The organism is Devosia faecipullorum (genome assembly GCF_015158295.1).
Taxonomy (GTDB): domain Bacteria; phylum Pseudomonadota; class Alphaproteobacteria; order Rhizobiales; family Devosiaceae; genus Devosia; species Devosia faecipullorum.
Genome location: NZ_JACDXV010000002.1, coordinates 55743 through 111639 on the forward strand (window position 1 = coordinate 55743; position 55897 = coordinate 111639).

General features: G+C 62.9%; 55 protein-coding genes (2 of these 55 only partly in view). 26 read left to right on the forward strand and 29 right to left on the reverse strand.

From position 1 onward, the window contains the following. Window positions 1–1786, reverse strand: the 5' portion of a protein-coding gene (gene leuS / locus H0482_RS06060; RefSeq protein WP_193729165.1) for a leucine--tRNA ligase. It extends 824 nt beyond the left edge of the window; 1786 of the gene's 2610 nt are visible here — the first part of the coding sequence; its start codon is at window positions 1784–1786; the stop codon falls past the left edge of the window. Between the two features lie 132 nt (window positions 1787–1918). On the opposite strand from leuS, the gene H0482_RS06065 reads away from it, so the two are divergent. From H0482_RS06065 to H0482_RS06075, 3 genes are all read left to right on the forward strand, one after another. Then, the gene (locus H0482_RS06065) at window positions 1919–2605 is read left to right on the forward strand and encodes a YggS family pyridoxal phosphate-dependent enzyme (RefSeq protein WP_193729166.1); all 687 of its coding nucleotides are present in this window, start codon (window positions 1919–1921) and stop codon (window positions 2603–2605) included. A gap of 155 nt (window positions 2606–2760) precedes the next feature. Further along, window positions 2761–3444: a response regulator transcription factor gene (locus H0482_RS06070; protein WP_193729167.1), complete on the forward strand. Its 684-nt coding sequence runs from the start codon at window positions 2761–2763 to the stop codon at window positions 3442–3444. 158 nt (window positions 3445–3602) lie between these two features. Further along, on the forward strand, window positions 3603–4061 hold the full coding sequence (locus tag H0482_RS06075; RefSeq protein WP_193729168.1) for a Crp/Fnr family transcriptional regulator: 459 nt from the start codon (window positions 3603–3605) through the stop codon (window positions 4059–4061). An 18-nt stretch (window positions 4062–4079) separates the two neighbouring features. Here H0482_RS06075 and H0482_RS06080 read toward each other — a convergent pair whose 3' ends face one another. The 5 genes from H0482_RS06080 to H0482_RS06100 form a co-directional block, all read right to left on the reverse strand. Beyond that, window positions 4080–4892, reverse strand: a complete 813-nt coding sequence (locus H0482_RS06080; protein ID WP_193729169.1) for an exodeoxyribonuclease III — start codon at window positions 4890–4892, stop codon at window positions 4080–4082. 224 nt (window positions 4893–5116) lie between these two features. Further along, window positions 5117–5665: a 50S ribosomal protein L19 gene (gene rplS, locus H0482_RS06085; RefSeq protein ID WP_210319099.1), complete on the reverse strand. Its 549-nt coding sequence runs from the start codon at window positions 5663–5665 to the stop codon at window positions 5117–5119. 187 nt (window positions 5666–5852) lie between these two features. Next, window positions 5853–6539, reverse strand: coding sequence for a tRNA (guanosine(37)-N1)-methyltransferase TrmD (gene trmD, locus H0482_RS06090; protein WP_193729170.1), 687 nt, complete (start codon window positions 6537–6539; stop codon window positions 5853–5855). Continuing rightward, window positions 6536–7075, reverse strand: coding sequence for a ribosome maturation factor RimM (rimM, locus tag H0482_RS06095; RefSeq protein ID WP_193729171.1), 540 nt, complete (start codon window positions 7073–7075; stop codon window positions 6536–6538). The genes trmD and rimM overlap by 4 nt, the downstream gene beginning before the upstream one ends. Before the next feature lie 71 nt (window positions 7076–7146). Beyond that, window positions 7147–7737: a DUF4893 domain-containing protein gene (locus H0482_RS06100; protein ID WP_193729172.1), complete on the reverse strand. Its 591-nt coding sequence runs from the start codon at window positions 7735–7737 to the stop codon at window positions 7147–7149. 81 nt (window positions 7738–7818) lie between these two features. On the opposite strand from H0482_RS06100, the gene H0482_RS06105 reads away from it, so the two are divergent. Then, entirely contained in the window at window positions 7819–8118 is a 300-nt protein-coding gene (locus tag H0482_RS06105) for a hypothetical protein (protein ID WP_193729173.1), read from the forward strand. A gap of 54 nt (window positions 8119–8172) precedes the next feature. Here the strand turns inward: H0482_RS06105 and H0482_RS06110 are convergent, their stop codons facing one another. The 7 genes from H0482_RS06110 to htpX form a co-directional block, all read right to left on the reverse strand. After that, window positions 8173–8610, reverse strand: a complete 438-nt coding sequence (locus H0482_RS06110; protein WP_193729174.1) for a metallopeptidase family protein — start codon at window positions 8608–8610, stop codon at window positions 8173–8175. 71 nt (window positions 8611–8681) lie between these two features. Further along, window positions 8682–10088, reverse strand: a complete 1407-nt coding sequence (gene leuC / locus H0482_RS06115; RefSeq protein WP_193729175.1) for a 3-isopropylmalate dehydratase large subunit — start codon at window positions 10086–10088, stop codon at window positions 8682–8684. 88 nt (window positions 10089–10176) lie between these two features. Beyond that, window positions 10177–11520 carry a lipopolysaccharide biosynthesis protein gene (locus H0482_RS06120; protein WP_193729176.1) on the reverse strand — a complete coding sequence of 448 codons (1344 nt, stop codon included), beginning with the start codon at window positions 11518–11520 and terminating at the stop codon, window positions 10177–10179. Window positions 11521–11645: 125 nt separating this feature from the next. Next, window positions 11646–13229, reverse strand: coding sequence for a bifunctional phosphoribosylaminoimidazolecarboxamide formyltransferase/IMP cyclohydrolase (gene purH / locus H0482_RS06125; protein ID WP_193729177.1), 1584 nt, complete (start codon window positions 13227–13229; stop codon window positions 11646–11648). A 74-nt stretch (window positions 13230–13303) separates the two neighbouring features. Beyond that, entirely contained in the window at window positions 13304–14908 is a 1605-nt protein-coding gene (locus tag H0482_RS16880) for a heparinase II/III family protein (RefSeq protein ID WP_193729178.1), read from the reverse strand. 105 nt (window positions 14909–15013) lie between these two features. Continuing rightward, the gene (locus tag H0482_RS06135; protein ID WP_193729179.1) at window positions 15014–16315 is read right to left on the reverse strand and encodes an RsmB/NOP family class I SAM-dependent RNA methyltransferase; all 1302 of its coding nucleotides are present in this window, start codon (window positions 16313–16315) and stop codon (window positions 15014–15016) included. Window positions 16316–16323: 8 nt separating this feature from the next. Beyond that, window positions 16324–17310 carry a zinc metalloprotease HtpX gene (htpX, locus tag H0482_RS06140; RefSeq protein WP_193729180.1) on the reverse strand — a complete coding sequence of 329 codons (987 nt, stop codon included), beginning with the start codon at window positions 17308–17310 and terminating at the stop codon, window positions 16324–16326. Between the two features lie 82 nt (window positions 17311–17392). On the opposite strand from htpX, the gene H0482_RS06145 reads away from it, so the two are divergent. Then, window positions 17393–17614, forward strand: coding sequence for a DUF1674 domain-containing protein (locus H0482_RS06145; RefSeq protein WP_193729181.1), 222 nt, complete (start codon window positions 17393–17395; stop codon window positions 17612–17614). A gap of 99 nt (window positions 17615–17713) precedes the next feature. On the opposite strand, the gene H0482_RS06150 is transcribed toward H0482_RS06145, so the two are convergent. The 6 genes from H0482_RS06150 to ccmA form a co-directional block, all read right to left on the reverse strand. Further along, complete coding sequence (locus H0482_RS06150) at window positions 17714–17854, reverse strand: Flp family type IVb pilin (RefSeq protein WP_210319100.1); 141 nt, start codon at window positions 17852–17854, stop codon at window positions 17714–17716. A gap of 70 nt (window positions 17855–17924) precedes the next feature. After that, window positions 17925–18458, reverse strand: coding sequence for a DsbE family thiol:disulfide interchange protein (locus tag H0482_RS06155; RefSeq protein WP_193729182.1), 534 nt, complete (start codon window positions 18456–18458; stop codon window positions 17925–17927). Beyond that, the gene (ccmD, locus tag H0482_RS06160) at window positions 18458–18604 is read right to left on the reverse strand and encodes a heme exporter protein CcmD (RefSeq protein ID WP_210319101.1); all 147 of its coding nucleotides are present in this window, start codon (window positions 18602–18604) and stop codon (window positions 18458–18460) included. The genes H0482_RS06155 and ccmD overlap by 1 nt, the downstream gene beginning before the upstream one ends. Next, on the reverse strand, window positions 18601–19362 hold the full coding sequence (locus tag H0482_RS06165) for a heme ABC transporter permease (protein WP_230989494.1): 762 nt from the start codon (window positions 19360–19362) through the stop codon (window positions 18601–18603). The genes ccmD and H0482_RS06165 overlap by 4 nt, the downstream gene beginning before the upstream one ends. A gap of 9 nt (window positions 19363–19371) precedes the next feature. Continuing rightward, window positions 19372–20037 (reverse strand): heme exporter protein CcmB, encoded by a 666-nt coding sequence (gene ccmB, locus H0482_RS06170; protein ID WP_193729183.1) that lies wholly within the window; start codon window positions 20035–20037, stop codon window positions 19372–19374. After that, window positions 20034–20660 (reverse strand): heme ABC exporter ATP-binding protein CcmA, encoded by a 627-nt coding sequence (ccmA, locus tag H0482_RS06175; RefSeq protein WP_193729184.1) that lies wholly within the window; start codon window positions 20658–20660, stop codon window positions 20034–20036. Before ccmA ends, ccmB begins: the two co-directional genes overlap by 4 nt. 150 nt (window positions 20661–20810) lie before the next feature. Here ccmA and acnA point away from each other — a divergent pair, with 150 nt between their 5' ends. The 3 genes from acnA (at window position 20811) to H0482_RS06190 (ending at window position 25129) form a co-directional block, all read left to right on the forward strand. Then, on the forward strand, window positions 20811–23567 hold the full coding sequence (acnA, locus tag H0482_RS06180; RefSeq protein ID WP_193729738.1) for an aconitate hydratase AcnA: 2757 nt from the start codon (window positions 20811–20813) through the stop codon (window positions 23565–23567). Between the two features lie 132 nt (window positions 23568–23699). Next, window positions 23700–24443, forward strand: a complete 744-nt coding sequence (locus tag H0482_RS06185; RefSeq protein ID WP_193729185.1) for a DUF1223 domain-containing protein — start codon at window positions 23700–23702, stop codon at window positions 24441–24443. A 341-nt stretch (window positions 24444–24784) separates the two neighbouring features. Then, entirely contained in the window at window positions 24785–25129 is a 345-nt protein-coding gene (locus tag H0482_RS06190; RefSeq protein ID WP_210319123.1) for a DUF2794 domain-containing protein, read from the forward strand. Between the two features lie 111 nt (window positions 25130–25240). On the opposite strand, the gene H0482_RS06195 is transcribed toward H0482_RS06190, so the two are convergent. Continuing rightward, complete coding sequence (locus H0482_RS06195) at window positions 25241–25738, reverse strand: GNAT family N-acetyltransferase (protein WP_193729187.1); 498 nt, start codon at window positions 25736–25738, stop codon at window positions 25241–25243. A gap of 96 nt (window positions 25739–25834) precedes the next feature. Beyond that, entirely contained in the window at window positions 25835–26560 is a 726-nt protein-coding gene (locus H0482_RS06200) for a Bax inhibitor-1/YccA family protein (protein WP_193729188.1), read from the reverse strand. Between the two features lie 219 nt (window positions 26561–26779). Between H0482_RS06200 and thpR the strand changes: the two genes are divergently transcribed. The 4 genes from thpR to rlmN all read left to right on the forward strand — a co-directional run bounded on the left by thpR (window position 26780) and on the right by rlmN (window position 29980). Beyond that, the gene (gene thpR, locus H0482_RS06205) at window positions 26780–27319 is read left to right on the forward strand and encodes an RNA 2',3'-cyclic phosphodiesterase (RefSeq protein WP_193729189.1); all 540 of its coding nucleotides are present in this window, start codon (window positions 26780–26782) and stop codon (window positions 27317–27319) included. Window positions 27320–27534: 215 nt separating this feature from the next. Further along, complete coding sequence (locus H0482_RS06210) at window positions 27535–28056, forward strand: invasion associated locus B family protein (RefSeq protein WP_193729190.1); 522 nt, start codon at window positions 27535–27537, stop codon at window positions 28054–28056. An 88-nt stretch (window positions 28057–28144) separates the two neighbouring features. Next, the gene (locus H0482_RS06215; RefSeq protein WP_193729191.1) at window positions 28145–28651 is read left to right on the forward strand and encodes an invasion associated locus B family protein; all 507 of its coding nucleotides are present in this window, start codon (window positions 28145–28147) and stop codon (window positions 28649–28651) included. A gap of 120 nt (window positions 28652–28771) precedes the next feature. Further along, complete coding sequence (gene rlmN, locus H0482_RS06220; RefSeq protein ID WP_193729192.1) at window positions 28772–29980, forward strand: 23S rRNA (adenine(2503)-C(2))-methyltransferase RlmN; 1209 nt, start codon at window positions 28772–28774, stop codon at window positions 29978–29980. 212 nt (window positions 29981–30192) lie between these two features. Here the strand turns inward: rlmN and H0482_RS06225 are convergent, their stop codons facing one another. Next, a complete protein-coding gene (locus tag H0482_RS06225) occupies window positions 30193–31053 on the reverse strand; it encodes a 23S rRNA (adenine(2030)-N(6))-methyltransferase RlmJ (RefSeq protein WP_193729193.1) in 861 nt (286 codons plus the stop codon). After that, on the reverse strand, window positions 31053–31700 hold the full coding sequence (locus tag H0482_RS06230; protein ID WP_193729194.1) for a LysE family translocator: 648 nt from the start codon (window positions 31698–31700) through the stop codon (window positions 31053–31055). Before H0482_RS06230 ends, H0482_RS06225 begins: the two co-directional genes overlap by 1 nt. A gap of 106 nt (window positions 31701–31806) precedes the next feature. Between H0482_RS06230 and H0482_RS06235 the strand changes: the two genes are divergently transcribed. The 8 genes from H0482_RS06235 to H0482_RS06270 all read left to right on the forward strand — a co-directional run bounded on the left by H0482_RS06235 (window position 31807) and on the right by H0482_RS06270 (window position 41996). Continuing rightward, the gene (locus H0482_RS06235; RefSeq protein WP_193729195.1) at window positions 31807–33030 is read left to right on the forward strand and encodes an argininosuccinate synthase; all 1224 of its coding nucleotides are present in this window, start codon (window positions 31807–31809) and stop codon (window positions 33028–33030) included. Between the two features lie 51 nt (window positions 33031–33081). After that, window positions 33082–33654, forward strand: a complete 573-nt coding sequence (locus H0482_RS06240) for a phosphotransferase-like protein (protein ID WP_193729196.1) — start codon at window positions 33082–33084, stop codon at window positions 33652–33654. Between the two features lie 86 nt (window positions 33655–33740). Further along, the gene (locus H0482_RS06245) at window positions 33741–35867 is read left to right on the forward strand and encodes a putative bifunctional diguanylate cyclase/phosphodiesterase (protein ID WP_193729197.1); all 2127 of its coding nucleotides are present in this window, start codon (window positions 33741–33743) and stop codon (window positions 35865–35867) included. A gap of 264 nt (window positions 35868–36131) precedes the next feature. After that, complete coding sequence (typA, locus tag H0482_RS06250; protein ID WP_193729198.1) at window positions 36132–37946, forward strand: translational GTPase TypA; 1815 nt, start codon at window positions 36132–36134, stop codon at window positions 37944–37946. Window positions 37947–38083: 137 nt separating this feature from the next. After that, complete coding sequence (locus tag H0482_RS06255; protein WP_193729199.1) at window positions 38084–38692, forward strand: DedA family protein; 609 nt, start codon at window positions 38084–38086, stop codon at window positions 38690–38692. Between the two features lie 306 nt (window positions 38693–38998). After that, entirely contained in the window at window positions 38999–39301 is a 303-nt protein-coding gene (locus H0482_RS06260; RefSeq protein ID WP_193729200.1) for a YggT family protein, read from the forward strand. A gap of 161 nt (window positions 39302–39462) precedes the next feature. After that, on the forward strand, window positions 39463–39663 hold the full coding sequence (locus H0482_RS16515; RefSeq protein ID WP_330998212.1) for a DUF167 domain-containing protein: 201 nt from the start codon (window positions 39463–39465) through the stop codon (window positions 39661–39663). Between the two features lie 218 nt (window positions 39664–39881). Beyond that, window positions 39882–41996, forward strand: a complete 2115-nt coding sequence (locus tag H0482_RS06270; protein ID WP_193729201.1) for a sodium-translocating pyrophosphatase — start codon at window positions 39882–39884, stop codon at window positions 41994–41996. A gap of 78 nt (window positions 41997–42074) precedes the next feature. Here the strand turns inward: H0482_RS06270 and H0482_RS06275 are convergent, their stop codons facing one another. Continuing rightward, window positions 42075–42521, reverse strand: a complete 447-nt coding sequence (locus tag H0482_RS06275; RefSeq protein WP_193729202.1) for a MarR family winged helix-turn-helix transcriptional regulator — start codon at window positions 42519–42521, stop codon at window positions 42075–42077. A 77-nt stretch (window positions 42522–42598) separates the two neighbouring features. On the opposite strand from H0482_RS06275, the gene H0482_RS06280 reads away from it, so the two are divergent. Then, entirely contained in the window at window positions 42599–43117 is a 519-nt protein-coding gene (locus tag H0482_RS06280; RefSeq protein ID WP_193729203.1) for a cytochrome b, read from the forward strand. A 42-nt stretch (window positions 43118–43159) separates the two neighbouring features. Here the strand turns inward: H0482_RS06280 and H0482_RS06285 are convergent, their stop codons facing one another. From H0482_RS06285 to H0482_RS06300, 4 genes are all read right to left on the reverse strand, one after another. Further along, window positions 43160–44536: a serine hydrolase gene (locus H0482_RS06285; protein ID WP_193729204.1), complete on the reverse strand. Its 1377-nt coding sequence runs from the start codon at window positions 44534–44536 to the stop codon at window positions 43160–43162. A gap of 70 nt (window positions 44537–44606) precedes the next feature. Continuing rightward, window positions 44607–45137 (reverse strand): inorganic diphosphatase, encoded by a 531-nt coding sequence (gene ppa, locus H0482_RS06290; RefSeq protein ID WP_193729205.1) that lies wholly within the window; start codon window positions 45135–45137, stop codon window positions 44607–44609. Between the two features lie 132 nt (window positions 45138–45269). Beyond that, window positions 45270–45719 carry a universal stress protein gene (locus H0482_RS06295; RefSeq protein WP_193729206.1) on the reverse strand — a complete coding sequence of 150 codons (450 nt, stop codon included), beginning with the start codon at window positions 45717–45719 and terminating at the stop codon, window positions 45270–45272. Window positions 45720–45941: 222 nt separating this feature from the next. Further along, window positions 45942–46445, reverse strand: coding sequence for a tellurite resistance TerB family protein (locus tag H0482_RS06300; protein WP_193729207.1), 504 nt, complete (start codon window positions 46443–46445; stop codon window positions 45942–45944). Between the two features lie 153 nt (window positions 46446–46598). On the opposite strand from H0482_RS06300, the gene H0482_RS06305 reads away from it, so the two are divergent. From H0482_RS06305 to H0482_RS06315, 3 genes are read left to right on the forward strand one after another with little or no spacing between them, the layout of a single operon-like run. Continuing rightward, window positions 46599–47408, forward strand: a complete 810-nt coding sequence (locus tag H0482_RS06305; protein ID WP_193729208.1) for an ImuA family protein — start codon at window positions 46599–46601, stop codon at window positions 47406–47408. Further along, a complete protein-coding gene (locus tag H0482_RS06310; RefSeq protein ID WP_193729209.1) occupies window positions 47293–48951 on the forward strand; it encodes a Y-family DNA polymerase in 1659 nt (552 codons plus the stop codon). Before H0482_RS06305 ends, H0482_RS06310 begins: the two co-directional genes overlap by 116 nt. After that, window positions 48948–52397, forward strand: a complete 3450-nt coding sequence (locus H0482_RS06315) for an error-prone DNA polymerase (RefSeq protein WP_193729210.1) — start codon at window positions 48948–48950, stop codon at window positions 52395–52397. Before H0482_RS06310 ends, H0482_RS06315 begins: the two co-directional genes overlap by 4 nt. Window positions 52398–52400: 3 nt before the next feature. Here the strand turns inward: H0482_RS06315 and H0482_RS06320 are convergent, their stop codons facing one another. Further along, window positions 52401–52691 (reverse strand): 4a-hydroxytetrahydrobiopterin dehydratase, encoded by a 291-nt coding sequence (locus tag H0482_RS06320; RefSeq protein WP_193729211.1) that lies wholly within the window; start codon window positions 52689–52691, stop codon window positions 52401–52403. Window positions 52692–52910: 219 nt separating this feature from the next. Between H0482_RS06320 and H0482_RS06325 the strand changes: the two genes are divergently transcribed. After that, window positions 52911–55178 (forward strand): putative bifunctional diguanylate cyclase/phosphodiesterase, encoded by a 2268-nt coding sequence (locus tag H0482_RS06325; protein WP_193729212.1) that lies wholly within the window; start codon window positions 52911–52913, stop codon window positions 55176–55178. Window positions 55179–55314: 136 nt separating this feature from the next. Then, on the forward strand, window positions 55315–55897 hold the 5' portion of the coding sequence (locus H0482_RS06330) for an N-acyl amino acid synthase FeeM domain-containing protein (RefSeq protein WP_193729213.1). 173 nt of this gene lie beyond the right edge of the window; the window shows 583 of its 756 coding nt (coding positions 1–583); it begins with the start codon at window positions 55315–55317; the stop codon falls past the right edge of the window.

Genomic DNA, 55897 nt, shown 5'->3' on the forward strand with positions numbered 1-55897 from the left:
CCCATTCGCCCTTCTCGGACTTATAGGTCTCGTGGGTCACCATGCCCTGGGTGAAGAGGCCCTTGAACGGTTCGTCCAGGCCCACATGGCCGGTGGCCTTCATGGCGCGGGTGAAATAGCGCGAATAGAGCAGATGCAGGATCGCATGCTCGATGCCGCCGATATATTGATCCACCGGCAGCCAGCGATCGGCAATGGACGGAATGGTCGGGGTCTCGGCATCGGGGGCAGTGAAGCGGGCGAAATACCAGGAACTGTCCACGAACGTGTCCATGGTGTCGGTTTCGCGCCGCGCCGCCGCGCCGCATTGCGGGCAGGAGACGTGCTTCCAGCTCGGATGATGATCGAGTGCATTGCCGGGCTTGTCGAAGCTGACATCCTCGGGCAGCACCACGGGCAGGTCTTTCTTGGGCACGGGAATGGTGCCGCAAACCTCGCAATGAACCACCGGGATCGGGCAGCCCCAATAGCGCTGGCGGGAAATGCCCCAGTCGCGCAACCGGTAATTGACCTCGATCCGGCCCTGAACTTGGCCATCGACCATGCGGGCACCAAAATGCTCGGCGACTTTCTTCTTGGCCGCCTCGATGGAGAGGCCATCGAGGAATTCGGAATTGAAGATGTTACCAGCGTCAACATAGGCCTCGTCGCCAATGGTGAAGCTGGCGGGATCGGCATCAATGGGCAGCACAACCGGCTTGACCGGCAGGTGGTATTTGCGGGCAAAATCGAGGTCGCGCTGGTCATGGGCCGGGCAACCGAAGACGGCGCCGGTGCCGTAATCCATCAGCACGAAATTGGCGACATAGACCGGCAGCGTTTCGCCCTCGATGACCGGATGCTTTACCCGGATCCCGGTGAAGACGCCCTTCTTCTCGGCCTTTTCCAGCGTTTCGGTCGCGGTGCCCTGGCGGTGGAATTCGGCAATGAATTCAGTCAGTTCAGGATTGTCGGCGGCAAGGCTTGCCGAAAGCGGATGATCGGGCGACAGCGCGAGGAAAGAGGCGCCGAAAATGGTGTCGGGGCGGGTGGTGAAGACATCCACCGCGCCGGCATCGGTCTTGTCGCTTGGCACGATCTCGAACAGCAGGCGCATGCCTTCGGATTTGCCGATCCAGTTGCGCTGCATGAGGCGCACCTTTTCCGGCCAGTCCTTGAGCTCGTCGAGAGCGCTGAGAAGGTCTTCGGCGAAATCGGAAATCCTGAAGAACCATTGAGTCAGTTCGCGCTGTTCGACCGGCGCGCCGGAACGCCAGCCTTTGCCGTCGATGACCTGCTCATTGGCCAGCACGGTCATGTCCACCGGGTCCCAATTGACCTTGGAGGACTTGCGGGTGACGAGGCCCGCTTTGAGCATGTCGATGAACATGGCCTGCTGGTGGCGGTAATAATCGGGCGAGCAGGTGGCGATCTCGCGAGTCCAGTCGATGGAGAGGCCCATCGATTGCAGCTGCTTTTTCATCGCTGCAATATTGGAATAGGTCCAGGCACCCGGATGGGTCTTGCGCTCGATGGCAGCGTTTTCCGCCGGCAGCCCGAAGGCGTCCCAGCCCATTGGGTGGAGCACGTTCTTGCCCCTGGCGCGGTGATAGCGCGCCACCACATCGCCCATGGAATAGTTCCGCACATGGCCCATATGGATGCGGCCGGAAGGGTAGGGAAACATTTCAAGGACGTAATAGGGCTCGCGCGGATCGTCATTGGAGGTGACGAAGCTCTGACGCTCGTCCCAGATCTTCTGCCATTTCGGTTCGCTTTCGCGCGGATTGTAGCGTTCGCCGCTCACTTTGGTCGTCCTTGCAAGATGTCACGCGTGGGGCTGGCGCAAAGGGCGGCGCAGCTTGCGTTTTCGAGGGATTTTGGCTACCGGACCATCATCAGAAATAGCCCATCAGGTCAACAGAAACGGGGCCACGATATGGCTGGCAGTGCCGCCAATGCGCAAACTGCGCTCGACTACATCCATTCGCGCATGGAAAAGGCCAGGCGTCGCTTCGGGGCTCCGCCCGAGGCGGTGGAGCTGGTGGCCGTCTCCAAAACCTTTGATGCCGACGCCATCATGCCGTTCCTGGCGGCCGGGCAGCGGTGCTTCGGGGAGAACCGGGTACAGGAGACCAAGGACAAATGGCCGGCCCTGCGCGCGCTTTATCCCGATGTGGAACTGCATCTGATCGGCCCCCTGCAGACCAATAAGGCGCGCGAGGCCGTGGCCCTGTTCGACGTCATCGAAAGTCTTGACCGCGACAGGCTGGCCGGGATTCTCGCCGAGGAAATGCGGCGGGCGGACAAGCGCCTCCCCTGTTTCATCCAGGTCAATATCGGCGGCGAGGCGCAAAAGGCGGGCATTGCCATTTCCGAGGCGGTGGACTTCGTCAATCGCTGCCGCGATATGCATGGCCTCGATATTGCGGGGCTGATGTGCATTCCCCCCGACGGTCAGCCGGCCGGCCCCTATTTCGCCCAGCTGGCGCAATTGGCCGATGCCGCCGGACTTTCCGGCCTCTCCATGGGCATGAGCGGAGATTTCGAAACCGCCATCGCCATGGGCGCCACCCATATCAGGGTCGGCTCGGCTCTCTTCGGTCACCGCCCGTCCGCCGGCTGAGCGAGACGGGGCGGATTTGCCGATTCGGGCTGCAACTTTTCCGCCCGCCACCGCGTTGCCAATAGCTGAATAACGCCGATGTGATTGGCTGGCCAAAAAGGGGTCGCAATAATGTGACCTTGGTCGGTTTCGGACGAAAAAGACCGGAGAAAACAATGAACAAGCGACGCATCCTTGTCGTGGACGACGACGCGGACCTGCGCCAAACCCTGGTTGAGCAGCTCCGGGGGGAGCCTGACTTTGAAATTCTCCAGGCCGGCACCGCCAATGATGCGCTGAGCGCCCTGCGCGAGAGCAATATCGAATTGACCATTCTCGATGTCGGCCTGCCCGACATGGATGGCCGCGAAGCGGTCAAGCTGATGCGCGAGGAGGGCTATAAGAGCCCGGTGCTGATGCTGACCGGTCACGATACCGATGCCGACGAGATCAAGGGCCTCGAAGCGGGGGCCAATGATTACCTCACCAAGCCGTTCCGATATCCGGTATTGCTCGCCCGCATCAATGCGGCCTTGCGCCAGCACGACCAGAGCGAAGACGCGGTGTTCACCATCGGCCAATACAGCTTCCAGCCGGCCGCCAAGCTGCTGGAGACCAGCGACGGCATCAAGGTGCGGCTCACCGACAAGGAAACCTCGATCCTCAAATATCTCTACCGGCAGGGGCCCAAGACAATTACCCGGGACATTCTGCTCAAGGAGGTCTGGGGCTATAATAATCGGGTCACCACCCATACGCTCGAAACCCATATCTACCGGCTGCGCCAGAAGATCGAGCGCGATCCCTCCAATGCGCGCCTGCTCGTCACCGAAGACGGCGGCTACCGGCTTGTCCCCTGATATTGGGGCGGAGATGTTCATTTCCGGCCCGAACTGACTTATAGATTTGCCAAAGCCGCCGGCATGAAGCGGGCGGCGATGGACTGGTGGCGTGGTCGACCTGCAGGAATTCGGCAGGTTTCCTTCGATCACGCCCCAGCGCATTGGGTCGGGCTCTGATGAGAATGGACGATGCGGCCGGGGTTCTGGCCCGGGCCGATTTCTTCGACATCTGTGATGACGAGCAATTGCGCATGCTCGCCTTTGCCGGCGATCGTCGGCATTTTCCCGCAGATGCGATCATCTACCAGGCCGGAGCGGCGCCGCAGGGCGCCTATGTGCTGATCGAGGGGACGGTCAAGGCCCGGCACGAGGGGGCGGAAGCGGGCAAGCCCTATGCCCTGTCCGAGCCCGGCAGCGTCATTTCACCCACGGCGCTGATCATCGACAAGCCGCGCCCGGTGACGTTCACTGCCGTCACCGATTGCGACATGCTGTTCGTGCCGCGCAACGCCTTTCTCAAGCTGGTCCGGCAGTATCCCGATCTCGCCGCCCGCGCCGCGCAGCGCATCGAGGACGATCTGGGGCGCTACATGCATGCGCTGGAGCCGCTGAAGCGCAAGATGAAGGGCGCGTAGCGCGCCCATTGGCGTGGATCAGGGCCGCTCGAATCGGGCGATGACCGGGACGTGGTCGGACGGCTTGTCAGTCCAGCCGCGAGCCGGCCGGATGATCTCGGCGCCGATGGAGCGTTCGGCGATGTCGGCGGTGGACCAGATATGGTCGAGGCGGCGCCCCTTGTCTGAATTGTTCCAATCCGGGCTGCGATAGCTCCACCAGGAATAGAGCTTCTGGTCGAGCGGCACATGCTTGCGCACCAGATCCACCCAGCCATGGCCGCCCGAGAGCAGGGCATTGAGCGCTTCGGTCTCGACGGGCGTGTGGCTCACCACTTTCAATAGCTGCTTGTGGCTCCAGACGTCGTTTTCATGCGGGGCGATGTTGAAATCGCCGGCGATGAGGTGGCCGCGCTGGAAAATCGGGTCGCCGAACCAGGTCTTGAGCTCGTCGAGAAAGCCCAGCTTGTGCTTGAATTTGGGATTGATCAGCGGATCGGGTTCGTCACCGCCGGCGGGAATGTAGAAATTGTGCAGGGTGAAGGGCTCGTGCCCCATATCGATCAGCGCCGAGACGTGGCGCGATTCGGGGATTTCGCAGAACACCCGGCTCGAAATGTCGGTTAGCGGAAATTTCGAGACGATGGCGACGCCGTGATAGCCCTTTTGCCCGTGCACGGCCTGATAGGGATAGCCGGCTTCGATGAAGGCCTTGGCGGGGAATTGGTCATTGGTGCATTTGATTTCCTGCAGCATCAGCACATCGGGCTGATATTGAGCGAGAAAATCCAGCACCATGGGCAGGCGCAGCCGGACCGAATTGATGTTCCAGGTGACGATGGCTTGGGTCATGGCGGGTCCGGGGTAAGTGGCGGGGCGGGCAGGGCCTCTTATCGCCAAGCCAGCGGCGGGGGTAAAGCCGGAAATGGCGGGAGAGCCTTTACTGCTGACGCACAATGTCAGGTGGTCCGAGGCAGCGCGCCCCGGCACCGATGCCAAGGTTTCACGTGAATCCCTCGCCCAAGAAAAAAGCCCGGCGGGATAGCCGGGCTTTCATATTCATATGGGCAAAGAGCTTATTCGCTCTTGGCTTCGCCTTCAGCGGCAGCGGCCTGCTCGGCGGCAGCAGCAGCTGCTGCGGCTTCCGCGTCCTTGGCGGCCTGTTCGGCGGCAAAGGCCTCGGCGGCGGCGATGCGCTCAGCTTCGCGGGCATCCTTGGCGGCCTGGGCGGCTTCGCGCTCGGAGGCTTCGATCTTCTTGGTGCGCGAATTGGTCGATTCGAAAATACGGGCCGACTTGCCGCGACGGTCGCGCAGGTAATAGAGCTTGGCGCGCCGCACCTTGCCGCGCTTGATCACTTCCACCGAAGCGACATTCGGGGAATAGATGGGGAATACGCGTTCCACACCTTCGCCGTAGGAAATCTTGCGGACGGTAAAGCTTTCCATGATGCCAGCGCCGGAGCGGGCGATCACGACGCCTTCATAGGCCTGCAGGCGTTCCTTGTCGCCTTCGCGGATCTTGACCCAGACCTTGACGGTGTCGCCATGGGTAAATTCGGGAAGTTCGCGCTTGGCGGCGAGTTCGGCGGCGTGCTCGGCATTGAGCTGTTCGATGATATTCATGTTCGATCCGTTCGATCTTTTCATAGGAGCGATTGCTGGGGCTTTCGGCCCCGTCGCCCGGTCTTGGTTGGTAACGGAAGGGCAGTCTTCTTGGTCTTGTTCCGCGGCGGTCCGAAACGCCGGCCACGGGAATGGGCGGCTCATAGGCGAAAAGGAGGCGAGAGTCCAGCCTTTTGCCCTTTTGGTCTCAGCTTTCCTTCAACAGGTCCGGCCGGCGCGCCTGGGTGAGCGCCAGGGATTGTTCGTGCCGCCATCGGGCAATTTTTCCGTGGTCGCCCGAGGTCAGGATGGGGGGAATATCGCGCCCTTCGAATGTTTGCGGGCGGGTATATTGCGGATATTCGAGAAGGCCGTTTTCAAAGCTTTCCTCGTCGCGGCTCTCCTGAGCGCCCAATACGCCCGGAATCAGCCGCACGACCGCTTCCAGCAGCACCATGGACGCCACTTCGCCTCCGGCAAGGACATAGTCGCCGATGGAGATTTCCTCGAGCTGGCGGGCCTCGATGACGCGCTGGTCGACGCCTTCGAAGCGGCCGCAGACGATGATGGCGCCGGGGCCCAGCGCCAGTTCATGGGCGCGCTTCTGCGTCAAGGGCCGGCCGCGCGGCGACATGAGGAGGCGCGGGCGCGGATCGCCTGCCGGTGCGACGGCGTCGATGGCCTTGGCCAGGATGTCGGGCTTCAGTACCATGCCCGCGCCGCCGCCCGAGGGCGTGTCATCGACGGTGCGGTGCCGGTCGGTGGCGAAATCGCGCAATTGGGTGGCATTGAGGCGCCAGAGCCCGTCCTGGAGCCCGCGCCCCAGCACGGAGGCGCCCAGCGGTCCGGGAAAGAGATCGGGGAACAGGGTGATGATATGGGCGGAAAAACTCAAGCCGGTTCTTCCTCGCCCGGATCGGCATCGAGCGGCGGCGCGATGGTCAGATAGCCTTCAGCGATGCGGATATCGGGCACGACGGCCCGGGTGAAGGGATAAAGGAAAGTGTCGCCCGAGCGCGGATCGCGGATCTCGATGAGATCGCCGGCGCCGTAATTGTGCAGCGCGATCACCGCGCCGATGCTGGCGCCGGTTTCGGCGATCCGCGCATCGAGGCCGATGAGATCGGCGTGATAAAAATCGTCCTCGTCCCCGATTTCGGGCAGGCGGTCTCGCGGGATGAACAGGGAAACGCCGTTGAGCGCCTCGGCCTGGTTGCGGTCGCGCACGCCCTTGAGGCGGGCGATGAGCACCGTCTTGTTGAGCCGGGCGGCCTCGATGGTGACGGTGAGCCCCGGCCGGTCGGTGTTCAACGGCCCATAGGCGGCGATGGTCTCGGGATCCTCGGTATGGGAGGCGATGCGCACTTCGCCCTTGATGCCATGGGCGGCGCCGATCGTGCCGAGAAGGATGAGGTTGGTTTGTGCTGGCATGTTTGCGCTCATTTATGCTCGCCCGCTCTTATCAGGGCCGGGCCGGGCGTCAAAGCCTCCCGTCAAATGCCTCACCTGGCGACCAGTTCGATGACGTCATGCACCGATTCGCGGCGCGGCGCCGGCATTTCGAGCCGGTAATGGCCCGGAGCGCCGGCAATGGCGCTGAGACAACCCACCTGATCGCGGTCGGCATCGGCACCATAGGGCAGAGGCTGCTCGTCGCCATAATGGAGCGCGCCGGCATAGAACAGGCTGTCGCCCGAGGGTGTAAGGCTGCCGGTAAAGCGCTGCGAGCCGGTCCGCTTCTCGATAAAGGTGCCGCCGCCGCTGATCGTACAGTCGAAATAGCCATAGACGACCAGCGGCAACAACCCGCCCAGCTTGACGGTGCGGCAGCGATAGGCGCCGTCGGGGATGGCATCCAGCGGCGAATCGCCGGCGAAGATGCCGGCAAGCACGGCGCGCTCCTCGGCATTTTCGCCCTGCATGGCTTCGGCCAGGCCGCGGTCGCGCGAGGTGTCGAACTTGGTCATGCGCTTGGCGTCGAAGTCGGTGACCACGACGCCTGGCGGGATGTCGCAGGCCAGCGGCGCAGCCAGAGGCAGGAGGGCGAGCCCGGCGCAGAACAAGGCCGGCAGGTGGAATCGGGTTTTTCTCATTTGAATGGCCCCCTCGCTCCAGATCATGGAACCTTGCACGCCGGCAAGGCTTTCTCAAGCGAGCTATCGACGGAGCCAGAAATGTCCCAAATCCTCACCGACCGCGACGCCATCCGCCAATGGGTCATCGCCCGTGGCGGCCATCCCGTGCTGATGGATGTTCCTGACGGCAGCAAGACCCGCACAGTGCTGCAATTGGCTTTCGGCCAGGACATCATCAATTCCGACGCCAATGACGGTCCCGACCGGGTTGGCGGCTTCCAGCTGGTCAGTTGGGAAGAATGGTTTTCGGCGCTGGAATACGGCGATCTGGCGCTGATGGTGTCCGACGATCCGTCCGGCGGCAATGAGGCCGAATATAGCTTCGTTGAGCGGGACTAAAGCGTTTCCAGCAAAAGTAGAAACTTTTTTGCGGTCCGGCAGAATTAAGCCGGCTTAGGATTTTTCTTCCGCATCGGCCTCGGCTTCTAGCGCTTCCATGTCGTCGTCGGAAAAGCCGAAATGATGGCCCAGTTCATGGATCAGCACATGGGTGACGACCTCGCCCAAAGTATTGTCGTCATGTTCGGCCCAGTAGTCGAGAATGGCGCGGCGATAGAGGAAGACGGTATTGGGGAACTGGCCGGTCTGCGGGCTGGCGCCGTCCTCGGTCAGGCCGATGCCGGTGAACAATCCCATCAGCTCGAACGGGCTCTCCATGCCAAAACCTTCGAGAATCTCGTCCTCGGCATAGTCGGCCACCGAACAGGTGACATCGGCGGCCAGAGACGCGAAAGGCTCCGGCAGGGCAGCCAGCGCTGCGCTGGCCAGAGCCTCGAAATCATCAAGGGTCGGGGCGTATCGGTTTTGCCAATCGGTATGCAATGTGCTCATCCCCAATGTCTCGGTGCCATCCTCATCACCGGGACCAGCCCGGTGATGAGAACAATGCTGGGGTCAGCGGCTTAATTCCACTCGCGGATATCGACGAAATGGCCGGCAATGGCGGCGGCGGCGGCCATGGCGGGCGACACCAGATGGGTGCGGCCCTTGAAGCCCTGGCGGCCCTCGAAATTGCGGTTCGAGGTCGAGGCGCAGCGCTCGCCGGGGGCGAGCTTGTCGGGGTTCATGGCCAGGCACATGGAGCAGCCCGGCTCGCGCCATTCGAAGCCGGCATCCTTGAAGATGATGTCGAGACCTTCTTCTTCGGCCTGGGCTTTGACCAGCCCCGAGCCCGGCACGATCATGGCCGAGACATGGCTGGCGACCTTGCGGCCCTTGATCACGGCGGCGGCGGCCCGCAGGTCTTCGATGCGGCCATTGGTGCAGGAGCCGACAAAGACGCGGTCGAGCTTGATGTCGGTGATCGGGGTGCCGGGCTTGAGGCCCATATAATCGAGCGCCCGCCACTTGGAGGCGCGCTTGGTCTCGTCGGCGATATCATCGGGATTGGGCACCACGCCCTGCACCGAGATGACGTCTTCGGGCGAGGATCCCCAGGAAACGATGGGCGGGAGCTTGGCGGCGTCGAGAACCACGACCTTGTCGTAATGGGCGCCCTCGTCCGTATAAAGGGTCTTCCAGTAATCGACGGCCATGTCGAAGGCTTCACCCTTGGGCGCACGGGGGCGGTCCTTGACATAGGCGAAGGTGGTTTCGTCGGGCGCGATCAGGCCGGCGCGGGCGCCACCCTCGATGGTCATGTTGCAGACCGTCATCCGGCCTTCCATGGACAGGGAGCGGATGGCTTCGCCAGCAAACTCAATGACATGGCCATTGCCGCCGGCAGTGCCGATCTCGCCGATAATGGCGAGGATGATGTCCTTGGCGGTGACGCCGGGGGGCAATTGCCCATCGACGCGCACCAGCATGTTCTTGGCCTTTTGCTGGATCAGCGTCTGGGTGGCCAGAACGTGTTCGACTTCCGAGGTGCCGATGCCATGGGCCAGGGCGCCGAAGGCACCATGGGTCGAGGTATGGCTGTCGCCGCACACAATGGTCATGCCGGGCAGGGTGAAGCCCTGTTCGGGGCCCACGATATGCACGACGCCCTGGCGCTTGTCGAAGGGGTCGTAATATTCGATGCCGAAATGCTTGGTGTTCTCGGCCAGGGCCGCGATCTGGATGGCGCTTTCGGGATCGGGATTGGGCAGCGAGCGGTCGGTGGTGGGCACGTTGTGATCGACCACGGCCAGGGTGCGCTCGGGATGGCGCACCTTGCGATTGTTCATCCTGAGGCCCTCGAAGGCCTGGGGGCTGGTCACTTCGTGCACCAGATGCCGGTCGATATAGAGCAGGCTCGTGCCGTCCTCGTTGTTCTGGACCAGATGATCGTCCCAGATCTTGTCGTAGAGCGTGCGGGCCTTGGTCATTTCCATGCTTCCAAAGGGAAAAAAGTTTGGACTGGTTCTAATGCCAAGCCGGGCCGGGGGTCAAGCATAACCGTACTCATGGGTACGGCTATGCCGCCGGCTTGGGAATGACGAAGATGCCCAGAATGGTGGTGTCGAGGCCGATGCGATAGCGGCAATAGAGCGCGATGGCGATCTGGGCGATGATGCGCGCGCCCATATTGGTCAAGGCCGCCCCGACAATGCCGAAGAGGGGAATGATCACAATCTGCACCGCCAGGCCGACCAGGGTGATGCTGCCGAAGAGCACGACATAGGCGCGCTCGTGCCCGGTCATCATCATGACGATCTTGGATGGTCCGGTAATGGCGTCGAAGAGCAGGCCAAAGGACAGCAGGATGAGGATCAGCCAGCCCTCGGCATAGGAGGGGCCGAACAATCCCAGGATTTCCGTGCCGAAAGCGGCAAAGCCGGCAAAAATCACGAGCGAGAAGACGAAACCCGCCCAGGCGCAGAGCGCGGTGATGGCCTGGGCCTTGCGCAGGTTCCTCGCGTGATAATGCTCGGCCACCATCGGGGCGATGACCAGTTCGATAGCGAAGGTGAAGAGCGTCATCAGCCCGGCGGTACGGAAGGCGTTGAAATAGAGCCCGGCATTTTCGAGGTCGAGCAATAGCCCAACCAGAATGACGTCGGCATTGAGGGCGATGGTTTCGATGAGCGCGCCGAGCAATAGCCAGATGCTGAGGCGGCCCCAATGGCGCCAATGGGCCCTGACCGGCGCCAGAAGAGGCCTGATAATATAGTCGCGCCGCGTGGCAGCCAACATTTGCAGCGCCAGCACGGCTAGCAACAGGGCTGCCGACAGCGCCAGTGCGTCGGGCCCGCTCAGGATCTGGCCGAAATGGAAGAGCACCAGTACGGCGGCGGGCAGGGCCAGCCGCCAGAAGATGTCGCGCGGCAGCAGCGCCGTCCATAGCGAGCCCTGGGCGCGCAGGGCCGAGGAATTATATTCGGCCAGCGCCAGCGGCAGGATGATGAGGGCCGCGCCGAACAGATGGTTGGCGGTGTCGTCCGGCGCCAGGAAAGGCAGATAGAGGATGGCGGCGAGGCAGAGGAGAGCCGAGGCGACGAGGCTGGCGCCTATGGTAATGGTAGAGCCGGCGGCTACGGTGGCGCGGGCCGCAGCCACATCGCCCCGCCCGCGCTGCTCGGCCCAGAGCCTGATGACGGCCAGCGGCTGTCCTGCCCCCGCCAGAATGGCCAGAACGGTCGCCAGGGCCAGGCCGAAGGCAAAATGGCCGTATTCATCGGGGCTCTGGGTGCGGGAGAGCACCACATAGGTGATATAGGTCAGCCCAGCGGTCGCCACCTTGATGCCGAGCGAACCGACAGAGCGCCAAAGTCCGGCATGGAGCAGGCTTTTGAGGTCGCTGGGAATGGCAAGCGGCATGGCACGGTCTCGTCTGCCGCGCGCGGAAACGCGGCGGATGACATCGATAATGGCAGATGGCTCTCAAGAAGCTCTTACCGCTCCGGGGGCGCGCAGATTACATTTTTGTCATCGGCGCGCCCTGATCAGTGCCGGAAATGGCGCATGCCGGTCATGACCATGGCGATATCGGCGGCGTCAGCGGCGGCGATGACCTCGTCGTCGCGCATGGAGCCGCCGGGCTGGATCACCGCCCTGGCGCCGGCTTCGACCAGCGCTTCGAGGCCATCGGCAAAGGGGAAGAAAGCGTCCGAGGCGACGACCGAGCCCTGGGTCAGGGCACCCTCGATGCCGGCGGCCTGGGCGGCGTCGATGGATTTGCGATGGGCGACGCGGGCGGAATCGACCCGGCTCATCTGTCCGGCGCCGATACCGACCGTGGCCCCGTCCTTGACATAGATGATGGCATTGGACTTGACGTGCTTGGCGACCTTGGCGGCGAGCTTGAGATCGGTCAATTCCTGGGCGCTGGGCTGGCGCTTGGTGACGACCTTGAGTTCGCAATCATCGACATTGCGATTGTCGCGGCCCTGCACCAGGAGCCCCCCGGCGACCGACTTCACCGTCAGCCCCTCGGCCTTGGGATCGGCGACGCCGCCGGCCAGCAAGAGGCGCAGATTTTTCTTGGCGGCGATGATGGCCTGGGCTTCCATTGTGGCGGAGGGGGCGACGATGACTTCGGTGAAGACCTTGACGATTTCGCTGGCGGTCTCGGCGTCGATCTCGCGATTGGTGGCGACAATGCCGCCAAAGGCGGAAACCGGATCGGTGCGCAGCGCCTTGAGATAGGCGGTCCTGAGATCGGCGGCGACGGCGACGCCGCAGGGATTGGCATGCTTGATGATGGCGACGGCGGCATGTTCGGCGGGATCGAATTCGCTGACCAGCTCAAAGGCGGCGTCGGTATCGTTGATATTGTTGTAAGAGAGCGTCTTGCCCTGCACCTGGCTGGCGGTGGCGACGCCGGGACGATTATCGCCATTCTTGTAGAAGGCAGCCCATTGATGGGGGTTTTCGCCATAGCGCATGACTTCGCTCAACGTGCCGGCAAAGCTGCGATAGGTGACGTCCTTGAACGCGATCTCGCGGGCGAACCAGCTGGCGATGGCGCTGTCATAGGCGGCGGTGCGGGCATAGGCCTTGGCCGCAAGCTTCTGGCGCAATTCGAAGGGAATGCCGCCCGATTGGATGGCCGCAAGGATCGCCGGATAATCGGCGGGATCGACCACCACCGTCACAAAAGCGTGGTTCTTGGCGGCCGAGCGCACCATGGCGGGACCGCCAATATCGATATTCTCGATGATCTGGTCATAGGAAGCGCCGGAGGCGACGGTGTTTTCGAAGGGATAGAGATTGACGGCGACCAGATCGATGGGGCCGATCTGATGCGCATCCATGGCCGCAAGATGTTCGGCATTGTCGCGGACGGCGAGCAGACCCCCATGCACTTTGGGATGAAGCGTCTTGACGCGGCCATCCATCATTTCGGGAAAGCCGGTAAGCTCGGAAATTTCCCGCACGGCGAGGCCGCTCTCGCGGATCAGCTTGTGGGTGCCGCCGGTCGAAACCAGGTCCACTCCGGCTGCGGCCAGCCCCGTGGCGAAATCCACCATGCCCGATTTGTCGAAAACCGAAAGCAGTGCCCGCCCGACCTGTACTGTCTTGCCCATGGGTTATGTCTCGCCGTCAATTGAGGAGGATTTTCATCGGGCTCGCTAGCACGAAGAGGCCCGAAGGCCAATCGCTATTGCTGTTCCAGCGTGAAAATCCAGGCCACTTCGGCGCCGGGCGCCACATCGGTTTCCAGCACCAATTGGCGCGTGCGATGAAAGCCCAGATAGGAGGATTGGCGCACGCTGTCTTCCTCGTGGCACTCGGCGCCTTCCCAGAGGAAACTCCAGATCGTGCCATTGGGCAGGACGAGTCTGGCCATGCCCTCGCCGTCGGCGCGGCGCACCATGATGCCGGGGGCGAGATGGAATCGAATGGCCAGCCGGCCCTTGGCTTCGGCAGCCCCGGCGAGGATGCGATCCTGTCCCACCAGCGTGGTGCCGTCGGAAAGCAGGGTCAGCCGCCGCTCGATCTCGGCCCCGAAACGGCCGGCATAGCCCGAGGAGGTCATGGCCAGCATATGTTCGGCGGTGTCGAGCAGCATGGGCTGGCCCGCTCCGCCGGCGGCGGCGTCCTCGGCATCGATAGTGGGGGTGGAATGGGCGATGCTCTGGCGGAACAGGTCGCGGCTGTCCGGCATGTCGGAGGGCGCGGGCCCGCAGGAGCCGACGATCAATTCGCTGCCATGGGAAAATTCGAAGGCCAGGGCGCCGGCATGGCTGTCGCCGGTAAAGCCGCGCGCCGGAACCAGCCCGGAATCGGCAATGACGACGCTGTCGCCGGCGCGGACGATGCCATAGCCGCCCAGCAGCCGCGAGCGCCGCGAGGGGGTGGGGCCATTGGCCTGCACCGCCACCAGAATATCGTGCGGCACCTGTCCGCAGCCGTTGAAATAGACCGGCTCGCCACTGGACAGGGTCAGCGCGTCGAGCGCCTCGTGCATGCGGTCGATGCGGTTGGATAATTCGACCGTCGCGGGACTGCCATGGCGGGCCAGGGCGCGCCTCAGGCTGGTCAATTCCGCCAGCAGCGCCAGCTGCAGCTTCGGGTTGCGCGTCAGGTGCAGGCCGTCCGGGTCGAGCTGGCGCGCCAGCACGGCATCGAGCCGTGCCACCGCCGCGTCGATGTCGGGAATATCGGCGATATTGCACAATTCCGCCCCAAGCAGGCCGATGGCGGCGAACAAGGCCTCCACCGGCTCGACGGCCAGCGAGCCGCGCACGCGCAGGCTCTGCACCTGGGTGCCGAGGCTGCGCTGGATGGTGCGGGCCTGGTCGGGCGTCGCGCCCTCGAGCAGCAGGTTGAGATGGCGCAGCCAGTTGAGCACGCGCTGCGCGGTGAGGCTCAGCGTCCAGCTGTCATGTTCGAACTGACCTTCGCGGCCGATCCAGTCCAGCACCAGGGTGCGGGCGAACAGCCGTTCGCCGGGATCGCGCACGTCGCGGAAATGGCGGAGCCAGGAAAAGGAATGAAGATTGTTCCACCAGTCGGGATGCTCGACATCGAGGGCAAAGGGTGAGGCGCCGCCGGTTTCGAACAGTTTTGAGGCCAGCAGATAGCGCCCCGACATCATGTCGCGCACCGCGTCCCGGTCGGCGGGGCGGAAATCGGGCAGGTCGCCGGCAAAGGCGATGTCGCCCTGGCCGCGCCAGGTCCAGCGCAGCAGCGGCATGGTCACCAGCGAATCGGCGAGGCCGAACGCCCATTGCCGGCCCAGGCCGGTGAGGCGCCCGCTCACGCTTCTCGCTCCTGCGGGTCCGGCACGGAGTCATTGCTGCACATGACGGCCAATCTCATCCGTTCAGTCCCCGCCGCCATGTCGAGGGCGGCCTTTACCAAGCCTTTACCGTGTTCGGCGAAAGCGCGCCACGAAGAACCCGTCCATGCCCGTATTTCCACTGCCCGGCGTCATGGCGGGATGGGTGCGGATCAGCCCGCCTGGGGTCACCGCTTGGGGAAGGTCTGCAAGCTCTTCCGGGCTTATGGGAAAAAGTTCGAGCTCGGGCAAGGCTTTGAGAGCCCAATCCACCTGCAATTCGCCTTCTTCCTGTTCCAGCGAGCAGGTGCAATAGATGAGAGTGCCGCCGGGCTTGAGGCAGCTTGCGGCATTGGCCAAAAGGCTCTGTTGCAGCCGCACCCGTCCGGCAATGTCGCCGGCGGAGCGGTGCCAGAGCACTTCGGGATGACGGCGGAACGTGCCGGTCGCCGAGCAGGGGGCATCGAGCAGCACGCCATCGAAGGCGGCAGGGGGGGCATAGCTCGAGGCGTCGGCCTCGACGATGTTGGGCGCATAGCCCAGCCGGTCCATATTGGCGCGCAGCCGCTCGAGGCGCCTCGCATCATTGTCGAGCGCGGTAACCGCATAGCCGGCCTTGCCCAATTGTGCCGTCTTGCCGCCGGGCGCGGCGCAGAGGTCGAGCACGGCGCTGCCCGGGGGGAGGGCGAGGAGGCGCGCCGGAATGGCGGAGGCGGCATCCTGCACCCACCATCGTCCGTCATCATAGCCCGGCAAGGCTTCGACCGCCCGGTCGCGGCTTTCCAGCCGCAGGCTGTCGGCAAGGATCACTTCGCCATCGAGCGCGGCGATGAGTTCGGGATCGGCGTCGCGCAGTGTCAGGTCGAGCGGCGCGCCGGCAATCAGGGCCTCGGCGAAGCGCCCGACATTGTCGGCGCCGTAAAGCCCGGTCCAACGCTGGCGCACCGGCTCGGGCAGGAGCAGCGCGTCATCCATCAGCCCATAGCGGGCCGAATTGGCCTGGGCCTTGCGCAGGACCGCATTCATGAGCCCGGCGAGATGGCGGGCCTTGTTGTCGCGCTTGACCGCCTCGACGGCGAGAAAGAGGGCGCTATGAGCGCCCAGATCGGGCAGGAACACCAATTGGGCCAGCGACAGGCGCAGCACCGCTTCGAACGTGCCCGAGCGCGGCGGCAGGCCCTTGTCGAGCAATTCGGCCAGCATGACGTCGATCTGGCCGTGGCGGCGCAGGGCGGTGGTGACGAGGTTCTTGGCCAGGGCCCGGTCGCGGCCATCCGGCAGGTCCTTGGCCGGAAGGGGCGTGAAATGCTCGCCGCCCAAGACGGCTTTCAGCCAATTGGCGGCGACGAGGCGGAGTTTGAGGCCCGCAGGATCGGGTTTATAGGCCAATTGTCATTCTATCCCCAGGGACCGCGCGCACCGCCATCGTCTTCGGTGCGCCCCACGGTCGGCACGCGCCAGCCGCCGCCGATATCGCGGTCGCCGGAGGCGGGGCGCGGACGGGGCTGGGGGCGGCGTCCCTTATCGTCCAGGCTCATCTCGCCCGCAAGCTTTTGCAGGGCGGCAATGCGGTTACCGGTGTCGGGATGCGTGGAAAACAGGTTATCCATCCGCTGCCCGTTGAGGGGATTGACGATATACATATGGGCCATGGCCGGAATGCGCTCGGCGGCGACATTGACCTGGCGGCCGGCCAGAGCGGCAATCTTGTGCAGCGCCGACGCCAGGGCCAGGGGATCGCCGGCGATCATGGCGCCGTGCTTGTCGGCCTCGTATTCGCGGGTGCGACTCACCGCCATCTGCACGATCATGGCGGCGACGGGGGCGAGAAACACCATGAGCAGGGCGCCGATGCCGCCGAGCGGATTGTCGCGATTATTGTTGCCGCCGCCAAAGAACAGACCGAACTGGGCCAGGGCCGAAATGGCGCCGGCCAGCGTGGCAGTGATGGTCATGGTGAGGGTGTCGCGGTTCTTGATATGGGCCAGTTCATGCGCCACGACGCCGGCCACTTCACGGGTCTCGAGCTGGCGCAACAGGCCCGAGGACACGGCCACGGCGGCATTGTCGGGGTCGCGGCCGGTGGCGAAGGCATTGGGCTGGTCGGTCTCGATGATATAGACGGCGGGCGTGGGAATGCCGGCGCGCTTGGAGAGCACATCCACCATGTTGAACAATTCGGGGGCGCGGGAGCGCTCCACCGGCACGGCGCCCTGCATGGAGAGCACCATCTTGTCCGAGTTCCAATAGGCGAACAGATTGGTCAGCGCGGCAAAGACCAGGGCAATCATCATGCCGCCGGTGCCGCCGAGGAAATAGCCCACCACCATGAAGAGCGCGGTTAGCCCCGCGAGCAGGACAAAGGTGCGGAAGGCATTGAACATTGGTCGAACCCCTTGGGTTGGATCGTTTGTCCAACTATGTTGTGTGTCAAAGGGTTCCGTGCAAGCGGCTGGATGAAGTGTAATGTCGGATCACGAGATCGATGCGCAAGGGGTCGGGCCCGAAACGTCCGAGCCGAAAATTTTGTCACCGGCTGCCCGGCGGGCTTTGGCCGAGGCGGAGGCGCGCCGGCTGGCGATCGATGCAGCCACGGCGATGGCGCCCAAGGAAAAAGGCGGACGAGGCGGGCTGGAGCCGGGCCGCTATGGCGATTGGGAGATCAAGGGCCTGACCAGCGATTTCTAGCGCGGTGCGGGGTCTGGACCCGATACGTCCCCATTGGCGTCGCCCGAACAAGCCGGGCAATGACGATTGCGGAGATTTGAGGGATCGACCTTGCGGGCGTCAGCCCAGAATGTCGGTGATATTGTAGCCGGCGGCGGAAACGGCGAAGGTGGTGGCGACGGTGAGGATGGCGGCAATCAGGCCATATTCGATGCCGCTGACGCCGCTTTGGTCACGGAAAAAACTCTTCAAGAAACGCAAAACTGGAACTCATCACTAAAGGCTAACGGTACCTAAATGCCGAAACAAAGCTGAATGAAAGCTGAACGGATCAGCTTTTGAGCCGGTCGATGGCCGGCTTGAGTTCGGTGTCGATGGCGTTCTGGGTCAGCGGGCCGACATGCTTGTAGATGATGACGCCCTCTTTATTGACGAGGAAGGTCTCGGGCACGCCATAGACCCCCCAATCGATGGAGACGCGGCGATTGCGGTCGGCGCCGACGGCGTCATAGGGATTGCCCAGTTCGGCGAGGAAGGCGCGGGCATTTTCCGGGGCGTCGGAATGGTTGATGCCGAAGAGGCGCAATGCCGTATCGGCCTTGAGTTTTTCGAGCAGCGGATGCTCGTCCCGGCAGGGAACGCACCAGGACGCAAAGACGTTGACGATGACCGGCTCGCCCGAGAAGTCGGCATCGCCGAAGCCGGGCACCCCAAGTCCTTCCACCGGCGCCAGGGTGAATTGGGGCACTTTCTTGTCGATCAGCGCCGAGCGCACCAGGCTTGAATCGCGGTCGATGGAAAAGGCGAAGACGGCCACCAAAGCCGCCAGCGCCAAAAGCGGCAGGACGAAAAACAGATACCGCATCAGCCGCGCTTGTCCCCGAGGCTCGCCAGCCGGGCTGAGATGCGGCGCGCGTCGAAAATGGTCCAGGCGATGAGCCCGGCAATGCCGGCAAAAACCCCGATATAGGCGGCGGCGATGAAGGCGGCGTGTTGACCCAGATCGATCATGCGATGGCCTCCCGTGCCGCCTTGCGCTCGAGCGTGGCGAGGCGGCGGCGTCGCACTTCGGTGCGCATCGACACCAATTGCAGGGTGATGAACAGGAAGGTGAAGGCGAAGAACATGGCAAAGAGCGGCATGAGCAGCGAACCGGGCATGCGGGGGCCATCGGCGGTGAAGACGCTGGCGGGCTGGTGCAGGGTGCTCCACCAATCCACCGAGAATTTGATGATCGGCACATTGACCGCGCCGACCAGGGTAAAGATGGCGATGACGCGGGCAGCGCGCAATTGATCGTCGAAGGCGCGCCACAGCGCCACGATGCCGAGATAGATGAAGAGCAGGATGAGCGTCGAGGTCATGCGCCCGTCCCATTCCCAGAACGTGCCCCAGGTGGGCCGGCCCCACATCGAGCCGGTGAACAGCGCCATGGCGGTAAAGGCGGCGCCCAGGGGGGCTGCGGCCTTCATCGAGACATCGGCCATAGGATGGCGCCAGACCAGCGTGCCCAAAGCCGAAACGGTCATGGCGCCATAGACGAACTGACTGAGCCAGGCGGAAGGCACGTGCACATACATGATGCGCACCGTATCGCCCATCTGGTAATCGGCGGGCGAATTGAAGAAGGCGAACCAGACGCCCAGCGCAAAGAGCAGGGCGGTCAGGATGACCAGCGGCCAGACCAGATAGGCGGTCCAGGCGAGGAATTGACCGGGATGGGCCAGCCGGTCCCACCAGCGCATTTTGGGTGTGCTTTCGATTGTCATGACGGGGCTCTACTCCTCGCCCCAGTCTATCGCAAGTGCCGCGGCAAAGGGAGCCAGGCTCGCCGAGATGAGACTGAGTGCCGCAAGGAACAGCAAAGCGGCCCTGGCCTGGTCGGGTCCGCCCATGGGGGCGATGGCGCCGACGCCGAAGATCAGCACCGGTACGCAGAGCGGGGCGATGAGGATCGGGGCGAGAAAGCCGCCCCGGCGGATGGAGACGGTCACTGCCGCGCCGAAGGTGCCGAAGGCGGCCAAAGCCGGGGTGCCGAGCAGCAGCGAGACCAGGGTGCGCCAAAAGCTTTCTATGTCCATGGCCAGGATCAGCGCCAGAAAGGGCGAGACCAGGATCAGCGGCAGGGCGCTGGTCAGCCAATGGCTGATCACTTTTGCGGCAATGACGGCGGCGAGCGGCGTTTCGGCGAGCCGATAGAGCGCCAGCGTTCCGTCTTCGCTGTCGGGCCGGAACAGGCGATCGAGCCCCATCAGCATGGCGAGGAAGGCGGCGATCCAGATAATGCCCGGGGCGATCCGGGCGAGCAATTCCTTGTCCGGCCCCAGGGCGAAGGGCACCAAGGCGCCGGTGATGACGAAGAACAGGAGGAGGGTGAGGATTTCGCCGCTGCCCGAAAAGGCCAGGCGCAGTTCCCTCTGCAAGGCGCCAAAAACCCCCTTCATGGCCTCGCTCCCAGCGTGAGAGTGGCGAGGCCGGGCACGGCGATATCGTCATGGGTGGCGATGATGGCAAGGCCGCCCTGGGCGAGATGGTGTGCAAGGAGCCGCGCCAGCAGGGCCGCGCCATCCCGGTCGAGGGCGGCGCTGGGTTCGTCGAGCAGCCAGAGGGGGCGCGGCGACACCAGCAGCCGGGCCAGCGCCAGCCGCCTTTGCTGCCCGGCCGAGAGATAGCCGGCATCGAGATTTGCTGCCTTGCCCAGCCCCACTTCCGCCAGCGCCGCGTCGCGCGCGAGACCGTGATCGCCGTTGATGGCGATCCAGAAATCGAGGGTTTGGGCGACGCTGAGCCTGGGCCGCACCGCGTTCTTGTGGCCGCAATAATGCAGGAATGGCCCGGCTTCGGGATCGCGCCCGACAAACTCGATCGTGCCGTCCAGCTTTGGCAGCAATCCGGCCAGGGTCAAAAGGAGGGTGGATTTACCCGAGCCATTGGGCCCGCGCAGCAACAATCCGGCGCCCGGCGCGAGATCGATGGCGATGCCGCTGGCGAGGACATTGTCGCCCCGGCCACAGGCAAGGCCCTGTGCCTTAAGAAAAAGCTGCGAAAAGACTTGCCGATCTGTCATGGCCCCATCTCGTATTGAACCCATGGTCGTACTGGCAAGGGCAATTGCGATTGATTATAAGTCCAAGAGATTGGACTCATTCCAGAAATACGTGACTTTCGGCGGCCCCACCTGCCTGGAAAATCGCGTCAGCAGCAAGAAGGACGGAGCATCGTGACACAGATAGACAGCTTCAAATCCAAGTCGACGCTTACTGTCGGGGACAAGAGCTACACCTATTATTCCATCCTCGAAGCGGAAAAGAACGGCCTGGCCGGTGTTTCCAGGCTGCCCGGCTCGATGAAGGTGGTGCTGGAAAACCTCCTGCGCTTCGAAGACAATCGCACTGTCACCAAGGCCGATATCGAGGCGGTGGCGGCCTGGCTGGTGTCGCGCACCAGCGAGCACGAGATTTCCTATCGCCCGGCGCGCGTCTTGATGCAGGATTTCACCGGCGTGCCCGCCGTGGTGGATCTGGCTGCCATGCGCGACGCCACGGCCAAGCTCGGCGCCGATCCGCAAAAGATCAATCCGCTGGTGCCGGTCGATCTGGTCATCGACCATTCGGTGATGGTGGATTCGTTCGGCACGCCGCTGGCCTTCCAGCAGAATGTCGAGCTCGAATATGAGCGCAATGGCGAGCGCTATGAATTCCTGCGCTGGGGCCAGTCGGCCTTCGACAATTTCCGCGTCGTGCCGCCGGGCACCGGCATCTGCCATCAGGTGAACCTCGAATATCTGGCGCAGACCGTGTGGACCAAGGACGAGAACGGCGAGACGATCGCCTATCCCGATACGCTGGTGGGCACCGATTCCCACACCACCATGGTCAATGGCATGGCCGTTCTGGGCTGGGGCGTGGGCGGCATCGAGGCCGAAGCCGCCATGCTGGGCCAGCCGATCACCATGCTGATCCCGGAAGTGGTGGGCTTCAAGCTGGTCGGCAAGATCAATGAAGGCATCACCGCAACCGACCTGGTGCTGACCGTCACCGAAATGCTGCGCAAGAAGGGCGTGGTCGGCAAGTTCGTGGAATTCTACGGCCCGGGTCTCGATTATCTCAGCCTCGAAGACCAGGCGACCATCGCCAATATGGCCCCCGAATACGGCGCCACCTGCGGCTATTTCCCGGTCGATGCCGATACGCTCAAATTCCTCGCCACCACCGGGCGCGATGCCGACCGCGTGGCGCTGGTCGAAGCCTATTCCAGGGCGCAGGGCATGTTCCGCACTGCCGAGAGCGACGATCCGGTCTTCACCTCCTCGCTCGAGCTCGACCTCTCCACCGTCGTACCCTCGCTTTCTGGCCCCAAGCGTCCGCAGGACCGCGTGGCCCTCAAGGATGTGACCTCGGCCTTTGCCGCGGCACTGCCCGAATTGTCCGGCGGCCGCATCGAGCGCACCAAGCTGCCCAAGGACAAGCAGGAAAGCCGCTTCGTGGATGAAGGCGCCACTGGCGTCAGTGACATTCCCGAGGAAGCCGCCTTCCCGGTCAAGGGCTGCGACTACAAGATCACCGATGGCTCGGTGGTGATTGCCGCCATCACCTCCTGCACCAATACGTCCAACCCGTCCGTTCTGGTCGCGGCCGGTCTGGTCGCCCGCAAGGCGCGGGCGCTGGGGCTCAATTCCAAGCCCTGGGTCAAGACCTCGCTGGCTCCCGGCTCGCAGGTGGTCACCGATTACCTGACCGCAGCGGGCCTGCAGGACGATCTCGACGCCATCGGCTTCAATCTCGTCGGCTATGGCTGCACCACCTGTATCGGCAATTCCGGCCCGCTGCCGCAGGCTATTTCCGATACGATCAACGAGAACAAGCTGGTCGCCGCCTCGGTGCTCTCGGGCAACCGCAATTTCGAGGGTCGCGTGAACCCCGACGTGCGCGCCAATTACCTCGCCTCCCCGCCGCTGGTCGTCGCCTATGCGCTGCTCGGCACGCTCAATGTCGACATCGCCACCGCGCCGCTCGGCAATGACAAGGATGGCAAGCCGGTCTATCTGCGCGACATCTGGCCCACCAATCACGAGATCGCCGAGATCGTGCGCAAACACGTCAATGCCGACATGTTCCGCGCCCGCTATTCGGACGTATTCAAGGGCGACGCGCATTGGCAGGCCATCGCCGTGGAAGGCGGGGAAACCTATGGCTGGAATTCGGCCTCGACCTATGTGCAGAACCCGCCCTATTTCGACGATCTGACCATGGAGCCCAAGCCAGTCACCGATGTGGTCTCGGCCCGGGTTCTCGCTCTCTTCCTCGATTCCATCACCACCGACCATATTTCCCCGGCCGGTTCGTTCAAGGCCTCCACCCCGGCGGGCAAATATCTCGAAGAGCGCCAGGTCGCGCCCAAGGATTTCAACTCCTATGGCGCCCGTCGCGGCAATCATGAGGTGATGATGCGCGGCACCTTCGCCAATATCCGCATCAAGAACATGATGCTCGATGGCGTCGAAGGCGGCTTCACCAAGGGGCCGGATGGGGCGCAGATGCCGATCTATGACGCGGCCATGGCCTATCAGAAGGCGGGCACGCCGCTCGTGGTCTTTGCCGGCAAGGAATATGGCACCGGCTCCTCGCGCGACTGGGCGGCCAAGGGCACCAATCTGCTTGGCGTCAAGGCGGTGATCGCGCAGAGCTTCGAGCGTATCCACCGCTCGAACCTGGTCGGCATGGGCGTCATTCCGCTGCAGTTCAAGGATGGCGAGAGCTGGCAGAGCCTGGGCCTCGATGGCAGCGAAACCATCGACATTGCCGGGGTCGAAACCATCGTGCCGCGCGCCAAGGTGATGGTGAAGATCACCCGCGCCGACGGTTCGGTGCTGGAGATTGAAACCCGCTGCCGCATCGATACCGCCAATGAGCTGGATTATTTCAAGAATGGCGGCATCCTGCATTACGTATTGCGGAGCCTCGTGGCCGCGTAAGCAGCGCTTACATTACAGGTTTTAGAGGAAATGGCGGCCTTCGGGCCGCCATTTTCGCTTTTGGGAAGAAGTTGTCCGCCCTCACCCGCTTTTGACTAGGCAGGCGGCGGCGCAGCGGCTTAAAACCTTGCCATGCTGTTCCGCCCCGCCTTCGGTCTCATTGCCGGCCTTGCCCTTTCGCTTGCCCCTGCAGGTGGGACCATTGCCGAATCGAGGGGCACCGGTCCGAGGGCGGTGGTGGAATTGTTCACCAGCCAGGGCTGTGCGCAATGCCCGCCGGCCGATGCGCTGCTCACCAGCCTCGCCGAGCGCGGCGATGTCGTGGCCCTGGCCTATCATGTCGATTATTGGGACTATATCGGCTGGCAGGACACGTTTGGCAGCAAGAGCTTTTCCGACCGCCAGCGCGGCTATGCCAAGGGCTGGGGCTCGTCCCGCATCTATACCCCGCAAATGGTGATCAACGGGGCCGAGGGGGTGATCGGCTCGCGGCGCGACGCGGTTCAGGATGCCCTGGCCTCGGCGCAATTGCCGCTCAAGGTCAGCCTTGTTCAGCAGGGTGACATGCTGGCGATCCGCGTGCCCGCCGATGCCCGCCTCGAGGACGCCAATATCTGGATGGTGCGCTATCTGGTGCGCGCCGATGTCGGCATCGATGCCGGCGAAAATGCCGGACGGAACATGGTCTATACCCAGGTGGTGACCGACAGGCAGATCCTGGGCATGTGGGAAGCCGAGGCCGGTGCCGAGATCAAGCTGCCGCTGGCCGGACTGGCAGGCGCCGAGCGGGGCAATAGCGGCCTCGCCATCCTGGTGCAGAACGAGCGCAACGGCTTGCCCGGACCTATTCTGGGCGCGACGCTCTACGAATTCTGATCCGCCTCGTATCCGAGGGATGCGCAATCCTTATCGGGCGTAAAAAAAGCCCGCTCCCTGGAGGGGGGAGCGGGGACTGACTATGGTCAACTCAGAATTGGGGGCGGCTGGCAGAGAGGCGTCGTAGTTTGGGGGCTCGGTCGGCCTCTCCGCCAGCCACTGGAGGCAATGATTGAACCTTGACCGGCCAATGGGGCGTCAAAAGGGAAGGATCGTGGCTGAATTGGGGAATTTTAGGCCCCTTGCGCCATTGCACAAATCGGTCGATCATCAGGCGGTGACCACACAGGCATAGAGGCGGCGTGTACAATCCCGCGGATAAGTCAGGGAACACTCTTTCGCTGGTGCATGTGGGAGAACCGCAGGCGCAACACAAAAGCCCCGTGCAATCAATCGTCGCCTTCGACCGGCGGGAATTGATGCAGCTTCTTTCGGTCTATGGCCGCAAGGTGGGCGCGGGCGAGTGGCGCGACTATGCCATGGATTTCCTCAAGGACCGTGCGCTGTTCTCGATCTATGCTCGCGTCTCGGAGCGTCCGCTTTTCGTGGTCGAGAAAAATCCCAAGCTGCGCAACCGGCAGGGCCAATATATGGTCGCCAACCAGCAGGGCATGATCCTCAAGCGCGGTCATGACCTGGCGCAGGTCTTGCGCGTGCTCGATCCGCACCTGGTCGTGGTGGGGTGAGCCTGCGCAAGCGCAGCATCGTTTCCGGCTTGTTTTGAGCGCTGTTTGCTTTTCGAGCACTGCCTGATCAGGGCGGGCCGACCATGAGATGGGGCAGCATGGCCATGAAGTTCAAAGCGCCTTTTGCAGATGCACGATGTCGTGCCAGCGTTCGAATTTATAGCCCACACCGGTGTAATAGCCGACCTTGTTGAAGCCGAAGCGTTCGTGCAGCCGGATCGAATTGGCGGTATCGGCGGTGATCACCGCCAGCATCTGCCGGAAGCCGAAGGTTTTTGACTGGGCCAGCAATTCGGCGAGCAGCAGCGTGCCCAGGCCCTGCCCGGTCGCATCGGGATCGAGATACACCGAATCCTCGGCGGTGAAGCGATAGGCGGCGCGGGGCCGGTAAGTGCTGGCATAGGCATAGCCCGCCACCTTGCCGTCGCGCTCGGCAATGATCAGCGGGTGGCCGAGCTTGACGATTGCCGCATACTTTTCCGCGATTGCCGCTTCCCCGGGCGCCTCGGTGTCGAAGGTGATGGCGCTGTGCTCGACATAATGGCGGTAGATCGCTGTGATGGCGGGAATGTCCGACCAGCGAAAGGGGCGAAGAATGGCGTCTGACATGATGGTGCGCAAAGAAAAGGACCGCAGCTTTTTACGCTGCGGTCCGGTTTGACGTCCAACCAAATTCCTTGATCCGGCGATCAAGGACTTCGCTTGTTATTCGCGATTGCCGAACAGGCGGAGCAGCATCATGAACAGGTTGATGAAGTCCAGATAGAGCGAGAGCGCACCCATGATGGCGTTCTTGGCCATGACGTCGGCGCCATAGGCTTCCGAATAGCTTTCCTTGATCTTCTGGGTGTCATAGGCGGTCAGACCGGTGAAGATCAGCACGCCGACCACCGAGATGACGAAGTCCATCATCGAGGAGGCCATGAAGATGTTGACGATCGAGGCGATGATGATGCCGATCAGGCCCATCATCAGGAAATTGCCCATGCCGGTCAGGTCGCGCTTGGTGGTGTAGCCGTAAAGGCTCATCGCGCCGAAGGTGGCGGCGGTGATGAAGAACACCTTGGCGATGGAGGCGCCGGTATAGACGAGGAAGATCGAGCTCAGCGACAGGCCCATCACGGCGGCAAAGGCCCAGAACACGGCCTGTGCGGCGGGCACGGAGAGCTTGTTGATGCCAAAGCTGAGCACCAGAACGAAAGCCAGTGGCGAGAGCATCAGCACGAAGGCCAGCGGGCTGCCATAGAGCAGTTCGGCATTGGCCTGGCTCGCCATGGCCCATTGGCTGGTGAAATAGGCGACCAGGCCGGTCACCACCAGGCCCAGGCCCATGTAATTGTAGACGCGCAGCATATAGCTGCGAAGACCCTCGTCGATGGCCAAGGCCGAGCCGGCCCGCGCATTGAGGGTCTGACGGTCATATTCAGCCATTTTCAGGCTCCTTCATCCGAAACTAACAGGTGCGGTTCCATACCGCCGTGGGCAATCGGCTTTTGCCACTTGGCACGGAATATGGTGATAGTCTCATTGATTGACAAGGATAAACGGGCCGAAATGGTATCGGGTCTGGCCCGGTAAAATCATTGTGTTAGGCTCGGGGGCAGGAATCGTCACGCCTGACCGCCAGGCTTGCCTGCCAGGGAGGACATCATGCCCCGGCTTTTCACCGGCCTCGAAATTCCCCAGGACATCGCCTTTGCCCTTTCGCTCAAGCGGGGCGGTCTCAATGGCGCGCGCTGGATCGAGCCGGAGAATTATCACATCACCCTGCGCTTTATCGGCGATGTCGATCATCAGACCGCCGATGAGGTGGCGGTCAGCCTCGGCCGGCTGGCCAATTCGCTGCAATTTCCGGTGCGGCTGACGCATCTGGGCAGTTTTGGCGGCGACAAGCCGAGGACGCTGTTTGCCGGCATCGAGCCTTCCGAGGCGCTGCGCAACCTGCAGGCGGCGCAGGAACGGGTGCTGCAAATGGCCGGCCTCGCGCCGGATGGGCGCAAATTCATGCCCCATGTCAGCCTGGCGCGGCTGCGGGGAATTGCGGCCGAGGAGGTCGCCCGGTTCATCGCCGAGGCGGCGCGCTTCGAGCCGCTGGGCTTCGTGCCGGCGCGCTTCGTCTTGTTTTCCAGCCGCGATTCGGTGGGTGGGGGGCCATATCTGGTGGAGCAATCCTATTCGCTGGCGGCGTGAGACCGGACTTCGCCAGGCGTTAGCCTTGCCTTAACCCTTTGCGGACAAACCGGGCGGACATTCGGCCTTCTCGCCAAATTGCCGCCGCGATTGGCTTTCATTTGAAACGAATGCCGTCAAAATCCGGCGGATTTGACACCTTGGTAACCATGTTCGGTCCATTCTGTGCGGGCAGGCATTTCCGAACGGCAGCAAGACAAGAGGAAGAATTGGCGATGACGACGAAAACCGGCCGCCTTCTAGCCGGGCTCACTCTAGCCGCTTTCATGGCCGTGGCGCCCGTTGCGCAGGCGCAGCAGGCAACCGAATTGGGCACGTTCAATGCCTGGTCGGCCTATACGGCGAGCGATGCCAGCGGCCAGCTTTGCTTCATCATCGGCGAGCCGAGCAAGAGCGAGCCGGCCGGCGCCAATCGCGATCCGATCAAGTTCCTGATCGTGCATCGCAAGGGCATGGGCTCCAAGAACGAAGCGCAGACCCAGATCGGCTATCCCTATAATAGCAGCGACGCCAAGGCGTCGGTCAGCATTGACGGGCGCTCCTATACGATGGCGGCGCGCGGCTCCACTGCCTGGCTGGCCTCGGCCGGCGACGAGGCCGGTTTCGTGACCGCGTTCAAGGCGGGCAGTCAGATGGTGGTGCGCGGCACCAGCCAGCGGGGCACCAATACGGTGGATACCTATTCGCTGTCCGGCGCCACTGCGGCCATGAACGCCATTGACGCGGCCTGCCGGTAAGGGCTTGCCCCAAGCGGCCGAAACCTCATAACTGGGCGCCGGGTCACAAGGCCCGCCGCCTGTCGCCGTATTCGAGAGCAGAATTTCGATGATCTCATTCCGCCTGTCGCTCCTCGCCCTTGCCGCCGTCACGGCGTCCGTACTTCCGGCGCAGGCGCAATCGGCGCGGGTATTGGGGGATTTTCGTGATTGGTCGAGCTATGCCGCCGATGACGGCATGGGCACGATCTGCTTTGCCATGACGCGGCCCAAGAGCACGCAGCCGCTGCCGGCGGGCTATGGCGAGGCCTATATCTATGTCACGTCCCGTCCTGCCGAGGACGTGGTCAATGAGTTCAACGTCGTGGCCGGCTATACTTTCCAGACTGGCTCGATGGCAATTGTCAGCATTGGCGGGCAGAGCTTCAATCTCTTCACCCAGGGCGACGCGGCCTGGCTCGACGATGCCAGCCAGGCGGCCAATCTCGCCTCCGCCATCCGCGCCGGCTCGACCATAACCGTGCAGGGCATTGCCGCGGACGGCACCAGCATCGTGCAATCCTATTCCCTTTCCGGCGCCACCGCGGCGCAGCAGGCAGTCGGCGCGGAGTGCTGATCCCGCTTTCGGGCCCGGCTCCGGTTTTGCATTCCTGCTTCCCGGCAGCGTGACTTTGCGCCGGGACGGCGCTTGTGCTACACGGCTTGCACTTTCCCCCATTTCGAGCCCCGTCGCGCCATGAGCATTGCGCTGAACCTTGATCATTCCAGTGCCGTGCGTCCCGCAGCGGCCAGCCGTCCATCGCTGATCGGGCTGTCCAAGGCGGGCCTTGCCGACATGCTGGTCAGCCATGACGTGGTCGGCGAAAAGGAAGGGCGGATGCGCGCCAGCCAGCTCTGGAACTGGCTTTATGTGAACGGGGTCACCGATTTCGAGCGCATGACCAATGTGGCCAAGCCCGTGCGCCAGAAACTCTCCGACACCTTTAATCTCGATCGCCCGGAAATCGTCACCGAACAGGTATCGATGGATGGCACGCGCAAATGGCTGTTCCGCTTTCGCGATCCGGCCAATCCCAATATGCCCCCGGTCGAGGTCGAAACCGTCTATATTCCGGAAAGCGATCGCGGCACGCTTTGCGTCTCCTCCCAGGTCGGCTGCACCTTGACCTGCTCGTTCTGCCATACCGGCACGCAAAAACTGGTGCGCAACCTCACCGCCGGCGAAATCCTGGGCCAGATCCTGATGGCCCGCGAGCGCCTGGGCGATTTTCCCGGCGGCACCCGTCCCGATGACGGGGGCCTGGTGCCCGGCGGGGAGACCCGCGCCATCACCAATATCGTGATGATGGGCATGGGCGAGCCGCTCTATAATTACGACAATGTCAAAGCTGCGCTGCTGATCGCCTCGGCCGGCGACGGCATGTCCATTTCCAAGCGCCGCATCACGCTCTCGACCTCCGGCGTCGTGCCCTATATCGAGCCGACCGGCCGCGAGATCGACGTCATGCTGGCCATTTCGCTGCATGCCGTGCGCGACGATCTGCGCGACGTTCTGGTGCCGATCAACAAGAAATGGCCGCTCAAGGACTTGCTCGAGGCCTGCAGGAATTATCCCGGCCTTTCCAATGCGCGCCGCATCACCTTCGAATATGTGATGCTCGACGGCGTAAATGACAGCGACGCGGAGGCGCGCGAATTGGTGCGGCTCCTGGCCGGTATTCCCGCCAAGATCAATCTCATCCCGTTCAATCCCTGGCCCGGCTCCAATTACGGCACCTCGCCCTCGGGCCGCATCGAGCGCTTTGCCGACATCGTCAACAAGGCCGGCTATGCCTCTCCGGTGCGCACGCCGCGCGGCCGCGACATTTTCGCCGCCTGCGGGCAGTTGAAGAGCGAAAGCGAACGGCTGAGCAAGAAGGACCGGGACGCGCTGCTGGTGCTTTAGGGCTTTCCGGTCTTGTGGGAACCGTTCCTTCCTTCGTTACCGCCCGGCCTGTCCGGGCGGTCCTTCAGGACAGGCTGGCGTACTGGACTGCCCGGATAAACCGGGCAGTGACAAAACGGGGGATAGCTCAAGGGGCCCAAATGCACCGCTGAAACAGGCTTTTTCTGTCCACTGCTTCAGGCTTCGACCAGCCGCCGCATAGGTGAGAGCGTTTATTTGGCGACCTGTTCCCCCGCCACCCAATCCACGCTCCAGCCTCCGCGCTCCTCGACACCGAGCAGATCCGCCAAAACCGGCAGGATCAGGCGCATTTCTTCTTCCAGCACATAGGGCGGGTTGACCACGATCATGCCGGTGCCGTGCAGGCGCGGCGGCGTGGAGGGCGGGCTTGTGGTCAGTTCGATGCGCAGGATTTTGGCAATGCCGGTCGCCTTGAGTGCCTTCACATAGGCATCGACCTCGCCCGGTTCCTTGATCGGATACCAATAGGCGTAGAGCCCGCCCGGCCAGCGCTGGTGGCCCTGAACCAGACTTTTGACCATGCGGGAAAATTCGCCTTTTTCCTCGAAGGGCGGATCGACCAGAACGAGGCCGCGCTTTTCCCTGGGCGGTAAATGGGTGCCGAAAAGCTTCCAGGCATCGAGTTCGGTGATGCGGGTCTGGAAATCGCCGGCGAAATTCTCCTTGAGCCGGTCGGCATCCATGGGATGCAGCTCGAACCCCATCAGCCGGTCCTGCGCGCGCAGCATGTGCCGGGCGATGAAGGGCGAGCCGGGATAATAGCGCAGATTGCCGTCAGGATTCTGTGCCCTGACCGCTTCGAGATAGGGCGCGACGAGGCGGGCTATATCGTCCGGCAGGGCCGCGTCCAGCACAAGCCCGATTCCGGCCTGCCATTCCCCGGTGCGTTCGGCCTGTTCGCCGAAAAGGTCATAGATGCCGAGGCCCGCATGGGTGTCGAGCACCCGGAACGCGGCGTCCTTGCGCTGGAGATAGGCGAGGATGCGGGTGAGGATGATGTGCTTGACCACGTCGGCGAAATTGCCGGCGTGAAAGGCGTGGCGGTAATTCATCAGTGGCGGGCCTGTGCGGTCAGGATCGTGGCGGCAAAGGCGGTGAAGATGGCGGCAAAGCTCCAGTTGAGCGCCCGCTCCACCCAGATGCTGCGCTTGAAGGCGGCGGCCAGCCAGCCGGCGGCCAGGACGGTGCCGATGCCGAGCGGAATGGACACGGCGACGAATTCCAGGCCGAGGAAGAACAGCTTGCCGGTGGCGCCCGGATCATGGGCATCGACGAATTGGGGCAGGAAGGTCACGAAGAACAGCACGACCTTGGGATTGAGCAGGTTGATGCCGATGCCGGTCATGAAACTCTGGCGCAGGGTCGGCGGCTTTTTCGCCGCTTCGGCAAGGCGCAGTCCGCCGCCGCTGGTAATGGCCTGCCAGGCGAGCCAGAGCAGATAAAGCGCCCCGGCGATCTTGAGCGCGAAGAACAGCGGCGGGGCGGCGATGATCAGCACCGAAATGCCGAAGGCGACCAGCGATGTATGCACGAGAATGCCCGCCATGGCCCCGAACATGGCGGCCATTCCATGGGCGCGCCCGTAATTGATGGCGCGGCTCATCTGCAGCGCCATGTCGGGCCCCGGCGTGATGGCCAGGACAATCGTGGCCAGTGCGAAGGCAAGGATGACGGGAAAGTCGGGAATGACGGCTTGCATGGCGGAGGCTCAAGAATCTTGCGCGCGGACAATTGCACCAAAGCCCGTGCCTGACTAGGGTGCGCCCGAATTCGGGCCGTTCCGGCCATCATTACCGAGACATAAAATGGCAAAAGACATCAAAAAGGTCGTGCTGGCCTATTCGGGCGGCCTAGACACCTCCATCATCCTCAAATGGCTGCGGGAAACCTATGATTGCGAGGTGGTGACATTCACTGCCGATCTGGGCCAGGGCGAGGAGCTGGAGCCGGCGCGCAAGAAGGCCGAGATGTTCGGCATCAAGGACATCTATGTCGAAGACCTGCGCGAGGAATTCGTGCGCGATTTCGTCTTCCCGATGTTCCGCGCCAATACGGTCTATGAGGGCCAATATCTGCTCGGCACCTCCATTGCCCGCCCGCTGATCGCGAAGCGGCTGGTCGAGATCGCCCATGAAACCGGGGCAGACGCCATTTCCCATGGTGCCACCGGCAAGGGCAATGACCAGGTGCGGTTTGAATTGACCGCCAATGCGCTCGATCCCGCCATCAAGGTGATCGCCCCCTGGCGCGAATGGGATCTGCGCAGCCGCACCGCACTTCTGGCCTATGCCGAAGCCAACCAGATCCCCATTGCCAAGGACAAGCGCGGCGAAGCCCCGTTCTCGGTCGACGCCAATCTGCTGCATACCTCGTCCGAGGGCATGGTGTTGGAAGACCCTGCCGTGCCCTTCCCCGATTACGTGCCGCAACGCACGACGGACCCGGAAAAGGCCCCGAACGAACCCGAAATCATCACTATCGGCTATGAGAAGGGCGATCCGGTCTCCATCAATGGCGAAAAGCTGTCGCCGGCGGCGCTCCTCACCCGGCTCAACGAATTGGGCGGCAAGCACGGCATCGGCCGTCTCGACCTCGTGGAAAACCGCTTTGTCGGCATGAAGTCGCGCGGCCTTTACGAGACCCCGGGCGGCACGATCATGCTGGTGGCCCACCGCGGCATCGAATCGCTCACCCTCGACCGCGGTGAAGCCCATCTCAAGGATGAGCTGATGCCCAAATATGCCGAATTGATCTATAACGGCTTCTGGTATTCGCCGGAGCGCGAAATGCTGCAGGCGCTGATCGACAAGAGCCAGCAATTCGTCACCGGCGAGGTCAGCGTCAAACTCTATAAGGGTTCGGCCAGCGTCATCGCCCGCACGTCGCCCTATTCGCTTTATTCCATGGACCTCGTGACCTTCGAAGAGGGCGCTGTGGCCTATGACCACAAGGATGCCGAGGGTTTTATCCGCCTCAATGGCCTGCGGCTCAAGACCTGGGCCGCCCGCAACCAGAAGGCGCGGGGCTGATCGATTGGGAAGGGGCGGACCGCAAGGCCGCCCCTTTTTTTGGAGCCTGCCATGGCCGGGCGTATTCTCATCCTCAATGGCGCGCCGCGCGCCGGCAAAACCAGCCTTGCCCGGGCGGTGCAGGCCGAAATGCCCGGACAATGGATCAATTGGGGCGTCGACGCCTTCAACGCCGCCCTGCCCGCCGCGCTGATGCCGGGCATCGGTCTCAGGCCCGGGGGGGAACGGCCCGATCTCGAGCCGCAAATGCGCCGGCTCTATGCGGCGTACTTTGCCGCCATGGCGGCTCTGGCGCGGCAGGATTTCGACGTGGTGGCCGATCTGGGCCTGCATGCCGATTATGCCAGCCCCTTCGATCCGATGGATGAGATGGAACGGGCGCTGTCCGGCCTGGCGGTGACGCTGGTGGGGGTGGATTGCGCCCTCGACATCATCATGGCGCGCCGCAATGCCGATCCGCGCGGCGGTTTTTATGCGGTCGGTCCGGGCATTCCGCCGCCGGTGCAGCGCTGGCAGGACGCGGTCCATGCCCATAAAAACTATGCCATCCGGCTCGATATGGGGGTTTTGACGCCCGAGGCCGGCGCCGCGCTGCTCGCCCCGCTGCTGGGGGTCGGCGATTGAGCGTCTCCGGCTTAATCGCCCGTTAAGGGGGGCTGATTAGCCTTCGCGCCAGCGTCGGATAATGGGTTGGGGAACAAGGGGGTTCGATGCGCGTTGAGGAAGCCGGCAAGGTGGGGGAGGTGGCGGACACGCTGCTGCTCGACGCCGCCCTGGAAAGCATACCCTATGGCTTCTGCGTCTGGTCGCCGCAATTCCGGCTGGTGATGTGGAACAAGCATTACCGCGATTTCTACGGTTTCGCGCCCGATGCCATCCATCGCGGCATGACGCTGGAAGACGTGGTGCATCTCTCGGCGCGGCTGGGCAATCATCCCGGCCAGGGCCCCGAGGCGTTCTACGAGCATTATACCAGCGAATTGCTGGCCAATCGGGACGGGGCGCGGGCCAAGAGTCAGGAAGTGGTCACTGGCGGCCGCATCATCGAAACCGCCCATATCTATACCGACAAGCTGGGCTGGGTGGTGACCCATGAGGACATTACCGAGGAGATCGCCCGCTCCGAAAGCCTGCAAAAGCGCAAGCTGGAGCTGGAAAGGCAGAACATCAGGCTCGATGCGGCGGTCAACAATATCTCGATCGGGCTGTGCATGATGGATGCGCGCGGACGGCTGGTGATCTGCAATGAGCCCTATGCCCGCATCTATAATCTACCCGTGACGCTGCTGCGCCCCGGCACCCAGCTCGAAGACATTCTGGGGCATCTGTTCGACAGCGGCATGAGCTCCAGCGGCACCAAGCAGGAATATATCGCCTGGCGGCGCGAGGTCATCGCCAAGCGCGAATATGGCAAGAATATCCACGAGCTGAACAATCGCACCATCCTGATGCAGCATCATCCGATGAAGGATGGGGGCTGGGTGTCCACCCATGAGGATATTACCGAGCAGCGCCAGGCCGAGGCGCGCATCCGGCACCTGGCGCGCCATGATGCGCTGACCGACCTGCCCAATCGCATCGAATTCCTCGAACAGATGGCGAGCACCGAGGCGGCAGTGCAGCGGGGCGAGATGGCCGCCGTGCTCTATATCGACCTCGACCATTTCAAGGCGGTCAACGATACGCTGGGCCATGCGGTGGGCGACGAGGTGATCAAGCAGGCTGCCGTGCGCCTCTGGGGTACGACGCGCGAGACCGATCTCCTGGCACGGCTGGGCGGGGACGAATTTGCGATACTTTTGCGGCCGATCGACGGGGTCGATATGGCCGCCAAGGTGGCGGACCGTATCGTCAAGGCCATGCGCGCACCGATGAATATCGGCGGCCAGCAGATCGAGATTGGCGCTTCGGTGGGCATTGCCGTGGGGCCTGGCGACGGCAGCCGGACCGATCAATTGGTCAAGAATGCCGATCTGGCGCTCTACAAGGCCAAGTCCGAGGGCCGCTCCACCTATCATTTCTTCGAGACCGGCATGGATGCCGAATTGCAGCAGCGCCGGTCCATCGAGGCGGGGCTGCGCATGGCCATGCAGCGGGAGGAATTGCGCCTCATGTTCCAGCCGCTGCTGGGCGTCAATGAGAACCGCATCACCTGTGTCGAGGCCCTGCTGCGCTGGGATCATGACGAGCGCACCATTCCTCCGGCCGAATTCGTACCGGTGGCCGAGGAGACCGGGCTGATCGTGCCGATCGGGGAATGGGTATTGCATGAAGCCTGCCGGGCCGCCGCCTCCTGGCCCGATTGGGTGCGCGTCGCCGTCAATCTCTCGCCAGTGCAGTTCCGCAATCGCGACCTGGTGGGGCAGGTCAAATCGGCGCTGGGTGCGGCGCGGCTCGAACCGACGCGGCTGGAGCTGGAAATCACCGAAAGCCTGCTGCTCACCGATAGCGAGGCCACGATAGCGGCGCTGCACGCGCTACGCGACATGGGCGTGCGCATCTGCATGGATGATTTCGGCACCGGCTATTCCTCCTTGTCCTATCTGCGCAGTTTCCCCTTCGACAAGATCAAGATCGACCGCACCTTCATGCGCGACCTGACCAGCCGCAACGATAGCCGCGCCATCATCAAGGCGGTGATCGGGCTGGGGCAATCGCTGGGCATGGTGACGACCGCCGAGGGCGTCGAGACCGAGGAACAGCTGGCCATGGTGCGCGAATACGGGGTTTCGGAAGTACAGGGCTTCCTGTTTTCGCCGCCCCTGCAGGCGAACACCCTGGCCAATCTGCTGCATTCGGAGGCGGCCAAGGCGCAGGCGCGGCGCAAGGCATCGTGATGGGTGCCGACCGATTTTCGCCTTTTGGGCGGGAATCGGGGCCACCAGGCCGCTCGAAAGCACTTCCCGACCGGCCGCAGACCCGCCCTGCATATTGAAACCTTGTGAAACCGAGCCTTCTGGGGTATGGACGCGCGACCCTGCCGGGCCTGCCCTCCATATCGGCCCCGGCAAATTCATATCGCATGGTTTGCCCTGACCAGCCCACCCGAGGTTTCTCCCGTGGGGCGGTTTTGCGGATCGTGCCCATCAAGGCGGACCCCCATGGCCCTGCGCAATATTGCTATCATCGCTCACGTCGACCACGGCAAGACCACGCTGATCGACGTTCTGCTCAAGCAGGCCGGCTCTTTCCGCGAGAATGAACGCGTCGAGGAACGCGTCATGGATTCCAACGATATCGAGCGCGAGCGCGGTATCACCATCCTGGCCAAGGTCACCTCGCTATTGTGGAAGGATACCCGCATCAATATCGTGGACACGCCCGGCCACGCCGATTTCGGCGGCGAGGTGGAGCGTATCCTGTCCATGGTCGATGGCGTGGTGCTGCTGGTCGATGCCGCCGAAGGCCCGATGCCGCAGACCAAGTTCGTGCTCGGCAAGGCCCTGGCGCGCGGATTGCGGCCCATCGTGGCCATCAACAAGATCGACAAGGCCGACGAGCGGCATCTCGAAGTGCTCGAGGAAATCTTCGATCTGTTCATCGCGCTGGATGCGACGCCCGAACAGCTCGATTTCCCGGTGCTCTATGGCGCGGCCAAGCTGGGCTGGATGGCCCATGAGCCCGATGGGGCCCGCGAAAGCCTGGGGCCGCTGCTCGACAAGGTCATCGAACATGTGCCCGCGCCGCAGGTGGAAGAGGGCCCGTTCCGCATGCTGGTCACCACGATCGAGCGCAATCCGTTCCTCGGCCGCATCCTGACCGGCCGCATTTCCTCGGGCGCCATCAAGGCCGGCGATGCGGTCCATACGCTCAACCGCGATGGCAAGATCGTCGAGAAGGGCCGCATTTCCAAGGTTCTGGCCTTCCGCGGCATCGAACGCACCCCGATCGATATCGGCGAAGCCGGGGATATCGTCTCCATTGCCGGGCTCGAGACCTCGACCGTGGCCGATACCATCGCCTTGCCTTCGGTCACCCAGCCGCTCGATGCCAAGCCGATCGACCCCCCGACCCTCAGCGTCACCTTCCGCATCAATGACGGCCCGCTGGCCGGCCGCGAAGGCGACAAGGTGCAGTCCCGCGTCATCCGCGAGCGGCTGATGCGCGAGGCCGAGGGCAATGTGGCCATCCGCGTCACCCCGGGCGACGACAATGACAGTTTCGACGTGGCCGGACGCGGCGAACTCCAGCTGGCCGTGCTGATCGAGAACATGCGCCGCGAAGGGTTCGAATTGACCATTGGCCGCCCCAAAGTGCTGTTCAAGGAAGAGGACGGGCAGCGCCTCGAGCCGGTGGAAGAAGTCATCATCGACGTCGATGACGAACATACCGGCGCGGTGGTGCAGAAGCTGACCGAGCGCAAGGGCGAATTGACCGATATGCGCGCCTCCGGCGTCGGCCGTACCCGCATTCGTCTGCTCGTCCCCACCCGCTCGCTGATCGGCTATCAGGCCGAATTGCTCTCCGATACGCGCGGCACCGCCATCTTCAACCGGCTGTTCCATGCCTTCGTGCCCTATAAGGGGGATCTGTCGGGGCGGCGCACCGGCGTGCTGATTTCCAACGGTACCGGCCAGTCCGTGGCCTATGCGCTGTGGAATCTGGAAGAGCGCGGCCCGATTATGATCGATGCCGGCGTCGACATCTATGAAGGCATGATCGTGGGCGAGCATAGCCGCGAAAACGATCTGGAAGTGAACGCGCTCAAGGGCAAGCAGCTCACCAATATCCGCACCACGTCCAAGGACGAGGCGGTGCGCCTGACCACGCCCAAGAAGCTGACGCTGGAGCAATCGCTGGGCTATATCGCCGATGACGAATATGTCGAGGTGACGCCCAAGTCGATCCGCCTGCGCAAGATCTGGCTCGATCCGAACGAGCGCAAGAAGCAGAGCCGCGCCGCCAAGACCGCCTAAGCTGCTGTTAGGGTCTGGCTGTTAGTTTCCACCACGTCATTGCCGGGCTCGTCCCGGCAATCCATTTTTTGGCCAAAGCGTGGCCACCGGGACAGGTCCGGCGGTGACAGTGGTTGAGCGATGAGGAGCATGACGTCATGACCGACTGGATCATCCAGGCCATTACCGATCTGGGCTATCTGGGCATCTTCCTGGTCATGCTGGCGGAAAGCCTGTTTCCGCCCATTCCTTCCGAGCTCATCATTCCCTTTGCCGGCTTTGCCGCCGCCAATGGCCAATTGAGCCTTGCTGGAGTTCTGGTCACCGCCACTCTGGGCGCCGTTGTCGGCATGCTGCCCTGGTATTTCGCCGGGCGGCTGTTCGGGCTCGAGCGGGTGCGCTGGCTGGCCGACCGCCATGGACGGCTCATCACCATGAATTCGGCCGAGATCGATGTCGCCGTGGCCGCCTTCCGGCGCTTCGGCCCGATCATCGTGCTGTTCGGGCGGCTGATGCCGATCATCCGCACCCTGATCTCGGTGCCTGCCGGGCTGGCCCGGATGAGCCTGCCGGTCTTTCTTCTGGCCTCGGGCACCGGGGCGCTGGTCTGGAACACGTTCCTCACCCTTGCCGGCTTTATCCTGCACGAGCATTACCACGTCATCGAAGTGGTGCTCGATCCGCTGAGCTATGCGGTCCTGGCGCTGGTGGTGCTGATTTATCTCTTCCGCGTCATCACCTGGAAGCCGAGCCGCCCGACCGCCTGACCCCTGTTGCAGAATGCGAGCCCTCTCGCATTCTGCAATGCATCGGGAAGGGAAAAATGCGAATATTCATAAGCGCTTAACATCTGGACCCGGCTTTGCGGCCCCGGGCGATCTGGCACGCTTCCTGCAAGAGAGAGGACGTCCGGATGAAGTGTATTGCGTACCGGACTGGTCAGTCATTCGGGGCCCTGCATGGCGTGGTCGGTGCAGGGCCCCGAATCTGTCCCAGCGGCGCAGCGTCTGGAGCCTTGCTGCCTGCGCCGGTAATGACTAGATGTTTCGAGCCTTGTTTTCCCGGAGACGCCTATGCGCGCCGTGCTCGACATCATTCTCATCCTGCTCCAGCTCTATTGGTGGGTCTTGCTCATCATGATCATCATGAGCTGGCTGATCTCGTTCAATGTCATCAATACGCGCAATCAGTTCGTCGCTGCGGTCTGGCGGGTGGTCAATCAATTGACCGAGCCGGTGCTCAATCCGATCCGCCGCTTCATGCCCAATTTCTCCGGGCTCGACCTTTCGCCGCTGATCGCCTTTCTCATCATCTTCTTCATCCAGTCGCTGATCGGCTATTATCTCTATCCGGCGGTGGTTCGCGCCGGCATCTAGGCACGGCCGAGAGCGATGGCGGAGCATTCTTCCGAAGCGCCATCCTCCTGGTTCCGGCGCACCGAGACCGGCCTGCTGCTCCGGCTCCGCGTCACCCCCAATGCCGGGCGCGAGGGCATAGAGGGCGCCGAAATCCGCGATGACGGCGTCCAGGTGCGCGGGTGCGGGTTTCGGCCGTGCCCGACAAGGGCAAGGCCAATGCCGCGGTCATCATGCTGATCGCGGCGGCGCTGGGCGTGCCGAAATCGGCCATTGCCCTGGTCAGCGGCGAAAGCAGCCGCATCAAGCTTCTGGCCGTCACTGGAAATGCCGGGGAACTGGCGGCGCTTGCCGCGGGGCTCGGCTTGCATCGGGGGCGCTAGAAAGCAAGCCCCGATCCGGCTTTCCGGTATGGCGACGCGCGCTTTCCGGCGGCGATAGCGCGCGGCAAATCATCGCAATATCCATTGCTTAACCGATTAATCCCGGTAATCTCCGGTTTCGGGAGGGGCCCGTCGGAGGGCTGGCTGCGAATCGGGCGCAAGACCCGGACGGAGCGGCGCGGGTTCCTCGGAGGAGAAAACTTCAAGGGATCAATCCTATGGATCTGGCACTTTGGCTGATCGTCGCCTGTGGCGGTCTGTCTATCGTTTATGGCGTCGTCACCACCCAGAGCCTGCTCAAGGCCGATGCGGGCTCGACGCGCATGCAGGAAATTTCCGCCGCCGTGCGCGAGGGGGCATCGGCTTATCTCAAACGCCAATATACCACGATCGCCATTGTCGGCGTGGTCATCCTGATCGCCGCCTGGCTGTTGCTGGGCGTCTATGCCGCGATCGGCTTCCTGATCGGGGCGGTCTTGTCGGGCGCCGCCGGTTTCATCGGCATGAATGTCTCGGTGCGCGCCAATGTGCGGGTGGCCCAGGCTGCCGTCGGTTCGCTCGCCAAGGGGCTCGATCTCGCCTTCAAGTCCGGCGCCGTCACCGGCATGCTGGTGGCAGGGCTGGGCCTATTGGGCATCACGCTCTATTTCATCATCCTTACCGGGCTCGGCTTCGCGCCGACCAGCCGCACCGTCATCGATGCGCTGGTGGCCCTCTCCTTCGGCGCCTCGCTGATCTCGATCTTCGCGCGTCTCGGCGGTGGCATCTTCACCAAGGGTGCCGATGTGGGCGGCGACATGGTGGGCAAGGTCGAGGCCGGTATTCCCGAGGACGATCCGCGCAATCCGGCCACCATTGCCGACAATGTGGGCGACAATGTCGGCGACTGCGCCGGCATGGCGGCCGACCTCTTTGAAACCTATGTGGTGACCATCGTCGCCACCATGGTGCTGGCGGCCATCATCCTGCCCGAGCAGTTCAAGCTCATCGGCATGGTCCTGCCGCTGGCCATTGGCGGGGCCTGCGTCGTCACCTCGATCATCGGCACCTATTTCGTCAAGCTCGGCAGCGACAACAATATCATGGGCGCGCTCTATAAGGGCGTCATCGCCTCGGGCGTGCTGTCGCTGGTGGCGCTGCTGCCGGTCCTGTGGCTGATGTTCGGCGACATGAATGTCGCCATCGAGACGGCCGACAAGGTCTTCACCCCCTGGAGCCTGTTCTGGTGCGGCGTGGTCGGACTGGTCATTACCGGGCTGATCATCGTCATCACCGAATATTACACCGGCACCAATCGCCGCCCGGTCAATTCCATCGCCGAAGCCTCGGTCACCGGCCATGGCACCAATGTGATCCAGGGCCTCGCCGTATCGCTGGAATCCACCGCCCTGCCGGCTTTGGTCATCATTGCCGGCATTATCGTCACCTATTCGCTGGCGGGCCTGTTCGGCATCGCCTTCGCCGTGGCCACCATGCTGGCTCTGGCCGGCATGATCGTGGCGCTCGACGCGTTCGGCCCGGTTACGGACAATGCCGGCGGCATTGCCGAAATGGCCGGCCTCGACAAGGAAGTGCGCCACAATACCGACGCGCTCGATGCGGTCGGCAACACCACCAAGGCCGTCACCAAGGGCTATGCCATCGGCTCGGCGGGTCTGGGGGCGCTGGTGCTGTTCGCGGCCTATACCGAGGACATCAAGCATTATTTCACCGATTTGACGGTCAATTTCGACCTGGCCAATCCCTATGTCGTGGTCGGGCTGCTGTTCGGCGGGCTCCTGCCGTTCCTCTTCGGCGGCATGTCGATGACGGCGGTGGGCCGCGCCGCCCAATCGGTGGTGGTGGAAGTGCGCCGCCAGTTCAAGGCCGATCCGGGCATCATGGCCGGCACCTCCAAGCCCGATTATGCCCGGGCGGTGGATATGCTGACCAAGGCGGCGATCAAGGAAATGATCGTGCCCTCGCTCCTGCCGGTGCTCAGCCCGATCGTGGTCTATTTCCTCATCCTCAACATTGCCGGCCAGGCCAATGCCTTCTCGGCTCTGGGGGCGATGTTGATGGGCGTCATCGTCACCGGGCTCTTCGTCGCCATTTCCATGACCGCCGGCGGCGGCGCCTGGGACAATGCCAAGAAGAGCTTTGAGGACGGGTTCACCGACAGCCATGGCGTCAAGCATCTCAAGGGCTCGGACGCCCACAAGGCGTCCGTCACCGGCGATACCGTCGGCGACCCCTACAAGGACACGGCGGGCCCCGCCGTCAATCCGATGATCAAGATCACCAATATCGTGGCCCTGCTGCTCCTGGCAGTGCTGGCCAATATGGGGATCTAACCAGACGTCGTCTGGACTGGAATGAACAGGGCCCGGGGCGACAGCTCCGGGCCTTTGCTATTGGCGTCAGCCGGAGTGTCAGGGGTCGATGGGCTCATCGTCTTTATCGAGATTGGCGATCACCTGTTCCAGCAGGGCGAAATATTGCGCTCGCTCCTCCCGGCTGAGGCTCTTGAGTGCCAGCAGGTTTACCGCCTGCCCCGCTTCGGCGACGGCGCCGAGTTTGTCCCGCGCCTTGGGGGTCAAAGCCACCAGCGAGGAGCGGCCATCCTCGGGATTGGGCAGGCGCTCCACCAGTCCGTCCTTTTCCATGCGATTGAGCGTGGCGGTCATGGTGGGCTGCCTGACCCGCGCGCGTTCGGCGAGGATTTTCTGCGGCTGCGGGCCAGCCTCCAGGCCGAGCAGGATCGGCATATGTGCCGGATTGAGCCCCAAAGGGGCCAGGCGCCGTTCGATGGCGCGGGCAAAGAGCCGTCCGGCCAGATTGGTCATGTAGCCCGCGGAAGTTTCCGGTCGCAGCGCCATTTACATAGTCAGCTCACTAAATTATATAGGGTGCTCACTATATCGTCATTCCTGATGCCCTGGCAATGGAGGCTCTTATGCCGCTCAAATCGTCCGTGGATCATTATGGGGCCATGCCCGCCGCCCTTCACTGGCTGACGGCTTTGGCCATCCTGTTTTTGCTGGTCAGCGGCCAGATCATGGATGGTCCCAATCTCGGCGCCATCCTGCCCATGCATGTGGCGCTGGGCCTGTCCGTGGGCGCGCTTACCCTGTTCCGCATCGCCTGGTTTGTGGTTTTCGACCGGCATCCAAAGCCGGTGGCGGGCGTGTCAGGGATGCAGCATCTTCTGGCACGCTTCGTCCATATCGGGCTTTATGCCGCCATTCTGGTCATGGTGGCCTCGGGCATGGGCATGGTGGCGCTGAGCGGGGCGGCCCAGCAAATCTTCGGCGGCGGCGCCCTGCCCGATTTCACCCTCTTGCCGCCCTTTGGCGTACATGGCCTCGTCAGCAAGCTGCTGCTGGTTCTGGCCCTTTTCCATATCGGCGCGGCGCTCTGGCACCATTTCGTCGTCAGGGACGGGCTGATCGGGCGGATGGGATTTCGGGGGTGATGGCGGGCCCCCGAGGGGGCGGGGCATTGCCGTCCCGCCCGCCTATTGCAGTTTCAGCGCCGGCATAACCTGGCCGTTCTGGTAGAGGACCAGCGATTTGACCGCGCCGTCCTCACGCATGAAGCTGATCTGCGCATCGATGATCTTGTAGAAGAAGTCGCTTTCGCTTTCGGGAAAAATCTCGAAGGCCTGCTGCCCGGTCAATTGTGCCAGCAGCTTGCCGTTTTCCGCCCTGACGCTCAGCACGGCTCCCGGCGCCAGCACATATTCGCCGGCATAATCGCGGTAGAGGGCGGGGTCGATCTCCACCGCGCTGCGGACTTTCGGCTGGGCATTGAGCGGAATGGCCGGATTGAGCAGGTGCATGCCGATATCGTTGACGCCCAATCGGGCGGCCATATTGGTCAGGACCACGACGCCATTGCCGCTTTCGCGATCAAATCCGGCAAAGCTGGAATAGCCCCCGGTCATGCCATTGTGCCAGACGATTTCGCTCTGGCCGGTATCGGTGATGAACCAGCCGAGGCCGATCGAGATTCCATCACTGACCGGGACGGTGCGGGCCAGCATGGTTTCAAATGCGGGCTGCAAGGGCGTTGGGCTGGCGCCGCTGGCCGCGCCGATGAATTTGATCAGGTCGGCGCTATTGGTGAGCAGCGCACCGGCCGGCGCAAAGACCTCAAAATCCCAGTTTGAGGCCGGCTCGCGGGCGCCGTCATGGCCCATGGCCATTTCCGGTCGGGCCGTGCCGGTCAGGGCCAGGCTGGTTTCATCCATGCCCAGCGGGGTGAGGATGGCTTCCTTGACAAGGTCGGCATAGGAAAGCCCGCTCACCTCTTCGATGGCAAGCCCCAGAATGGCGGTGCCGATATTGGAATATTCAAAGCCTTCACCACTGGGTCGCGCGGGGACATAGGTGGCGAGCCAGGCGCGCAATTGCTCGGCATTGTAACCTGAATAGAGGTTGTTCAGGTCGGCGGCGAGCACGTCCTCGGGCAGGCCGGAAAAGCCGGCCCTATGGGTGGCCAGATCGAAAGCGGTGATGGGGCGCTCGCCCTGCTGGGGCATGATGAAGCCTTCGGGCAGGTAATCGGCGATCGGCGCGTCGAGATCGATCCGGCCTTTGTCGACCAATTGCGCCAGCAGCAGATTGGTGAAGAGCTTGGTGATCGATCCGGCTTCGAAGATCGTGTGCTCGTCGACCGGCTCGGCGCCGTCCAGCGCCATTGTGCCATGGGACACGAAGCGGGTCTCCCCGCCTTCGATCAGGGCCACGGCAATGCCGACATTGGCCTGGTCGCGCCCGATCCTGTCACTGAGAATGCCGGCAATATCGGCGTTGTCCGGCAGGGAGGCTTCCTGCGCTGCGGCAGGCAGGATCATCAGGGCGGCAAGGGTCAGGGCGGCGGCATAGGTCATCAAAAAGGGCCTTCGGGGCGAGGGACATGTCCGCCTATAACGCCGAAGGCCGCGATTGGATCGACGTCGTTCAGGCCGATTTTGCCATTTCGATGGATTTGAGGATCACCTCGCGCGCCTCATCGAGGCCGCCGATCCGGTCGATGCGGGCCCATTTGCCCGGCTCGAGATCCTTGTAATGGGTGAAGAAATGCTTGACCCGCTCCAGCTGGATTTCCGGCAGGTCGCCGATATCGGCGATATTGTCATACATGCGGGTGAGCTTGCTGACCGGCACGGCGATGATCTTTTCGTCCTGGCCGCCATCGTCTTCCATGAACAGCACGCCGACCGGGCGCGAGCGCACCACGGCGCCGGGCACGAGCGGGCGCGAATTCATCACGATGACGTCGAGCGGATCGCCGTCGCCGCACAAAGTATGGGGCACGAAGCCGTAATTGCCCGGATAACGCATGGGCGTATAGAGGAAGCGGTCGACGAACAGGGCGCCACTGTCCTTGTCGATCTCATATTTGATCGGTTCGCCACCGAGCGGCACTTCGATGATGACGTTGAGGTCGTCGGGCACATTCTTGCCGGTGGGGATCGCGTCGATATTCATGTCTTGCCTTGTCGCCGTGCGGGAGGGACGGAATGGGGGCAGGTTCTGCCCACAAAGACCCGTCATGGCAAGCCACAAATCCGCCGCACCCCGCATGCGGCGGTCCCCTTTCTCCTATTGTGCCTGCCGTCTTTACTTGACGATGAGCACCGGCACGCTGGCATGGGAGAGCACGTCGGCGGCCTGGCTGCCGAGCAGCAGGCGTCCGAGGCCGCGCCGTCCGTGCGAGCCCATGACGATGATGTCGCTGCCTTTTTCCCTGGCCGTGGCCAGGATGGCATCGGCGGGGCGCTGGCGCGGCGCATGCAGCGTTTCGACGGCGAGGCCCGCCGCTTCCGCCTTGCTGCGGGCGGCATCGAGAAGGGCCGTGGCCTGGCTGGTATAATTTTCTTCCAGCCGAGCGATGATATTGCCGGCATCGATGGTGCCGAAGCCGCCCGAGCCGATGCCGGTGCTGACCGGATCGGTGGCAGTCAGGATGGTGATTCTGCCATTCTGGGTCTTGGCCAGTTCGATGCCGGTGGCCAGCGCCTTGTCGCCGAGTTCGGAGCCGTCGATGGCGATCAGCAGGGTCTTGAACATGTCTGTCCTCCTTGTTCGTTTGCTTGTGCCATGGGCGCGATGGCGGCACATTGATCCTGATCATAGGGGGAGGGGCAGGGAACGGCAAAGCACGGCGCGAAAGGTGAGCAATGCGTTGACCATTTCGGTTCAGATGTCACTCCCCGCCGGTTTTTTGGCACAGGCGGGCGCAAAAATGCTGGGCATTTGCACCAATTCGAGCCTGATCGGGGCGTTTATTGCCTATTGGTCGCCGGCATTGTCCCCGGCGCGGCCGCGGATCTGATTGCGCAGAATGGTGCGGTCGCGGCTGGAGACGCCGATCAATTCGGCGATGCGCCAGACCATGTTGTCCTCCAGTTCATGATTGGTGCGGTCGGCGAAAACTACTGTCCACATCATGCGGACGATCTCGATGCGGTCGCTCATCTCCAATTGCGTCAAGCCACTGGTAAACTTATAGAAATCCACCGCTTCGGCATCGCGCCTCGCGGCGTCACGGATCAGCTTGTCGACGCTGGATGCGTCGAGATCGTAATGCGCCATCAGCGCGCCGCGAATGGTCTGGCGCTCGCTCTCCTGCATCACCCCGTCAACGGCGGCCAGGTGCACCAGAAGGGCGGCAACGGCCAGTTTGGGATCGGAAAGATCGGCAGGCGTTTCGGGCTTGCCGAACAGGCGGGTCAGGGCTTCAAACAGGATATTCTCCGTGCAGAGGGTGTCGGGCCGGGAACGAGCCTCGGCCATAAACGCCGCTGGCTCAATGGCTTGCCGGAATTTTGATGTGGTCTTGGGGCCAGCTGATGCAGGCGCGCCACACCGGGGATGATGAAATAGGACTCGACTCCATTCGGATTCGGAGTCTAAATGTTCTTGTTTTGTTCAGGTAATGCTCACATCATGCAAGCCCCCAATCGCCAACAGCGCCTTGCCGCGCTGCGGGATGTCATTGCCAATATCGAGCGCAAGCCGGCCCTGTTGCAGGCGCGGGCGCCGCTATTGTCCGGCGCTGACGGGGCCTTTCCGGCCCTGCCCGGCGGGCTGGTGCAGGAAGTGTTCACCGATACAATGCGTGATGGCGGCGCCGGGCTGGCCTTTGCGCTGGGGCAAAGCCGGGCGCTCCTCACCCCGCGACGACCGCTACTGCTGTTCCTGCAATTGACCGAGGACGGGCGCTTTTTCGGCCTGCCCTATGGGCCCGGTCTTGCCCATTTCGGGCTCGATCCGGCGCAGATGGTGCTGGTGCGGCCAAAAGACATGTCGCAATTGCTCTGGGCGGCCGAGGAGGCACTGGGCTGCACGGCGCTGGGGGCAGTCGTCGCCGAAATCGGGGCGATGCCGGCATCGCTGGATTTCACCGCCAGCCGACGCCTCAGCCTGCGGGCCGCCGAAACCGGCACCTCATTGTTCCTGTTGCGCTATGGCAGGGCGCGCGAGGCCAGCGCCGCGCATCTGCGCTGGCATGTCTCGCCCCAGCGCAGCGCCCGCCATCGCCACGATTCCGGCGCTCCCGGCGCGGCGCGCTGGCTTTTGCTGCTCGAACGCGGCGTGGCGCTGCAAAACCAGAGCGAATGGCTCTTGGAATGGAGAGAAAATGGCTTTGCAACTCTTCCGCCCCGGCTTCGCCAATCAGAGTGGCCTGGCGCCGGAGCGGCGCTTCCTCGTCCTCTTCCTGCCTCATTGGCCGACCGATTATCTCAAACGGCGTGATGCAAGCCTTTTGGCGCCGCTGGCGCTTTACGAAAGGATCAAGGGCGGGCTGCGGCTGGCGGCGGTGGATGAGGAGGGCATGAAGCTGGGATTGCGGCAGGGCCAGAACCTGGCCGATGCGCGGGCCCTGGTGCCCAAGCTGATGGTTCTGGAACACGACAGCGCATTGCTGGAAGCCGGTTTCGCCGATTTCGCCGATTGGCATTCCAATATGAGCCCCCTGGTTTCGGTGCTCACCGACGCCGCGCCCTATGGCGATCTGGTGCTCGATATCAGCGGGGTCAGCCATCTTTTCGGCGGCGAGCAGAACATGTTGCGCCTGGCGCTCAGCCGCTTGCAGACCTTGGGCTATAATGTCGCCGGCGCAGTGGCGCCCACGATCGGTGCGGCCTGGGCCCTGAGCCATTTCGCCAGAAGCCAGGTGGTGAATGCGCCAATGCTGGAGACGCGGCTCGATGCCCTGCCCGTTCATGGGCTGCGGCTCGATGAAAAGCAGGTCGCGACGCTGGTGCAGATGGGGCTCGATCGGATCGGCCAATTGCGCACCCGGCCACGCAAGCCATTGCAGGCCCGGTTTGGCGCTTCTCTGCTGCTCCGGCTGGACCAGGCCTATGGCGAGATCGAGGAACGCATGACGCCGCGCCTGCCGGTGGTCGAGCACGCCGTCGAGCACCGTTTCGCCGATCCCATCGCGCTGATGGAGGATGTCTTGGCCATCACGCAGGATCTTGCCGTCAAGCTCTCCTGCCATCTCGAACAGCAGGGGCTGGGTGCGCAGGGCTTTCATCTGTTTCTTTATCGCGTCGATTACAAGGTCATGACGCTTTCGCTCAATGCGTCGCGGCTGACCCGCGATCCGGTCCATATTGCCGCCTTGTTCCGCCAGCGGGCGCACAGGCTGAAAGGGGATTACGATCCCGGTTTCGGTATCGACATGGTGCGGCTGGCGGTCACTTCCACCGACCGGCTCGACGCGGCGCAGGCCAGTGCCCTTGCCGTCCGGAACGGGCTCGAGGATGTCGATCGCCTGCTCGACCGGCTGGGAAGCCGGCTGGGCACGGAGGCGGTGTTGCGCAGCCAGATGGTCGCCAGCCATATTCCCGAACGGGCGGCGCGCCTGGTCCCGGCAATGGCCGGACCAGTGGAACAGATCGCGCTACCGTCGCGCATCAGGCCGATCCGGCTTCTACCTCAACCCGAAGCGGTGATGATCAATGCCGAAGTGCCCGATGGCCTGCCGGCCTCGATGATCTGGCGGCGACAGGCCTATAGGCTGGTCAAGGCGGCAGGGCCGGAACGCATCGGAGCCGAATGGTGGCGCAGCAAGAAACGGCTGCATCTGGTGAAAGCCGAGGCTGCCCAGGGGGATGAAACGAATCCTGCTCCCCATATTCCCGATCTGCCGCTCTTTGATCCCGATGCCGATAGCCGCGATTATTACGTGGTCGAAGATGAGGAAGGCCGCCGTTTCTGGGTGTTCCGGCTTGGTCTTTATGGCGGCGCCGTGCCGCCCGGCTGGTATATGCATGGATTGTTTCCATGAGCGCGGTAGTGCGGCTGGCCCCACCGGAGCACAGGCCGGCGCGGCCGCCTGCGTCGGCACCCGCCTATGCCGAACTGGTCACCACCAGCAATTTTTCCTTCCTGCGCAGCGGCGCCCATCCCGAGGAACTGGTCTTTCAGGCCATGCAGATGGGCTTGACCGCTCTGGGGCTTTGCGACCGCAATTCCTTTGCCGGTGTGGTGCGCGGCTATGTGGCCATGCGGGACAATAAGGAGGACTATCCCGGCTTTCGCTATCTCGTGGGCGTGCGCCTCTGCTTTGCCGACGGCACGCCCGATATCATTGCCTATCCGATCGACCGCGCCGCCTATGGCCGGCTCTGCAAGCTTTTGACCCTGGGCAATAGGCGCGGGGAAAAAGGCAATCCCAAACTGTTTTTCGCGGACCTCGTCGGCTCGGGAGCACAGAGATTGGAGGCTGAACAGGCGCCGGAGGATTATTCCGAGGGCCAATTGTTCATCCTGATGCCCGACGAGAGCGATTGGGGGTTGAGCGAGAAAACCCTCGATCAGCTGAGTCGGCAGGCGCCGGGCCGGGTCTGGGTGGCCGGTACGCCGCGTTTCGATGGCGGAGACCGGGCCCGGCTCAATCGGGTGGATGAGCTGGCGCGCCGGCACGGGGCGCGGATGATCGCCAGCAATGATGTCCATTATCACGTGCCGGACCGGCGCATCCTGCTCGATGTCGTCACCTGTATCCGCGAACATGTGACGCTGGAAGAGGCTGGTTTCCGGCTCAGTACCAATGCCGAGCGGCACCTGAAGCCGGCGGCGGAAATGGCGCGGCTTTTTTCCGGCCATCCCGACGCCATCGCCCAGACGCAGGCGCTGGCGAGACGCATCGTCTTTTCGCTGGACCAACTCAAATATAATTACCCCGAGGAAACCATTGGCAATGGCGAGACGGCGCAGCAGACCTTGGAACGCCTGACCTGGGAAGGCGCTGCCCTGCGGTTTCTCGAAGGCGTGCCCGATGACATTGCCGCCAATATAAGAACAGAACTCGAGCTTATCGATCGAAAGCGCTACGCCGCCTATTTCCTCACCGTGCATGACATCGTGCGCTATGCCCGCGACAAGCGGAAAATCCTCTGCCAGGGACGCGGTTCGGCAGCCAATTCCACGGTCTGCTATTGTCTTGGGATCACGGAAGTCAATCCGCGCGACGCCAATCTGGTCTTTGGCCGCTTCATTTCGACCGAGCGGGACGAGCCGCCCGATATCGACGTCGATTTCGAGCATGAACGACGAGAGGAGGTGATGCAATATATTTACGCCAAATATGGCGGCCAGCGCACCGGACTTACCGCCAATGTCATCTCCTATCGCTCCCGTTCGGCCATTCGCGAGACGGCCAGGGTGTTCGGGGTTTCGGACGATGTCGTAAACGCCTTCAACCAATTGCATTGGGGCTGGGGGTCGGCGCTCAAGCTCAAGGATCTGGAAAGTCTGGGGCTCAATCCCCACGAACCGGTCTTTGCGCAGATATTCGAGGTGGTGAAGGTGTTGCGCAGCTTTCCGCGCCATCTCAGCCAGCATGTCGGAGGATTTGTCATTACCCGCGATTCCCTCGAAAGCCTGGTTCCCATCGGCCGGTCCGGCATGGAGAGCCGGGCCATTATCGAATGGAACAAGGACGATATCGACGCGCTGGGCATTCTCAAGGTGGATGTGCTGGCGCTGGGCATGCTGTCCTGTCTGCGCCGGGCTTTCGAATTGCTGCATATCCATTACCAGCGTGACCTGGTTCTGGCCGACCTCATGGCCGAGGAGAAGGATGAAGATCAGACCAAGAAGGCGCGCGTCTATGCCATGACCCATCGCGCCGACACGATCGGAGTTTTCCAGATCGAAAGCCGGGCGCAGATGACCATGCTGCCCAGGCTGAAGCCCAGGGAATTTTACGACCTTGTCATCGAGGTCGCCATCGTCCGGCCCGGCCCCATTCAGGGGGGAATGGTCCATCCTTATCTCAAGCGCCGTGATGGAATTGAAAAATGGGAGCCCAAGCCGGGCGACAAGCTCGACAAGGTGCTGTCACGCACCAAAGGCATTCCCCTGTTCCAGGAGCAGGCCATGCAGATGGCCATTTTCGGCGCGGGATTCACGCCGGGCGAAGCCGATCAATTGCGCCGGGCCATGGCGGCCTGGCAACGCACCGGCAAGATCGGGATTTTCGAGAAGCGCTTCATCACCGGCATGATCGGCAATGGCTACGATGCCGAATTCGCCCGCCGCTGTTTCGAGCAGATAAGGGGCTTTGCCGAATATGGGTTTCCAGAAAGCCATGCCGCCAGCTTCGCCCTTCTGGTTTATGCGTCCTGCTGGTTCAAATGCCATTATCCCGATGTGTTTGCCTGTGCGCTGCTCAATTCCCAGCCGATGGGATTCTATGCGCCCAGCCAGATCATCCGCGATGTGCGCGAGCATGGTATCGAAGTGCGGGAGGCGGATGTGAACCTTTCCGATCTCCAATGCGTGCTGGAGCCGGGCGGTGACCGCAAAATCAGCGATCATATCTGGCCGCGCCATGCCGAAATGGCCGGCGACATTCTGTCGAACCGGGCCATCAGGCTAGGCCTGTCCTGCATCGAGGGAATGGCTGCGCAGGACATCAATATCATCATTGCGCGGCGCGGCTCCGGCTATAGTTCCATTGGCGATCTCTGGCTGCGCACCGGCGTGCCGATTGCCAGCCTCGACAGGTTGGCGCGCGCCGACGCCTTTGCCTCGCTGGGGCTCAACAGGCGCGAAGCGCTGTGGGCGGTCAAGGGTTTGATAGGAACTCATGGCGCCGAGACCCTGCCGCTCTTTGCCCAATCCGCTCCATTGGCGCCGCCATCCAAAGAAGAGGCGGACCTGCCCGCCATGCAGGCCGGGGAAGAGGTCATCCACGATTATGCGACGCTTTCTCTCTCGCTCAAAGGCCATCCGGTAGAATTCCTGCGCCCCCTGCTGATGGCGCGCGGCACCACAAGAGCGGGCAATCTGGACCAGGTGGCCTCCGATATTGTGGTCGAGGTGGCGGGCCTGGTTCTGGTGCGCCAGCGGCCCGGCACGGCCAGCGGCGTGATCTTTGCCACGCTCGAGGATGAAACCGGAGTGGCCAATATCGTGATCTGGCCCAAAATCTTCGACGCCAATCGCAAGACCATTCTCTCGGCCCGTTTTCTTGCCGTGCGCGGCAAGGTGCAGTCCGAGCGCGAGGTCATTCACATCATCGCCCAGGAAATGGAGGATCTCACCGCCCATTTGCTCGACCTGGCGCATGGCAAGGATGTCGGCAATCGTATTGTGGCGCGCGGCGACGAGGCCCGAAAAAGTCACGAGCGGGAAGGGGGCCGCAGCCGGGAGGCGATGCGCGAGATCGAAATGGCGCGGCGCCAGGCCTATGCAGCACTGCCGGGCGGGCGCAATTTCCACTGAAGCTCAGCCAGAGATATCGGTGATGCCGTGCGCCAGCGCAACGTCTTTTTCGGTCAGGCCACCCGCTTCATGACTGGTCAGGCGAATATGCACCTTGTTGTAGATATTGCACCATTCAGGGTGATGATCGGCTTTCTCGGCGATCAGGGCCACCCTGGTCATGAAGGCGAAGGCGGCGGCAAAATCCGCGAACTTAAATTCCCGCTCAATCGCGTCGCGCTCGGCATCGTAGGACCATCTATCAAGCCGGGCCAAGGCCAGGTCGCGGTCCCGAGATGAAAGTTTTTCGGTCATTGTCGTCCTCCTGATCCGATCCCTAGCGAGGGATCGCAGAACCAACGCGGCGAGCGGGGTAAAGGCTGCCTCGCCTGCTCTGCCCTTTATTAACCGCATGTTCAGCCTGACGATCAAATCGGCTCGGGCCTTGGCCGCGGGCAAGACCTTGTTAAGGGCTTGCGCCCCAAATAGCGTGGTAACAGGGAAGTTTCCGTGCTGAAATCAGCCAGAAAAACCATGCCGGCCCTGGACTATGTGTCCATCATCCGTTCGGTCTATGGCGACCGGCGGCAAATGCTGCTGGGCGCCTTCGCCAGCGCCGCGGTGGCCGCAGTTTCGGCATTCAAGGCCGAGGCGCCGATCCTTTGGTGCATCGCGGCAGCCCTTCTCATCGTCGGTTTTGTCCGGCTTTACAACATGAACGCCTTCTGGCGCACCAGTATCGGCGATGACGACGCCGAGTCCGCGGAGCGCTGGGAGAACCGGGCGCTGGTCGGTGGGGCGCTCGTGGCCTTGACGCATGGCGTCTGGTGCCTTGTCGCCATTCTCGTGGTGCGCGATCCATTTGCCGAGCTGGCCAGTTGCACCCTGACCATCGCCGCGACCGTCGGTCTGGTGGCTCGCAATTTCGGCCTCGACCGGCTGTTGACCATTCAGATCGTCTCGCTCTCGGTGCCGCTCTGGCTCGCCATGGTCTTCCGCGGCGATTTCTACAACCAATTGCTGGCAGCCATGATGGTCCTGCTGCTGTTCAGCTATCGCAAGCATGCGGCCGCGATCCGGTCGCTGCTGCTTTCCGCCGTCCATGGCCGGGTCGAAATTTCTCGTCTGGCCGCCGAATTCGACATAGCGATCACCACGCTCGAACATGGGCTGTGCATGCTGGATGAAAACGGCACGATCACCCTGGCCAATGACCGGGCGGTGGAGATTTTCGCCTCGCAAGGCATCGATGCGCCGACGGGCCGACCTTTCACGCCTGTGCTCGCAGCGATGACGAGTGGTAGCCTGCCGAAAAGCGCGGCCAGCCGGCTACAGGCCATCATCGACAAGCGCGGTTCGGGCAAGGTACAGGTCGGGCTCGGGCCGGACCGCATCTTCGAGGTCACGGTCAGTTCAGGCCAGCAGCGCACCGTTCTGCTGTTCGAGGATATCAGCGAGCGGCTGCGGGCCGAAGAACGCATCAACTTCATCGCGCGTCATGATGTTTTGACCGGATTGCCCAATCGCGGTCATTTCCACACCCTGGCGCTCAAGCAATTGCAGGCGCGCGCCGATGCCGGCGAACCCAGCGTGCTGATGATCGTCGATATCGACGAATTCAAATATGTCAATGACAGCTACGGCCATGTGGTCGGGGACGAAGTGCTGCGCCAGGTGGCCGACCGTCTGCGCGAAGTGCTCCCCAAGGGAACCCTTCTGGCCCGGTTCGGTGGGGACGAATTCATTGCCCTCTGCGCCGGGAACGAGCAGTCCGAAGATCGGGCGGAGCGGATTTTGGCGGCCTTTGCGCCGCCCTTCATGCTCAATAGCGTCGCCCTGCCGGTGCGGGTCAGCATCGGGATCGCCCCGGCCCCAGCCGATCAGAACGATCTTGAAGAGCTGATGACCAAGGCCAATCTGGCGCTTGACTCGGCGAAATCGGAAGGCAAGGGCCGCAGCCGGATGTTCCATGCGCAGATGGACACCGATTATCACAGCCGGCAGAAGCTCAAGACCGAGCTGCGCCATGCCGTTGCGGAAGGGCATTTGAGCCTGGTCTTTCAACCGCTGATCGATGTTTCGACGCGGCGAGTGGTGAGTTGCGAGGCTCTGGTGCGCTGGAGCCATGCCGAGTTTGGGCCGATACCGCCCGCCGTGTTCATTCCGCTTGCCGAAGAAATGGGGCTCATCTCCGAGATCACCGCCTGGGTGGTGGACAATGCGGCGCAGCAATGCAGAAGCTGGGCCAGTCCGGTGGGCGTGGCCGTCAATATTTCGGCCCGCGATTTCCGCGGCACCGATCTGCCCGCTTTGATCGAGCGGGCGCTGGAGAATTCGGGGCTGGCGCCGGAGCGCTTCGAGATCGAAGTCACCGAAACTGCGCTGATCGAGGAGCGCGACCTGGCCGGAAGCGTGTTGCGGACGCTTGCCGATCGGGGCATTGCCATCGCCCTCGATGATTTCGGCACCGGCTATTCTTCGCTTTCCTATCTCAGCGCGCTCCCCTTTACCAAGCTCAAGATCGACCGCTCCTTCGTCTCCGACATTGCCAGCAATGCGCGGGCATTGCGCCTATTGGCCAATGTGGCGCGGCTCGGCCGCGATCTCGATCTGCTGGTGGTGGCCGAGGGCGTGGAAAGCGAAGACCAGCTCAATGCCATGATCGCAGAAACCAGCGTGCAGCAGGTCCAGGGCTATCTTTTCAGCCGTCCGCTGCCGGCAAGGGATATTGCCGAGTTGATCGAGCGCTTTAACGGTCAGGGATGGGTCAGCCGGCCACAGGGAAAGCGTTTCCATGGCTAATTCTATATTAACCATATGATTTAACTTATAATTTAATGCCGCAGGATGCGGTTTTTGTTGTTATCCCGTCATTTTTCCCAATGCGGCGATCGCACGCACAGGGTTAATCTGCGCGCCGGACGACGGGGTGATGTTCATGGGTGCGGCCATATCGAGTGAAATCAGTACCAATTCGCGATTTGCCAGTGCCTTGATCGATCTTCTGGACAAGGTGCGCTATCGGCGGGTCGATTCTGCGAGCGAATTCGATCCAGTCTACCGACTGCGCTACGAGGCCTATCGGCGCGAAAACTTCATTCCGGTCAATTCCCAGCAGGTTACCCGCGACGAATTCGACGGTTTGGACAATTGTCATTGCTTCGGCGTCTATATCGAGGGCGAACTGGCCAGTTCGCTGCGCTTTCATGTGGTCACGCCGCAGAGCCCCCATTCGCCCTGCATGTCGGTCTGGCCTGATGTCTTGCAGCCATTGCTCGACGAGGGCATGAGTTTCATCGATCCGGGCCGCTTTACCGTCGATTTCGATCTGTCGCTGGCCTATCCGGCGCTGCCCTATCTGACGCTGCGGCTTGCGGCCATGGCATGCGAATATTTTCCGGTACGCTATTGCATGTCCGCGGTCCGGCCGGAGCATACGGCGTTCTACAAGCGGATTTTTGGCGCGCGGCCCCTGGGCGAGCAGCGCAGCTATGCCAAGCTGGCCTTTCCCATGCAGCTCT

What these genes read in the sequence shown, in the direction of transcription:
- ppa (WP_193729205.1), bottom strand. Translation starts at nt 45,137, where the DNA reads ATGAATATCGACGCGATCCCCACCGGCAAGAATGTGCCCGACGACCTC.
- H0482_RS06185 (WP_193729185.1), top strand. Translation starts at nt 23,700, where the DNA reads ATGCTGTTCCGCCCCGCCTTCGGTCTCATTGCCGGCCTTGCCCTTTCG.
- H0482_RS06105 (WP_193729173.1), top strand. Translation starts at nt 7,819, where the DNA reads ATGTCCCAAATCCTCACCGACCGCGACGCCATCCGCCAATGGGTCATC.
- H0482_RS06100 (WP_193729172.1), bottom strand. Translation starts at nt 7,737, where the DNA reads ATGAGAAAAACCCGATTCCACCTGCCGGCCTTGTTCTGCGCCGGGCTC.
- H0482_RS06280 (WP_193729203.1), top strand. Translation starts at nt 42,599, where the DNA reads ATGCCGCTCAAATCGTCCGTGGATCATTATGGGGCCATGCCCGCCGCC.
- H0482_RS06315 (WP_193729210.1), top strand. Translation starts at nt 48,948, where the DNA reads ATGAGCGCGGTAGTGCGGCTGGCCCCACCGGAGCACAGGCCGGCGCGG.
- H0482_RS06120 (WP_193729176.1), bottom strand. Translation starts at nt 11,520, where the DNA reads ATGCCGCTTGCCATTCCCAGCGACCTCAAAAGCCTGCTCCATGCCGGA.
- H0482_RS06165 (WP_230989494.1), bottom strand. Translation starts at nt 19,362, where the DNA reads ATGACAATCGAAAGCACACCCAAAATGCGCTGGTGGGACCGGCTGGCC.
- ccmD (WP_210319101.1), bottom strand. Translation starts at nt 18,604, where the DNA reads ATGATCGATCTGGGTCAACACGCCGCCTTCATCGCCGCCGCCTATATC.
- rplS (WP_210319099.1), bottom strand. Translation starts at nt 5,665, where the DNA reads ATGAATATCATCGAACAGCTCAATGCCGAGCACGCCGCCGAACTCGCC.
- H0482_RS06070 (WP_193729167.1), top strand. Translation starts at nt 2,761, where the DNA reads ATGAACAAGCGACGCATCCTTGTCGTGGACGACGACGCGGACCTGCGC.
- H0482_RS06255 (WP_193729199.1), top strand. Translation starts at nt 38,084, where the DNA reads ATGACCGACTGGATCATCCAGGCCATTACCGATCTGGGCTATCTGGGC.
- H0482_RS06285 (WP_193729204.1), bottom strand. Translation starts at nt 44,536, where the DNA reads ATGACCTATGCCGCCGCCCTGACCCTTGCCGCCCTGATGATCCTGCCT.
- H0482_RS06260 (WP_193729200.1), top strand. Translation starts at nt 38,999, where the DNA reads ATGCGCGCCGTGCTCGACATCATTCTCATCCTGCTCCAGCTCTATTGG.
- H0482_RS06325 (WP_193729212.1), top strand. Translation starts at nt 52,911, where the DNA reads ATGCCGGCCCTGGACTATGTGTCCATCATCCGTTCGGTCTATGGCGAC.
- H0482_RS06225 (WP_193729193.1), bottom strand. Translation starts at nt 31,053, where the DNA reads ATGAATTACCGCCACGCCTTTCACGCCGGCAATTTCGCCGACGTGGTC.
- leuC (WP_193729175.1), bottom strand. Translation starts at nt 10,088, where the DNA reads ATGACCAAGGCCCGCACGCTCTACGACAAGATCTGGGACGATCATCTG.
- H0482_RS06275 (WP_193729202.1), bottom strand. Translation starts at nt 42,521, where the DNA reads ATGGCGCTGCGACCGGAAACTTCCGCGGGCTACATGACCAATCTGGCC.
- H0482_RS06080 (WP_193729169.1), bottom strand. Translation starts at nt 4,892, where the DNA reads ATGACCCAAGCCATCGTCACCTGGAACATCAATTCGGTCCGGCTGCGC.
- H0482_RS06110 (WP_193729174.1), bottom strand. Translation starts at nt 8,610, where the DNA reads ATGAGCACATTGCATACCGATTGGCAAAACCGATACGCCCCGACCCTT.
- H0482_RS06270 (WP_193729201.1), top strand. Translation starts at nt 39,882, where the DNA reads ATGGATCTGGCACTTTGGCTGATCGTCGCCTGTGGCGGTCTGTCTATC.
- H0482_RS06065 (WP_193729166.1), top strand. Translation starts at nt 1,919, where the DNA reads ATGGCTGGCAGTGCCGCCAATGCGCAAACTGCGCTCGACTACATCCAT.
- H0482_RS06295 (WP_193729206.1), bottom strand. Translation starts at nt 45,719, where the DNA reads ATGTTCAAGACCCTGCTGATCGCCATCGACGGCTCCGAACTCGGCGAC.
- H0482_RS06155 (WP_193729182.1), bottom strand. Translation starts at nt 18,458, where the DNA reads ATGCGGTATCTGTTTTTCGTCCTGCCGCTTTTGGCGCTGGCGGCTTTG.
- H0482_RS06245 (WP_193729197.1), top strand. Translation starts at nt 33,741, where the DNA reads ATGCGCGTTGAGGAAGCCGGCAAGGTGGGGGAGGTGGCGGACACGCTG.
- htpX (WP_193729180.1), bottom strand. Translation starts at nt 17,310, where the DNA reads ATGTTCAATGCCTTCCGCACCTTTGTCCTGCTCGCGGGGCTAACCGCG.
- H0482_RS06305 (WP_193729208.1), top strand. Translation starts at nt 46,599, where the DNA reads ATGCAAGCCCCCAATCGCCAACAGCGCCTTGCCGCGCTGCGGGATGTC.
- H0482_RS06300 (WP_193729207.1), bottom strand. Translation starts at nt 46,445, where the DNA reads ATGGCCGAGGCTCGTTCCCGGCCCGACACCCTCTGCACGGAGAATATC.
- H0482_RS06195 (WP_193729187.1), bottom strand. Translation starts at nt 25,738, where the DNA reads ATGTCAGACGCCATTCTTCGCCCCTTTCGCTGGTCGGACATTCCCGCC.
- typA (WP_193729198.1), top strand. Translation starts at nt 36,132, where the DNA reads ATGGCCCTGCGCAATATTGCTATCATCGCTCACGTCGACCACGGCAAG.
- thpR (WP_193729189.1), top strand. Translation starts at nt 26,780, where the DNA reads ATGCCCCGGCTTTTCACCGGCCTCGAAATTCCCCAGGACATCGCCTTT.
- purH (WP_193729177.1), bottom strand. Translation starts at nt 13,229, where the DNA reads ATGGGCAAGACAGTACAGGTCGGGCGGGCACTGCTTTCGGTTTTCGAC.
- H0482_RS06240 (WP_193729196.1), top strand. Translation starts at nt 33,082, where the DNA reads ATGGCCGGGCGTATTCTCATCCTCAATGGCGCGCCGCGCGCCGGCAAA.
- H0482_RS06075 (WP_193729168.1), top strand. Translation starts at nt 3,603, where the DNA reads ATGAGAATGGACGATGCGGCCGGGGTTCTGGCCCGGGCCGATTTCTTC.
- H0482_RS06230 (WP_193729194.1), bottom strand. Translation starts at nt 31,700, where the DNA reads ATGCAAGCCGTCATTCCCGACTTTCCCGTCATCCTTGCCTTCGCACTG.
- H0482_RS06145 (WP_193729181.1), top strand. Translation starts at nt 17,393, where the DNA reads ATGTCGGATCACGAGATCGATGCGCAAGGGGTCGGGCCCGAAACGTCC.
- H0482_RS06320 (WP_193729211.1), bottom strand. Translation starts at nt 52,691, where the DNA reads ATGACCGAAAAACTTTCATCTCGGGACCGCGACCTGGCCTTGGCCCGG.
- H0482_RS06210 (WP_193729190.1), top strand. Translation starts at nt 27,535, where the DNA reads ATGACGACGAAAACCGGCCGCCTTCTAGCCGGGCTCACTCTAGCCGCT.
- H0482_RS06215 (WP_193729191.1), top strand. Translation starts at nt 28,145, where the DNA reads ATGATCTCATTCCGCCTGTCGCTCCTCGCCCTTGCCGCCGTCACGGCG.
- ccmB (WP_193729183.1), bottom strand. Translation starts at nt 20,037, where the DNA reads ATGAAGGGGGTTTTTGGCGCCTTGCAGAGGGAACTGCGCCTGGCCTTT.
- rimM (WP_193729171.1), bottom strand. Translation starts at nt 7,075, where the DNA reads ATGCCAGCACAAACCAACCTCATCCTTCTCGGCACGATCGGCGCCGCC.
- H0482_RS06200 (WP_193729188.1), bottom strand. Translation starts at nt 26,560, where the DNA reads ATGGCTGAATATGACCGTCAGACCCTCAATGCGCGGGCCGGCTCGGCC.
- rlmN (WP_193729192.1), top strand. Translation starts at nt 28,772, where the DNA reads ATGAGCATTGCGCTGAACCTTGATCATTCCAGTGCCGTGCGTCCCGCA.
- ccmA (WP_193729184.1), bottom strand. Translation starts at nt 20,660, where the DNA reads ATGACAGATCGGCAAGTCTTTTCGCAGCTTTTTCTTAAGGCACAGGGC.
- H0482_RS06310 (WP_193729209.1), top strand. Translation starts at nt 47,293, where the DNA reads ATGGCTTTGCAACTCTTCCGCCCCGGCTTCGCCAATCAGAGTGGCCTG.
- H0482_RS06235 (WP_193729195.1), top strand. Translation starts at nt 31,807, where the DNA reads ATGGCAAAAGACATCAAAAAGGTCGTGCTGGCCTATTCGGGCGGCCTA.